The 56867-nt window shown below is 60.2% G+C and carries 50 protein-coding genes (2 of these 50 only partly in view); 23 read left to right on the top strand and 27 right to left on the bottom strand.

The features are described 5' to 3' along the window. Nucleotides 1–794: the 5' portion of a diadenylate cyclase gene (locus ABIB60_RS02055; protein WP_354577373.1), read on the bottom strand. 658 nt of this gene lie to the left of the window's left edge; only the first 794 of its 1452 coding nucleotides appear in the window; its start codon is at nucleotides 792–794; its stop codon lies beyond the left edge, outside the window. 207 nt (nucleotides 795–1001) lie between these two features. Here ABIB60_RS02055 and ABIB60_RS02050 point away from each other — a divergent pair, with 207 nt between their 5' ends. Continuing rightward, a complete protein-coding gene (locus ABIB60_RS02050; protein WP_354577372.1) occupies nucleotides 1002–1286 on the top strand; it encodes a hypothetical protein in 285 nt (94 codons plus the stop codon). 18 nt (nucleotides 1287–1304) lie between these two features. On the opposite strand, the gene ABIB60_RS02045 is transcribed toward ABIB60_RS02050, so the two are convergent. Beyond that, complete coding sequence (locus tag ABIB60_RS02045) at nucleotides 1305–2540, bottom strand: BaiN/RdsA family NAD(P)/FAD-dependent oxidoreductase (protein WP_354577371.1); 1236 nt, start codon at nucleotides 2538–2540, stop codon at nucleotides 1305–1307. Nucleotides 2541–2650: 110 nt separating this feature from the next. On the opposite strand from ABIB60_RS02045, the gene ABIB60_RS02040 reads away from it, so the two are divergent. Then, nucleotides 2651–3838 (top strand): cation:proton antiporter domain-containing protein, encoded by a 1188-nt coding sequence (locus ABIB60_RS02040; protein WP_354577369.1) that lies wholly within the window; start codon nucleotides 2651–2653, stop codon nucleotides 3836–3838. Between the two features lie 54 nt (nucleotides 3839–3892). On the opposite strand, the gene ABIB60_RS02035 is transcribed toward ABIB60_RS02040, so the two are convergent. From ABIB60_RS02035 to aroQ, 3 genes are all read right to left on the bottom strand, one after another. Continuing rightward, nucleotides 3893–4453, bottom strand: coding sequence for a MarC family protein (locus tag ABIB60_RS02035; RefSeq protein ID WP_354577368.1), 561 nt, complete (start codon nucleotides 4451–4453; stop codon nucleotides 3893–3895). A gap of 116 nt (nucleotides 4454–4569) precedes the next feature. Beyond that, the gene (locus ABIB60_RS02030; protein ID WP_354577366.1) at nucleotides 4570–5637 is read right to left on the bottom strand and encodes an aminotransferase class V-fold PLP-dependent enzyme; all 1068 of its coding nucleotides are present in this window, start codon (nucleotides 5635–5637) and stop codon (nucleotides 4570–4572) included. 145 nt (nucleotides 5638–5782) lie between these two features. After that, nucleotides 5783–6229, bottom strand: a complete 447-nt coding sequence (gene aroQ / locus ABIB60_RS02025) for a type II 3-dehydroquinate dehydratase (protein WP_354577364.1) — start codon at nucleotides 6227–6229, stop codon at nucleotides 5783–5785. A 196-nt stretch (nucleotides 6230–6425) separates the two neighbouring features. Between aroQ and xerD the strand changes: the two genes are divergently transcribed. Beyond that, nucleotides 6426–7328, top strand: coding sequence for a site-specific tyrosine recombinase XerD (gene xerD / locus ABIB60_RS02020; protein WP_354577363.1), 903 nt, complete (start codon nucleotides 6426–6428; stop codon nucleotides 7326–7328). 11 nt (nucleotides 7329–7339) lie between these two features. On the opposite strand, the gene ABIB60_RS02015 is transcribed toward xerD, so the two are convergent. After that, entirely contained in the window at nucleotides 7340–7762 is a 423-nt protein-coding gene (locus ABIB60_RS02015) for a hypothetical protein (protein ID WP_354577361.1), read from the bottom strand. A 106-nt stretch (nucleotides 7763–7868) separates the two neighbouring features. On the opposite strand from ABIB60_RS02015, the gene ABIB60_RS02010 reads away from it, so the two are divergent. The 8 genes from ABIB60_RS02010 (at nucleotide 7869) to ABIB60_RS01975 (ending at nucleotide 19096) form a co-directional block, all read left to right on the top strand. Then, the gene (locus ABIB60_RS02010; protein WP_354577359.1) at nucleotides 7869–9605 is read left to right on the top strand and encodes a DUF6044 family protein; all 1737 of its coding nucleotides are present in this window, start codon (nucleotides 7869–7871) and stop codon (nucleotides 9603–9605) included. 152 nt (nucleotides 9606–9757) lie between these two features. Beyond that, entirely contained in the window at nucleotides 9758–12760 is a 3003-nt protein-coding gene (locus tag ABIB60_RS02005; protein ID WP_354577357.1) for an FtsK/SpoIIIE family DNA translocase, read from the top strand. A gap of 112 nt (nucleotides 12761–12872) precedes the next feature. After that, a complete protein-coding gene (lolA1, locus tag ABIB60_RS02000; protein ID WP_354577355.1) occupies nucleotides 12873–13517 on the top strand; it encodes an outer membrane lipoprotein periplasmic chaperone LolA1 in 645 nt (214 codons plus the stop codon). 159 nt (nucleotides 13518–13676) lie between these two features. Further along, a complete protein-coding gene (locus tag ABIB60_RS01995; protein ID WP_354577354.1) occupies nucleotides 13677–14984 on the top strand; it encodes a DUF2851 family protein in 1308 nt (435 codons plus the stop codon). 47 nt (nucleotides 14985–15031) lie between these two features. Next, nucleotides 15032–16303: a hypothetical protein gene (locus ABIB60_RS01990; RefSeq protein WP_354577353.1), complete on the top strand. Its 1272-nt coding sequence runs from the start codon at nucleotides 15032–15034 to the stop codon at nucleotides 16301–16303. Between the two features lie 106 nt (nucleotides 16304–16409). Continuing rightward, a complete protein-coding gene (locus tag ABIB60_RS01985; protein ID WP_354577351.1) occupies nucleotides 16410–17042 on the top strand; it encodes a NeuD/PglB/VioB family sugar acetyltransferase in 633 nt (210 codons plus the stop codon). Nucleotides 17043–17122: 80 nt separating this feature from the next. Next, a complete protein-coding gene (trhO, locus tag ABIB60_RS01980) occupies nucleotides 17123–18085 on the top strand; it encodes an oxygen-dependent tRNA uridine(34) hydroxylase TrhO (protein WP_354577349.1) in 963 nt (320 codons plus the stop codon). A gap of 138 nt (nucleotides 18086–18223) precedes the next feature. Continuing rightward, nucleotides 18224–19096 (top strand): nucleoside phosphorylase, encoded by an 873-nt coding sequence (locus ABIB60_RS01975; protein ID WP_354577348.1) that lies wholly within the window; start codon nucleotides 18224–18226, stop codon nucleotides 19094–19096. Between the two features lie 201 nt (nucleotides 19097–19297). Here ABIB60_RS01975 and ABIB60_RS01970 read toward each other — a convergent pair whose 3' ends face one another. Together ABIB60_RS01970 and ABIB60_RS01965 are read right to left on the bottom strand one after the other, a co-directional pair. After that, entirely contained in the window at nucleotides 19298–19609 is a 312-nt protein-coding gene (locus tag ABIB60_RS01970) for a hypothetical protein (RefSeq protein ID WP_316000160.1), read from the bottom strand. A 227-nt stretch (nucleotides 19610–19836) separates the two neighbouring features. Further along, nucleotides 19837–20901, bottom strand: coding sequence for an acyl-CoA reductase (locus ABIB60_RS01965; protein ID WP_354577347.1), 1065 nt, complete (start codon nucleotides 20899–20901; stop codon nucleotides 19837–19839). A gap of 131 nt (nucleotides 20902–21032) precedes the next feature. Between ABIB60_RS01965 and ABIB60_RS01960 the strand changes: the two genes are divergently transcribed. Next, on the top strand, nucleotides 21033–21383 hold the full coding sequence (locus ABIB60_RS01960) for a 4Fe-4S dicluster domain-containing protein (protein WP_316000162.1): 351 nt from the start codon (nucleotides 21033–21035) through the stop codon (nucleotides 21381–21383). A 261-nt stretch (nucleotides 21384–21644) separates the two neighbouring features. On the opposite strand, the gene aat is transcribed toward ABIB60_RS01960, so the two are convergent. The 3 genes from aat to ABIB60_RS01945 form a co-directional block, all read right to left on the bottom strand. Further along, complete coding sequence (aat, locus tag ABIB60_RS01955) at nucleotides 21645–22316, bottom strand: leucyl/phenylalanyl-tRNA--protein transferase (RefSeq protein WP_354577345.1); 672 nt, start codon at nucleotides 22314–22316, stop codon at nucleotides 21645–21647. After that, the gene (locus ABIB60_RS01950) at nucleotides 22316–23479 is read right to left on the bottom strand and encodes an N-acetyl sugar amidotransferase (protein ID WP_354577344.1); all 1164 of its coding nucleotides are present in this window, start codon (nucleotides 23477–23479) and stop codon (nucleotides 22316–22318) included. The genes aat and ABIB60_RS01950 overlap by 1 nt, the downstream gene beginning before the upstream one ends. Nucleotides 23480–23568: 89 nt before the next feature. After that, nucleotides 23569–24510 (bottom strand): carbon-nitrogen hydrolase family protein, encoded by a 942-nt coding sequence (locus ABIB60_RS01945; RefSeq protein WP_354577342.1) that lies wholly within the window; start codon nucleotides 24508–24510, stop codon nucleotides 23569–23571. A gap of 274 nt (nucleotides 24511–24784) precedes the next feature. Between ABIB60_RS01945 and ABIB60_RS01940 the strand changes: the two genes are divergently transcribed. The 4 genes from ABIB60_RS01940 to ABIB60_RS01925 all read left to right on the top strand — a co-directional run bounded on the left by ABIB60_RS01940 (nucleotide 24785) and on the right by ABIB60_RS01925 (nucleotide 33475). After that, nucleotides 24785–27469, top strand: a complete 2685-nt coding sequence (locus ABIB60_RS01940) for a valine--tRNA ligase (protein WP_354577341.1) — start codon at nucleotides 24785–24787, stop codon at nucleotides 27467–27469. Between the two features lie 274 nt (nucleotides 27470–27743). Beyond that, nucleotides 27744–29789 carry a S9 family peptidase gene (locus ABIB60_RS01935; protein WP_354577754.1) on the top strand — a complete coding sequence of 682 codons (2046 nt, stop codon included), beginning with the start codon at nucleotides 27744–27746 and terminating at the stop codon, nucleotides 29787–29789. Between the two features lie 393 nt (nucleotides 29790–30182). After that, nucleotides 30183–32765, top strand: a complete 2583-nt coding sequence (locus ABIB60_RS01930) for a TonB-dependent receptor (RefSeq protein ID WP_354577339.1) — start codon at nucleotides 30183–30185, stop codon at nucleotides 32763–32765. Nucleotides 32766–32866: 101 nt separating this feature from the next. Next, on the top strand, nucleotides 32867–33475 hold the full coding sequence (locus tag ABIB60_RS01925; protein ID WP_354577338.1) for a nitroreductase family protein: 609 nt from the start codon (nucleotides 32867–32869) through the stop codon (nucleotides 33473–33475). A gap of 57 nt (nucleotides 33476–33532) precedes the next feature. On the opposite strand, the gene ABIB60_RS01920 is transcribed toward ABIB60_RS01925, so the two are convergent. Continuing rightward, on the bottom strand, nucleotides 33533–33889 hold the full coding sequence (locus ABIB60_RS01920) for an STAS domain-containing protein (protein WP_354577337.1): 357 nt from the start codon (nucleotides 33887–33889) through the stop codon (nucleotides 33533–33535). A gap of 611 nt (nucleotides 33890–34500) precedes the next feature. Here ABIB60_RS01920 and ABIB60_RS01915 point away from each other — a divergent pair. After that, a complete protein-coding gene (locus ABIB60_RS01915) occupies nucleotides 34501–34914 on the top strand; it encodes a DoxX family protein (protein WP_354577335.1) in 414 nt (137 codons plus the stop codon). A gap of 80 nt (nucleotides 34915–34994) precedes the next feature. On the opposite strand, the gene ABIB60_RS01910 is transcribed toward ABIB60_RS01915, so the two are convergent. The 3 genes from ABIB60_RS01910 to ABIB60_RS01900 form a co-directional block, all read right to left on the bottom strand. Next, nucleotides 34995–35201, bottom strand: coding sequence for a hypothetical protein (locus ABIB60_RS01910; RefSeq protein WP_354577334.1), 207 nt, complete (start codon nucleotides 35199–35201; stop codon nucleotides 34995–34997). A 166-nt stretch (nucleotides 35202–35367) separates the two neighbouring features. Further along, a complete protein-coding gene (locus ABIB60_RS01905; protein ID WP_354577333.1) occupies nucleotides 35368–36774 on the bottom strand; it encodes a dihydrolipoamide acetyltransferase family protein in 1407 nt (468 codons plus the stop codon). A gap of 258 nt (nucleotides 36775–37032) precedes the next feature. Further along, nucleotides 37033–38286 (bottom strand): competence/damage-inducible protein A, encoded by a 1254-nt coding sequence (locus ABIB60_RS01900; protein ID WP_354577332.1) that lies wholly within the window; start codon nucleotides 38284–38286, stop codon nucleotides 37033–37035. 100 nt (nucleotides 38287–38386) lie between these two features. Here ABIB60_RS01900 and ABIB60_RS01895 point away from each other — a divergent pair, with 100 nt between their 5' ends. Together ABIB60_RS01895 and ABIB60_RS01890 are read left to right on the top strand one after the other, a co-directional pair. After that, the gene (locus ABIB60_RS01895) at nucleotides 38387–39196 is read left to right on the top strand and encodes a DUF4197 domain-containing protein (RefSeq protein ID WP_354577330.1); all 810 of its coding nucleotides are present in this window, start codon (nucleotides 38387–38389) and stop codon (nucleotides 39194–39196) included. Nucleotides 39197–39336: 140 nt separating this feature from the next. Then, nucleotides 39337–40104 carry a DUF4197 domain-containing protein gene (locus ABIB60_RS01890; RefSeq protein ID WP_354577328.1) on the top strand — a complete coding sequence of 256 codons (768 nt, stop codon included), beginning with the start codon at nucleotides 39337–39339 and terminating at the stop codon, nucleotides 40102–40104. Between the two features lie 227 nt (nucleotides 40105–40331). On the opposite strand, the gene ABIB60_RS01885 is transcribed toward ABIB60_RS01890, so the two are convergent. From ABIB60_RS01885 to ABIB60_RS01855, 7 genes are all read right to left on the bottom strand, one after another. After that, complete coding sequence (locus ABIB60_RS01885; RefSeq protein ID WP_315997801.1) at nucleotides 40332–40691, bottom strand: hypothetical protein; 360 nt, start codon at nucleotides 40689–40691, stop codon at nucleotides 40332–40334. A 133-nt stretch (nucleotides 40692–40824) separates the two neighbouring features. Further along, nucleotides 40825–41457, bottom strand: coding sequence for an ABC transporter ATP-binding protein (locus ABIB60_RS01880; RefSeq protein WP_354577326.1), 633 nt, complete (start codon nucleotides 41455–41457; stop codon nucleotides 40825–40827). A 104-nt stretch (nucleotides 41458–41561) separates the two neighbouring features. Then, complete coding sequence (lpxA, locus tag ABIB60_RS01875) at nucleotides 41562–42362, bottom strand: acyl-ACP--UDP-N-acetylglucosamine O-acyltransferase (RefSeq protein WP_354577324.1); 801 nt, start codon at nucleotides 42360–42362, stop codon at nucleotides 41562–41564. A gap of 97 nt (nucleotides 42363–42459) precedes the next feature. Further along, nucleotides 42460–43851, bottom strand: a complete 1392-nt coding sequence (locus ABIB60_RS01870) for a bifunctional UDP-3-O-[3-hydroxymyristoyl] N-acetylglucosamine deacetylase/3-hydroxyacyl-ACP dehydratase (RefSeq protein WP_315997798.1) — start codon at nucleotides 43849–43851, stop codon at nucleotides 42460–42462. Nucleotides 43852–43963: 112 nt separating this feature from the next. After that, nucleotides 43964–45004 carry a UDP-3-O-(3-hydroxymyristoyl)glucosamine N-acyltransferase gene (gene lpxD / locus ABIB60_RS01865; RefSeq protein WP_354577322.1) on the bottom strand — a complete coding sequence of 347 codons (1041 nt, stop codon included), beginning with the start codon at nucleotides 45002–45004 and terminating at the stop codon, nucleotides 43964–43966. Between the two features lie 123 nt (nucleotides 45005–45127). Beyond that, complete coding sequence (locus ABIB60_RS01860; RefSeq protein ID WP_354577320.1) at nucleotides 45128–46357, bottom strand: HD domain-containing protein; 1230 nt, start codon at nucleotides 46355–46357, stop codon at nucleotides 45128–45130. Nucleotides 46358–46450: 93 nt separating this feature from the next. Then, on the bottom strand, nucleotides 46451–46840 hold the full coding sequence (locus ABIB60_RS01855; RefSeq protein ID WP_354577318.1) for a four helix bundle protein: 390 nt from the start codon (nucleotides 46838–46840) through the stop codon (nucleotides 46451–46453). Nucleotides 46841–47033: 193 nt separating this feature from the next. Here ABIB60_RS01855 and porX point away from each other — a divergent pair, with 193 nt between their 5' ends. Then, nucleotides 47034–48599 (top strand): T9SS response regulator signal transducer PorX, encoded by a 1566-nt coding sequence (gene porX / locus ABIB60_RS01850; RefSeq protein ID WP_354577316.1) that lies wholly within the window; start codon nucleotides 47034–47036, stop codon nucleotides 48597–48599. Nucleotides 48600–48632: 33 nt separating this feature from the next. Here porX and ABIB60_RS01845 read toward each other — a convergent pair whose 3' ends face one another. The 3 genes from ABIB60_RS01845 to ABIB60_RS01835 form a co-directional block, all read right to left on the bottom strand. After that, nucleotides 48633–49010 carry a TonB-dependent receptor plug domain-containing protein gene (locus tag ABIB60_RS01845; protein WP_354577314.1) on the bottom strand — a complete coding sequence of 126 codons (378 nt, stop codon included), beginning with the start codon at nucleotides 49008–49010 and terminating at the stop codon, nucleotides 48633–48635. Nucleotides 49011–49111: 101 nt separating this feature from the next. After that, nucleotides 49112–50146 carry a LacI family DNA-binding transcriptional regulator gene (locus ABIB60_RS01840; protein ID WP_354577312.1) on the bottom strand — a complete coding sequence of 345 codons (1035 nt, stop codon included), beginning with the start codon at nucleotides 50144–50146 and terminating at the stop codon, nucleotides 49112–49114. Nucleotides 50147–50282: 136 nt separating this feature from the next. Next, nucleotides 50283–51428, bottom strand: coding sequence for a glycoside hydrolase family 43 protein (locus ABIB60_RS01835; RefSeq protein ID WP_354577310.1), 1146 nt, complete (start codon nucleotides 51426–51428; stop codon nucleotides 50283–50285). Between the two features lie 494 nt (nucleotides 51429–51922). Between ABIB60_RS01835 and ABIB60_RS01830 the strand changes: the two genes are divergently transcribed. The 3 genes from ABIB60_RS01830 (at nucleotide 51923) to ABIB60_RS01820 (ending at nucleotide 55276) form a co-directional block, all read left to right on the top strand. Then, nucleotides 51923–52957, top strand: a complete 1035-nt coding sequence (locus ABIB60_RS01830; protein WP_354577308.1) for a glycoside hydrolase family 43 protein — start codon at nucleotides 51923–51925, stop codon at nucleotides 52955–52957. 68 nt (nucleotides 52958–53025) lie between these two features. Then, nucleotides 53026–54126 (top strand): cellulase family glycosylhydrolase, encoded by a 1101-nt coding sequence (locus ABIB60_RS01825; protein ID WP_354577306.1) that lies wholly within the window; start codon nucleotides 53026–53028, stop codon nucleotides 54124–54126. Between the two features lie 82 nt (nucleotides 54127–54208). Beyond that, nucleotides 54209–55276 carry a glycoside hydrolase family 43 protein gene (locus ABIB60_RS01820; RefSeq protein ID WP_354577304.1) on the top strand — a complete coding sequence of 356 codons (1068 nt, stop codon included), beginning with the start codon at nucleotides 54209–54211 and terminating at the stop codon, nucleotides 55274–55276. 192 nt (nucleotides 55277–55468) lie between these two features. On the opposite strand, the gene ABIB60_RS01815 is transcribed toward ABIB60_RS01820, so the two are convergent. Together ABIB60_RS01815 and galK are read right to left on the bottom strand one after the other, a co-directional pair. After that, nucleotides 55469–56524, bottom strand: coding sequence for a UDP-glucose--hexose-1-phosphate uridylyltransferase (locus ABIB60_RS01815; protein WP_354577302.1), 1056 nt, complete (start codon nucleotides 56522–56524; stop codon nucleotides 55469–55471). Between the two features lie 286 nt (nucleotides 56525–56810). Beyond that, on the bottom strand, nucleotides 56811–56867 hold the end of the coding sequence (galK, locus tag ABIB60_RS01810) for a galactokinase (RefSeq protein WP_354577300.1). Its footprint extends 1113 nt past the window's final position; only the last 57 of its 1170 coding nucleotides appear in the window; its start codon lies beyond the right edge, outside the window — the gene reads right to left on this strand; it ends in the stop codon at nucleotides 56811–56813.

The following is a 56867-nucleotide window of genomic DNA, read 5'->3' as shown; positions in this document are numbered from 1 at the left end:
CGGTAGTCGCGCAGGGGAATGGGAGTTTCGAGGGTGAGAACCGGTACCACGGCCGAGTGGTTGCGCCGGGACACGAGCATGGTGCCCACCCCCTCACCGCCCTCGTGGCGCAGGGCCGCCACGCCGTTGCAGGCATCGTAAAGGCCGTGGGAGCCGGCGGCGGCCCGCAGCATAAAGCGCCGGCCAGCGGCGCGCAGCACCTCGTTATAGTCCCGGTCCAGAACTGGCCGGTCATCATCCGTATCCGATTCGCGCAGAGCCCGGGAAGCATCCTGTAGTACTTCCTGCACAGTGGCTGCCAGCAAAGAGGCGGGCCGGGTGGGGCCGGTCGGGCCGGGCAGGGCGTAGTAGCTCTGGTACGCTTCGGCGTTTAGCTGCAGCACAATCACCACCAGGTAGCCGCCCACGCTTACTGGCTGAGAGCAAAAGCTCACGCGCTCCTCCCGGAAGCTGCTAACCAGGTCGTTGAGGGTATGCTCGGTGGCGCGGCGCAGCAACTCATACCAGCGCTGCTTCTCAAACCGGTCGTGGTCGAGGGGGTGCAGATGGTACACTACCTCACGAGGCCCGTCGGGCTCCAGGGCGGCGGCGTGGGCTTTAATAGCAGCAAAATCCTGGGGCTGGTAGCGGTGCATACGGGGCTCCACTACCACGGCGTCCGGCTCGTTAGTTTCACGGGCGGAGGCTAACCCCAGCAGAAATACCTCTGGTTTCAGAGTACGGTCAAGCAGATTAAAAACGCCATCAGCAAATAACTGGGCTGAAACGCGGAAAAGACTTTGGTTTTCCCACATACGGGAGAGCTAAACGAAAACGGAGAGGAGCGGAAAACTGTACGTACGCAAAAAGCCTGGTACGGGTGGTAGAGCCGGAAGAATTAGCTGGCGTTCCATCTTCTGAAAACAACCTGATTGCGGGCACGTTATAGGAAAGCGGCCGGCCCCGCACCCCGCCGTTGCCTTACACTATATCGTCCAGTCTGCTTTTTGGCTTTAGAAATCATGGTAGAAGACGTCGGGTTTGAGCTGTATGTCAAGCCGCTGTTCGGAGTACTGGTAGCAGTGGCCCTGCTGACCGTGGCACTAACCTCGGGGTACTGCGCCCGTAGCCACGGCCGCTCCTTCTGGCTATGGTTTGTTATGAGCCTGGTGCTGCCCGTGGTGTCGTACTTTATGCTGTTTGCGCTTATTCTGCATCAGCACATGAGCCAGGGCCAACGGCTGCTGAACGAGGCCCGCGCTATTCTGGCAGCTGCCGCTAGGGCTGCTCATCCCGAAGAGCACTAACCTGCTGAAACCAGCCCGTTAGCCAATAGCCGATAGCCACTCCCGTATGCCCCGCGCTGCCCACGCCCCGGTGCTGAAACAGCCCTGCAGCAAATAGCCGCCGGTGGGCGCTTCCCAATCCAGCATTTCACCGGCCACGAAGACGCCGGGGAGCTTTTGCAGCATCAGTTGCCCGTTCACCTCCGCCCAGGTTACCCCCCCGGCCGTGCTGATGGCCTCATCCAGGGGCCGCAGCCCCGCCACCGGAATGGGCAGCTGGGTAAGTAATTGAGCGGCTTCAGCGGCCTCTGAAGGAAAGTTGAGCATTCCTGCTTCCCGCAACAGCGTAGGTACCGGCGGGCCCAGCCGCAGGGTTTCCTTCAGAAAGGAAGCCCAACTGCTGCCACTCCGCCGCTGGCTGAGCTTGGCCGTAAGCTGCGCCGGCGCCATATCGGGCTTGAGGTTGAGGTGCAGGTGGGCGGGGTGGCCGGTAGCCAGGGCCGCCCGCAGCTGAGGCGTGAGGGCATATACGGGCGTACCTTCCAAGCCGTAGTCCGTTAGCATAAGCTCGCCGCGCACAGTATGGGTGCCGCAGCTAAGGGCAATGTTCTTGAGCGGCTGCCTCCCCACTTTCTCCCGAAAGTACGCCGACCACGCTACCTCCGCCCCGCAGTTGCTGGGCTGGAAGGGTGCGCAGGCTATGTTTTGTTGTTCCAGGATTGTGGTCCAGTGCCCATCGGAGCCGGTTTTGGCCCAGCTGGCTCCCCCTAACGCTAGCAGCGTGGCCGCCGGCCGTACCGTTAGCTCCTGGCCGGTGGTTTCCTGACGGATGCGCAAGCCTTTGTCAGCAGTGAAGCCCAGCCAGCGGTGGCGGGTATGCAGCTTCACGCCTAACTGTTGCAGCCGCTCCAGCCACGCCCGCAGCAGCTGGGCCGGCTTGTACTCCGCCGTCGGGAATACCCGGCCGCTGGTGCCCACAAAGGTTTCAATGCCCAGTGCCGCCGCCCAGGCCCGTAAATCATTGGGGGAAAAGTGCCGCAGGTAGTGGCTAAACGCTGAGGCGTGGATGGCGTAGCGGGCGGCAAAGCGGGTTTCGTCCTCGCTATTGGTGAGGTTGAAGCCCCCGTGCCCGGCCACCAGAAACTTGCGGCCCACGGTGGCCTGCGCCTCATACACTCGCACCTGGTAGCCGGCTTCGGCCAGGTGCTGGGCCGCCAGCAGCCCGGCCGGGCCGCCGCCCACAATGGCTATGCTGGGAGGGGAAGTCTGCTGCATCCGGCAAAGGTACTACGGCCGCACGGGCAACCCCGAAAAACCCTTCGCAGCGGCCATTATCCGGGGTTACCCGTATAGACCTCCAACATGGTTGGGCTTAACTGCGCCGTATGGGTTCGTATTCTATTCTGATTGGCCTGAGTCTGGCCGTCATCCTGTCCTACCTCTTCGACCTGGCCGCGCGGGCCACCAAGGTGCCTTCGGTGCTCATGCTGCTGCTCTCCGGCATTGCCCTGCGCCAGGCCGCCGAGTACTTCGATTTCACTCTGGACATTCCCAAAGTTATCCTGGAAATGTTCGGCATCATCGGGCTCATCATGATTGTGCTGGAGGGGGCCCTCGACCTGAAAATCAGCCGGGACAAGGGGCCGCTAATTCGCCGGTCGTTTTTTGCCGCCGCCCTTATTCTGGTGGTGCAAGCCGTTATCATTGCCCTGATTCTGCATTTCTGGCTGCACGTTAACTTCCAGAGCTGCTTGGTGAATGCCGTGCCGCTGGCCGTTATCAGCTCGGCCATTGCCATTCCCAGCGTGGCCAGCCTGCAGGGCGAAAAGCAGGAGTTTATCGTGTACGAAAGCACGTTTTCCGATATCCTGGGCATCATGTTCTTTAATTTTGCCCTGCAGGATAACTTTGCCCACGGCGCGTCGGTGTTCACCTTCGGGGCTGATGTGCTGGCGGTGCTGGTGGTGGCCGTGCTCAGTACCGCCGCCCTGGCGTTCCTGCTCGACCGGATTCGGCTGCACGTGAAGTTTTTCCTGATTCTGGCGTTTCTGGTGCTGCTCTACAGCGTGGCCAAAAAGCTGCACCTCTCGTCCTTGGTGTTGGTGCTGGTGTTCGGGCTGGCTGTGAATAACGCCGATACGTTCCTGAAAGGGCCGTTGCGCCGCTGGTTCCGGCCCGAGCGGCTGAGCGAGGAAGTGCACCAGCTGCGCAGTATCACGGCGGAGTCGGCGTTTCTCATCCGCACGTTCTTCTTCCTGCTGTTCGGGTTCAGCATCACGCTCAACAGCCTGCTCAACCCCCAGCTGCTGCTCCAGGGCGTGCTCATTGTGGCGGCTCTCACGGCCATCCGCTTCGTGTACCTGCGCTACATTGCCCGCACCGACCTGATTCCGGAGCTGTTCATCGCGCCCAAGGGCCTGATTACGGTGTTGCTATTCTACAGCATCCCCGAAAAGCACCTTATCGGGGAAGTCAGCGAGAATATCCTGTTCGTGGTTATCCTGCTTACCGGAGTATTAATGATGGTGGGCTTGCTTATGAGCCGGCAGCAGCCGGAAATTGGGGAGTATTGAGGGAAGGAGTTAGGAGCCTAGACATACATCTTCTGGCTCCTAACTCCTGAATCCTTAAAAGTTGGATTTGAACAGTTTGATGGCAATGGCCAGCAGAATCACGCCGAACACGCGGCGTAGAATGTCCTCGCCGGCCTTACCCAGCTTGCGCTCAATCCAGGCGGAGCTTTTCAGCACCAGATACACGAATATTAGGTTCACGATGATACCCGCCAGCACGTTGGGTAGCTGGTAGGCCGCCCGCAGCGACAGAAGCGTGGTCATGGTGCCGGCGCCTACAATCAGCGGAAACGCCAGCGGCACGATGGAGCCTGTGCCAGTGAGCGGGTTGTGCTTAAACAGTTCCACGCCCAGAATCATCTCCATTCCGATAAGGAAGATGATAATGGCCCCGGCCAGGGCAAACGACTGAAAATCAACCCCAAATAAGGATAAAATGCTTTGCCCTAGGAACAGAAAGGCCACCATCAGCATACCAGCCACCAACGTAGCTACCTCGGCATTGATGCCGCCTTCCCGCTGCCGAATCTGAATGATAATGGGAATGGAGCCCAGAATATCAATAATGGCAAAGAGCGTGAGTGTAACGGCGGATATTTCCTTGAGGCTGAACATAGGTGAAATTGTGAGATGGTGAAATTGTGAAAGGTGAGGTTGTGAGTTGTCTGATTGATATGCGCAAACTGCGCGGATGGAACGACTCACAACTTCACCTTTCACAACTTCACTCTTTAGGCGAATTCCCGGGCGAAGAATTGGACGAGCTGCTCGAAAGCCTCGTCGGGGATGGCGGGGAAGTTGGCAATGCGCAGGCTGGTGGGTTTCCAGGAGCCGTAACCGCTGCCCAACTGCAGGCCCTGGGCCAGGGCCCGGCGTTTTACCTCGTCAATCAGGGCTGGCGCACCTTGCAGGCCGATAACCGTGGTGGAGCGGGTTTCGGGGTTGCTGACGAGGGGCGTGAGCTGGGTGGCCTGGTCGAAGTAGTCGTAGAGCTTGGTGGCGCGGTCCTGCAGGTGCTGGTGCACCTGCTTGATGAGGGGCCGGTCGGTGAGGCTGCGGCTCAGCAGGTAAATACCCAGCACGTTGGGCGTGTGGGTAGTCTGGAAGTTGAGCATCTTCTCGTACTGGGCCGTGAGGGAGTTGTAGTGGCTCCGCTCGTTCACTTTGCGCAGACGCTCCACGGCCCTCGGCGAGAGGAGCATTACCGAGAGGCCCGCCGGCAGCCCGAAGCACTTCTGCACCGAGGCGTACCAGATATCGGCCTTAATGTACTTAAGCTGGATGCCGGCCAGGGAAGAAGTGGCATCTACGGCCAGCAAGGCGTTGCCGGGCAGGCGGTTGTACAGGTTCAGGATAACGCCGTCGCGGAGCTGGGTGGCGTTGCTGGTTTCGTTCTGGGTCACGCACACCAAGTCGGTTTGCTCGTCGAGGCCGGGTAGGTTCTGCACATCGGGCACCTCATCCAGTCCGAACCGGATACCGGTACTGGCCGGGCGCAGGGCTTGGGCGTACTCAAACCACTTCTCCCCGAAAGCCCCGCTGTACAGGTGCAGGCTCTTGGTGGGTGTAAGGCTCTGGGTGAGCACCTCCCAGCACTCGGTGGCCGAGCTCATGAAGAACACGGTGTAATCCTGGGGTACGTTGAGCTTGTTTTTCAGCTCCTGAATGGTCTGGCGCATGAGCTGCACAAACCGCTCGCCGCGGTGCGGGGCCGAGAGCCAGCCCTCATCAAAGGCATCCTGCAGGTAGCGGCGCACCTGGGGGTACACTTGGGATGGGCCCGGATTGAATGTATACATAGGTTGGAAAGGCTAAAGGAAGGGGAACGGCAAAGGTAGCCAAAGGTGAAGTTGTGAAATGGTGAAGTTGCGAAATGGTTGAGAGGCGCAAACTGTGCAGAAGAGACGATTCACAACTTCACCTTTCACAATTTCACCTTTGTTATTACACCTTAAACCCTACGCGCTTGGGGCGCTGCCCGTCGAAGAAGTGCAGGGCCAGCTTGTAGCTCTCGAGCTTGAAGCCGCTGATGCTGCCGATGCAATTGCGGCCCAGCAGGCTTTTCTGGCGGAACTCCTCGCGGGCGTGCAGGTTGCTCAGGTGCACCTCCACCACGGGCGCACCAATGGCGGCCACGGCATCGGCCAGGGCCACGCTGGTGTGGGTGTAGCCGCCGGCGTTGAGCACAATGCCGTGGTGGCTGAAGCCCACCTCGTGCAGCTTGTCAATGAGTTCCCCCTCGTGGTTGCTCTGGAAATACTCCAGCTCCAGGTTGGGGAAGGCTTCGCGGAGCTCGGGCAGGTAGTCTTCAAACGAGCGGGTGCCGTAGATGCCCGGCTCGCGGCGGCCCAGCAGGTTGAGGTTGGGGCCGTTAAGGAGGAGAATTTTCATGGGAGTGCGTAGTGGTTAGGGCCTGGTGCTGGGCCGGTAGCAAGCAGGGTCGAAGACAGAGTGTGTAGCTTGCGCCGGAAGCTGGTGCTGCAAGCTACGGCTGCCCGGCAAGTAAAGCGAAGTTTACCGGCTACGCACGCAGTGGCCGATGGCCAACTGCCAAGCACCAGGCACTAACAACCAAGCATTTTCCCTCATGTCTACCTGGGCCATCACCATTAAGCAGTTTGCCGGCTACCTGCAGCTGGAGAAGTCGTTGTCCTCGAACTCGGTGGAAGCCTACGTGCGCGACGTGGAAAAACTGCGCCAGTACCTGGAGCTGGAGAAGCTGCCCGCCTCGCCCCAGCAGGTAACCACCCGCATCCTGCGCGACTTTCTGGCCTGGCTGGGCGGGTTGGGCATGGAAGCCACTTCCCAGGCCCGCACCCTCTCGGGCATCAAGGCCTTCTACCGCTACCTCATCATGGAGGACTTGCTGACCATTGACCCCACCGACACGCTGGACGCGCCCAAAACCGGCCGTAAGCTGCCCGATACGCTCAGCTACCCCGAAATTGAGCTGGTGCTGGGAGCCATTGATTTGAGCACGCCCGAGGGCACCCGCAACCGGGCCATGCTAGAGGTGCTCTACAGCTCAGGCCTGCGCGTGAGTGAGCTCACGGGCCTGCGTCTCTCCAACCTCTACGCCGACCAGGGTTTTGTGCGGGTAACCGGTAAGGGCAACAAGGAACGGCTGGTACCTATTGGGCGGGATGCGCTCAAGCACCTGGGTTTCTACCTGCAAGGCATCCGGGCCCACCTGGATATCAAGCCCGGCCACGAGGATACCGTGTTTTTGAACAAGCGCGGCAGCGGCCTCTCGCGGGTAATGGTGTTCAACATCATTAAAAGCGCCGCCGTGGCCGCGGGCATTCAGAAAAGCATCAGCCCCCACACGTTCCGCCACTCCTTCGCCACGCATTTAATTGAGGGCGGGGCCGATTTGCGGGCGGTGCAGGAAATGCTGGGCCACGAGAGTATCACCACCACCGAAATCTACACTCACCTCGACCGGGACTACCTGCGGCAGATTATCACCGAGTTTCACCCCCGCAGCTAGGGTGGTACGGGCTACGCCTGATGCTGCTGGCAGCTGCTGAGCCACTCAATGGCCTCCGGGGCGTTATCGAACAGCTGGATTTCGAAGGCGCTGAACAGCATGTGTACCGGCGTGGCCGTGAAGGACGTGGCGAACTTGTGGGCCTGCGTGACGTGGGCCACGTAGCGCAAACCCGCCCGGGCCGCCGCCGGACCCCACTCGTGGGTCAGCCAGTGCACCGAGTCGAACCAGGGGCCGTCGAGCTGGCTGTTGTCGTTGAGCAGGTAGGGGCAGTGAAACTCGTTGAGCATTTCCAAGCTCACGATGCCGCCCTGCTGCGCCTGGTCGGGCCCCACAAATCCCCGCCATACGGTCCGGAGCCACTGGCTGGTGGGGTCGTAAGTGAGTTGGCAGTACACGGTAGCATCGGGGGAGGAGAGTAGGCGTTGCGTCATAGCGGTAGGCAGCAGTAGGGCGAAACATGACTAACGCGAAGGAGGCCCTTGGGGATGCTGTTGAGGTAACGACTATTTTTGCCGGCTCGCCGCCGTAGCCTTTTGTATGCCCGAGTTAAGGTCTGTTTTTTCTGCGCGCCTCCAGGCGGCCTGGCCGCTATGGGGGGCAGTGCTGCTGCTACTCCTGCTCAGTGCGGCGTACCTGGCCCCGGCCGGCCGCACCTATATCCTCCTCGATGACAACCTGGATACTGAGCTGGCGGTGCCCTCCGTGCTGGTGCAGGAGGGTAAGGCCCTGGACTACCAGCCCGCCACGCGGGTAGAGCACTTGCAAGGTGGCATTCCGCGCAACGCGCTGCGGCCGGGCCTGCAGCCGCTGGTGGGCCTGATAGCCCTGTTGCCGCCCCTCCCAGCCTACCTCTGGCACGAGCTGCTGGTGCGCCTGGCGGGGCTGGTGGGCATGTACGTACTGCTGCGCCGCTACGGCCTGCATCGGCCCGAGGAGGCAGCAGCTTGCGCCGCGCTGGCCCTGGCCTGGGCGGTGCTACCGACCTACACGGCCTACGGGGTATCGGTGCTGGGGCAGCCCTGGGTGCTGTGGGCGTTACTAAATCTGCGGGCCAGGCGGCTAGTGGCCGTAAGCGTTGCGGCGCTGGTGGGGTTTGCGCTGTGGTCGAGTTTGGTGCTGGCCGGGCTGTTTGTGCTGGCTGGGGCCGGTGGGGTACTGCTCTACGATGCGCTGCGCAACCGGCGGCTGGTGTGGGGGCCGTGGCTGGGGCTGCTAGCCATGACGGCCACCTACTTGGTGGTCGAATATCCGCTGGTGTCGTCCTTGCTGATTGAGCGGCAATTTGTGCCCCACCGCCTGGAGTTCGACCTGGCCCGGCTGGCTCCCGGTGGGGTAGGGGCGGGGCAGGTGGCAGCAATGCGCTACTTTGCCTTGGGCCAGTATCACGCCAGCTTGTTTCCCCGGTTGGCTCCGCTGCTGGCCGCCGGGGCGGCCGTTACTCTGGCCGCTCCCGGCCCGGCCCGGCAGCTACTCCGGCGGCGCCTGGCCCTGGGGCTGGCCGCGCTGGCGGCACTGGCGTTGTTCTGTGGGTTCTACCCCCAGTTACTACCAGGCCTGCAACGGGCCGTGCCGCCACTGCGGGCATTCAACCTCACTCGCCTGCACTTCCTCACGCCGCTGGCGTGGTTTGGGGTATTGGTCCTGAGCTTGCGCCATTTGCCGGCGGGTCGTGCCCGGTGGGCGCTCATTGGGTTGCAAATACTGGTGGGCCTGGGCATGAATTCTGAGTGGACGCGCAACGTGCAGCGGCAGTTAGGCCGCCTGCCCGCCTCCGAGCCCACCTACGCGGCCTATGTAGCCCCCGAACTGCTGGGCCAGGTGCAGCGGGATATCCGGCGGCGCACCGGCCAGGAGCCGGCCGCTTACCGGGTGGCTTGCCTGGGTCTGCCGCCGGCCGTGGCCTCGCTCAACGGCTTTTATACGCTGGATGCCTACCTCAACAACTACCCGCTGCCCTACAAGCACGCATTTCGGGAGCTGATAGCCGGGGAGCTGGTCAAAAGTCCGGAATTGCGCACCTACTTCGATGCCTGGGGCAACCGGTGCTACCTGTTTTCGGCCGAGCTGGGCAAGAATTTCCGGGTGGGGGCGTTACCCGAGCGAGTGGTGCAGCACTGGGCTTTCAACGGGGCCGCGTTCCGCCGCCTGGGTGGGCGCTACGTGCTGTCGGCTGCTCGCCTGGCCCGCCCCCAGGAGAGTGGGCTGCGGCTATTTGGGCACTACCGCCAGCCGGGGGCCTACTGGCACCTGTGGGTGTACGAGGTGACATGGTGAAGTGGTGAAATGGTGAGTTGGACGTTCAATTGAGCTATATCGGGCAAACCGCGCAAGTAGTGGAAGCAGAACATCCAACTCACCACTTCACTACTTCACCATTTCACCACCTCACCGTTTATGCCTAGATTTGGTTTTTGGCGAGTATTCTGATGGCTAAAAATACCTACAAGCAACAACCTGATTCGGCCGCGGGCCGCTCCAACGAGCCCCGGCCCGTAGCTGAGCCCAAAACGGCCCGTAATCAGTCGCGCCCGGCGGCGGAGCCAGCCCGGGAGAACCGCCGGAATGAGCCCCGTACCGCCGCGCCCAAACCCCCACGCAAGCCTATCAAGCTGCCGACCGTTAAGCTCGGTGGGCTGTTCGATTTTCTGCGGGACCGGCGCTTTCAGCTGTTTCTGGGCTTCTTCTTCCTCATCGGCTCCATTTACCTCACCATTGCCTTCATTTCCTTCCTGTTCACGGGCCACGCCGACCAGAGCGTAACCGAGAACGTGGGCAATGCCACCGTCAATCAGGCCGGGCAGGAAACCAGCAACTGGCTGGGCCTGCTCGGGGCCCTCACGGCCCAGTTCCTGATTCAGAACGGCTTCGGGGTAGCAGCTTTTGCCGCCATTCCCATCGTGTTCTTCCTGGGCTACAAAATCGTGTTCCGCCGGGCCGATGTGTCCTTCACCTACGTGCTGGCCCTGTGCCTGTTTATCATGGTGTGGCTGAGCGTGTTGCTGGGCTACGTGGTGCTCAGCATCCAGGGCCCCGGCACCGACCCCGCCCTGGCCCATAGTCTCGATTTTCTGTGCGGACGGGTGGGCTACGAAACGGCCTTTTGGCTGGATAGCCTCATTGGCTGGGGCACGGTGCTGCTGCTGGCCTTCGTGCTGATTTCCTTCGTAGTCTTCTTCTTTAACGTCACCAGCCTCAACCTGAACTTGCGCCGTAGCGCTGGAGATGAGGAGGACGATGAAGAAGAGCCCGTAGCTGCGCCGGACTTTGCCGGCAACCGGGCCGCTGCTACCGTCGCGCCCTGGGCCGAGGAAGAAGAGGAAGAGCCTGAGTTAGGCATTACACTGCGCAAAGTAGGCCCGCTGGCAACCCCAACCGCCCCCGTAGCACCGGAGCCAGTTCCCGTTGAGCCAATCCGCACTGGCCCGGTAGCCTCCCTAGTTTTCAATGGAGCGGCGCCGGAAACAGCTCCCCTTGTAGCACCCGTGGCAGCTTCCGCAACGGTGGCGGCGGGCGGTTTGGCGGCTTCAGCTGCTGCCGTGCCGCTGAGCGTGGCGGCGGCCGGTGCTGCCGTAACTGCGGCGGTACTTCCAGCGGCCCCGGCCGGCCCCAGCTTCTCCTTTGAAATGGCGCCCGAAGAGCCGGCGCGTCCGGCCGCGCCAGTGGCTTCGGCTAGCGTGCCCACGCCGCTTTCCTTGGCTGATTTGGCCGATGATAATACCCCGTTGCCAGCCCCGGCTTTGGTAGCGCCCGTAGTAGCTGCACCTTTAGCTGCCGTACCCGCACCAGTGGCTGCTTCCGGCCTCTCCTTTGAGGTGGAAGACTCTACCAGCACCCCCGAGCTAGACCCCTCCGCAGGGGCCGATATGGCCGTTATTGCTGAGGAAGCAGAGGACGAAGAGGCCATGCCCACCGGCGAGTACGACCCCACCCTCGACCTACCCCGCTACCAGTACCCCACCCTGGAACTGCTCAACGACTACGGCGTGGCCAAAGCGCAGGTATCCAAGGAGGAGTTGGAGGCCAATAAGGACCGCATTGTGGAAACCCTGGGGCACTACGGCATCAACATTGCCAGCATTAAAGCCACCATTGGCCCCACCGTCACGCTCTACGAAATTGTGCCCGATGCCGGGGTGCGCATCTCCAAAATCAAGAGTCTGGAAGATGATATTGCCCTGAGCCTGGCCGCCCTGGGTATCCGTATCATTGCGCCCATTCCAGGCAAGGGCACTATTGGTATCGAGGTGCCAAATACCAAGAAGGAAATGGTGAGCATCCGCTCGGTATTCAACACCGAGAAGTTCATCGGCACCGAAATGGACCTGCCCATTGCCTTCGGCCGCACCATTACCAACGAGGTATTTGTGGTAGATTTGGCCAAAATGCCCCACTTGCTCATGGCCGGGGCCACGGGCCAGGGTAAATCGGTGGGCCTGAACGTGATTCTGGCTTCGTTGCTCTACAAGCGCCACCCCTCGCAGCTGAAGTTTGTGCTCGTCGATCCTAAAAAGGTGGAATTGAGCATCTTCAACAAGATTGAGCGCCACTTCCTGGCCAAGCTGCCCGAGTCGGAAGAGCCCATCATCACCGATACCAAAAAGGTGGTGAACACGCTCAACTCCCTGTGCATGGAAATGGACCGGCGCTACGACCTGCTCAAGGACGCCGGCTGCCGCAACCTCAAGGAGTATAACCGCAAGTTCGTGGAGCGCCGCCTTAACCCCAAGAAGGGCCACCGCTACATGCCCTTCATTGTGCTGGTAATTGACGAGCTGGCCGACCTGATGATGACGGCCGGCAAAGAGGTGGAAACGCCCATTGCCCGTCTGGCCCAGCTGGCCCGTGCCATCGGTATTCACCTGATTGTAGCCACCCAGCGCCCCTCGGTGAACGTGATTACCGGCATCATCAAGGCCAACTTCCCCTGCCGGATTTCCTTTAAGGTGACCAGCAAAATCGACTCCCGTACCATCCTGGATGCTGGCGGGGCCGACCAGCTCATCGGCCAGGGTGACATGCTGATTTCCCAGGGCTCGGACATCATTCGGGTGCAGTGTGCCTTTATTGATACGCCCGAGGTAGACCGTCTCTGCGACTTTGTGGGCGAGCAGCAGGGCTACCCCAACGCCTACGAGCTGCCCGAAGTACCCGGGGAAAGCGGCAGCGGCAACGGCGACGGGGACGAGTTCGACATGAGCGACCGGGACGCCATGTTTGAGGAAGCCGCCCGCGTGATTGTGCTGCACCAGCAGGGCAGTACCTCCCTCATTCAGCGCAAGCTCAAGCTGGGATACAACCGCGCCGGCCGTCTCATCGACCAGCTGGAGCACGCCGGTATTGTGGGTCCGTTTGAGGGCAGCAAAGCCCGGGAAGTATTAATTCCGGACGAGTACAGTTTGGAACAGTTGTTGAATAGCCTATCTAAGTAGGAAGCAGCGCACGAAAAGAGAGAAAATCAATGGCTCCGGCAATCTGTTGAAAACAAAGTGCCGTTTCTCTCGTCTCTGTACTCACTACCCCCATTCACCACCAACCATTGCAATGAAAAAATATCTCGCCCTGCTCGCTTTATCCGTGTCCCTGACCTCCGTGGCCACGGCGCAGCAGGACCCCAAAGCGGGTAAGATTTTGGACCAGATGAGCGCCAAGTACCAGGCCATGAAAGCCTTCAAGGCCACCTTCACCCAAACCCTGGAAAACGACGCGGCCAAGGTGAAGGAAAACCTCTCGGGTGATATTACCGTGAGCGGCCAGAAGTTTCGCCTGAAAATGAGTGGCCAGGAGGTTATCAACAACGGCAAAACCATGTGGACCTACATGAAGTCGGAAAACGAGGTGAACATCTCGGACTACGAGCCGGAGGAAGGGGAGGTGTCGCCTTCGCAGATTTACACCCTCTACAAAAAGGGCTACAAGTACGCCTATGTGCAGGAGGCCAAGGAAGGCGGCGAAGTGGTGGACGTAATCGACCTTTCGCCCGAGGACCGCAACAACCCCGTGTACAAAGTGCGCCTGAAAGTGGGCCGCACCGATAAGGCGGTAAAAAGCTGGCAGATGTTCAAGAAGAACGGCAACCGCTACACCTACCGCATCAGCAAATTCCAGCCTAACACGCCGGTAGATGCCACTACCTTCAACTTCGACAAGACCAAGTACAAAGGTGTGAAGGTGATTGACCTGCGCTAATCCGCCGTTACTTTGTCCGGCCGACCGGCCCGCTTCTGCACCAGCAGGGGCGGGCCGTTTGCTTTCCAGCCGGGTAAAGCAGTACTTGGGGCAACTGTCGAGCTGCTGGTGCAGAAGCGGCAGTATTGCAGTATTACCGATAGATATTTCGCTCGTGCTATGGCTATTCCGGCAATGAAGGAGGACTTTCTCCACTACGTATGGCAGCATCAATACTACGATAAAACCGACCTGCGCACGGAAGATGGCCAGCCCGTAACCGTGCTGCGCCCCGGCCACCGCAACCCCGATGCCGGCCCCGATTTCCTGAATGCCCGCCTGAGGCTGGGCGAAGTGGAATGGAACGGGGCGGTAGAAATCCACATCCGGGCTTCCGACTGGCACCGCCACCAGCACCAAACCGACGGCAAGTACGACCAGGTGATTCTGCACGTGGTGTACGCGGCCGATGCGCCGGTGCAGCGCACCAACGGCTCCGATATTCCGGCCCTAAGCCTGGGCACACGGCTGGCGCCCGGCCTGCTGACGGCTTACGAGCAGCTCAGCAACCAGCCCGCCGAGGCGGCGTTGCCCTGCGCCCCACTGCTACCCCAGGTACCCGAGCTGACCCGCACCATGATGCTGGGCCGGGCGCTGCTGGAGCGCGTGGAGCAGAAGGCCGACCGCATTGCCGACCTGCATCAGCAGGTAGCCGAGGATTGGGAAGCCACCGCCTGGCACGCCTTAGCCGGGGCCTTCGGCTTCCAGAAAAACGCCGAACCCATGAGCCAGTTGGCCCGCGCCTTGCCGCTAAGCCTGGTGCGCCGCCACCGCCACGATGCCCGCCAGCTGGCGGCGCTGCTATTCGGGCAGGCCGGCTTTTTGGGGGAGGAACCCGCTGATGAGTACAGCCGGCAGTTGCGCACGGAGTATGAGTTTCTGCGCCACAAGTACAACCTGCACGGCACCGCCCTGGCTACCTATGACTGGAATTTCCTGCGGATGCGGCCGGCCAACTTTCCCACCGTGCGCCTAGCCCAGCTGCTGGCCCTGCTGCACGCCCGCCCCACGCTATTCGATGCCCTGCTGACGGCCCAGAATGTGCGGGCACTGGAGCAGTTTTTTGCCGCGCCGTTGCCCGAGTACTGGCAGACGCACACCCGGCCGGGCAAACCGGGCAAAGTAGCAGTGCTGGGCCGGACTAGTATCCATTTACTCATTACCAATGTAGTAGTACCCCTACGGGTAGCCTACGCCCGCTCCACCGGCAACCCCGAGCAGGTGGAAGCCGCCGTAACCTTGCTGGAGCAGCTGCCGCCCGAGCACAACCACCTCACAGCCCCCTACGAAGCGGCCGGCTTCCTGAACAAATCTGCCGCCGATTCCCAGGCGCTGCTGGCGTTGCAGCGCGGCTACTGTGCCCCGCGCCGCTGCTTAGCCTGCGGCATTGGCGCCCGGTTGTTGCGCCAGCCGGCCGGGCCGCTGTAACTGCGGGCCGGCTGTTACCTTTGTAGCTGGCTATACTTCCCCGTCCGTTGCTGTTTCGACTTGTACTTGCCCTGGGCCTGAACGCCGGGCTGCTGCTGCTCCTGTGGCGGTGGCTACCCCGGGTACGGCAGTTGCCGACAGTAGGTAAATGGGTATTGCCTACGCTGACGCTCAAGCTGGTGGCCACGGCGCTGGCGGTGTGGTTGATGAGTGAGGATGCCCGGTATTTTACGTTGTGGGCCACCCGCATGACCGACCAGCTGCACCAGGCCCCGGCCCAATGGCTATATATGCTCGGACAGGATGAATTTCGGTGGCGAAGCTGGAAGCTGATTTTTCACGGGTTTTCCAATACGCTCTTCCTTATGAAGCTGCTTTCGGTGCTCAACCTGGCCAGCCTGGGCAGCGCCTGGCTCAACGGTTGCTACCTATCACTGTTCAGCTTTGTGAGCGGGTGGGAACTGGTGCGGAAGCTGCGGCTGCGCTGGCCCGAAACCCCGGCCGGAGCCGGGGTAGGGGCATTTCTGTGCTGGCCCACGGTGGTGTATTGGACCTCGGGCCTGACCAAGGAAAGCCTGCTGGTAGGTAGCGGAGCCTTGGTGCTGGCCCTGATGATGCACTTGGGCTATGGCGGCACGCAGCGGCGTGGCTGGGCGCTGGCAAGCCTGGTCGTTGTGGTCGGGCTGCACTTCAAAATGCGCTATTTCTTTGCCGTGGTGCTGTTTGGCGTGCTGGCGGGCCTGGCGCTGGTGCTGGTGCTGCAACGCCTGGGTACGGCACGTTCCCGGCTAGGGCAGGCCATTGTGATGCTCGGGCTGCTGCTGCTGGGGGCGTGGGCGGCCAGTGAAGTAAGCCCGGTATTCCGGGCCAATAAGTTTACCTCCCAGCTACAGCGCAACTACACCGAGCTGCTGGCCTCTTCCGGGCAGCGGCCCCACCTGGAGTACCCCCGGCTGCAGCCCACCACCGAAAGCGTACTGTGGCACACGCCTAAAGCTGTTTTCAATACGCTGTCGAGACCCTGGCCCTGGGAAGGAGGCACGCTGCTGTACGTGGTGGCGGGCCTGGAAAATCTGTTACTGCTGGCTTTGCTGGCCGTGGCCGTAGTGGCCACGGCGCAAGGGCGAGGCGGACGGCTGCCATTCGGAGTGGTGCTGGCTCTGCTTCTTTACTGCGTTATTCTGGCGGCGCTGCTGGGCCTCACTACGCCCAACCTGGGCACCCTGAACCGCTACAGGGTAACGTTTCTGCCGTTTCTGGTGTTTCTAGCCCTGCAAAACGACTACACGGCCCGGCTGTTGCGGCGGGTGGGGCTATAACCCCGAGCTCCGCTGGGCACCCCATTTAAAACTAATTGGGCACCCCGTATCTTTGCAGTTGTTGTATGAATCCTCACCGGCCGCCCCGCGGCCGTTTTTGCTACCGATGGAAAACCCCGTAATCATCCTGGGCGCGCAAGCCGTAGGCACCGCCGCCCTCGATGCCTTTCAAAGCAACGACGTAGTAGTGTACTGCCTGCTCGACGATAAAGCCGAGCTGCAGAACACCGAGCTGAACGACGTGCCCGTGATGGGCAACACCGACGATAAGGAGCTACTGAAGCTGCTGGGCAAAAAGTGCGAGGTATTCGTGGCTACCGAAGATACCGCCAGCCGCCGCAGCCTCACCAACATGCTCCGCGAAGAATACACCGTGGCTCCCGTCAACGCCATTCACCAGCGGGCCAGCGTGTCGCCCCACGCCTGGCTGGGCCACGGCAACCTGGTGGGCGCCAACGCCGTGGTGGCCGGAACCGCCAAACTCGGCGACGGCTGCATTCTGGGCGCTAACGTGGTAGTGGATGTGAAAGCCGAAGTAGGTGACTATGCCCAACTGGGCGCGGGTGCTATTCTCAACGCCGAAGTGCAGGTGGGGGAGCAGGCCTTTATCGGGGCTGGGGCGGTAATCGTGGCCGGCGTGAAAATCGGGGCCAAAGCCCGCGTGGGTGCCGGCTCGGTAGTCGTGGCCGATGTAGCCGCCGGCCAAACCGTATTCGGTAACCCTGCTCAGAAAGTTTAGAGCCAAGAACGTAGATCTGAGAACAAAGCTCCCTCACAGGTGTCTCAGTTCTCCCTTCTGACATCTTACTTCTAGTAACAATGGACTACCTCGTTTTACTGTACTACTGCTACACGCCCATCGACAATCCGGAGCAGTTCCGGGAGGAGCACCACCGGCTGTGCCTGAGCCTGAACCTGCTGGGGCGCATTATTGTGGCGGCTGAAGGGCTGAACGGTACCGTTTCGGGCCGGCGTGCGGACTGTGAGGAGTACATGCGCCTGATTAAAGCCGATCCGCGCTTTGCCGCGCTGGAGTTTAAGGTAGAAGAAGCCCCGGCCCATACCTTCCAGAAGCTGCACGTGCGCGTGAAGTCGGAAATTGTGCACGTGGGCCTGCCCCACATCAAGCCCTACGAGCGTACCGGTATTCACCTGTCGCCCACCGAGTTCCGGGACCTGAAGGACCAGCAGGACGTGATAGTGTTGGATGTGCGCTCCGACTACGAGCACAGCCTGGGCCGCTTTAAAAACGCCGTGACGCTGGATATCGAGAACTTCCGGGAGTTTCCGGAGAAGGTGCAGGAGCTGGAGCAGTACCGGGGCAAGAAAATCCTGACGTACTGCACCGGCGGCATCAAGTGCGAGAAGGCCTCGGCTTTTTTGCTGGAGCAGGGCTTCGAGGACGTATACCAGCTGCACGGTGGTATTATCAAGTACGGGCTGGAAGCTGGGGGTGAGGACTTCGACGGTAAGTGCTACGTGTTTGATGGCCGCGTGGCGGTGGATGTGAACAGCGTCAACCCCACCGTTATCAGCCGGTGCCACCACTGCCGCACGCCCTCCGACCGGATGGTAAACTGCGCCAACCCTCACTGCAACGCCCACGTGCCGCTCTGCGAAACCTGCGGTGCGCAGCTGGAGGGCGCCTGCTCTACCACCTGCCAGCAGCATCCCGATAAGCGCCCCTACGACGGCACCGGCACCTACCCCAAAGTCAGCAACCACTACAACCCCGAGCAGGGCCTGCTTTCTTACCGCGCCCCAACGGGAGTTAAAAATTAAGAATGAAGAATTAAAAATGGCAGCTTTCAGCAGGTATGACCGCAACAACGGCTAGCACGTTTTTGAAAGCATCCATTATTGATTTCTGTTACTTTTTAATTTTTAATTCTCACTTTTTAATTTCCTAATTCCCCACCCATGCCCATCGCCGAATCGGAGCTGATCCTCAATAAGGACGGCAGCATCTACCACCTCAACCTGCTGCCCGACCACCTGTCCGAAACCATCATCACGGTGGGCGACCCGGAGCGGGTGCCTTCCGTCAGCCAGCATTTCGACTCTATCGAAACCAAAATCCACAAGCGCGAATTCGTGACGCACGTGGGCTACTACCAGGGCAAGCGCCTCACCGTTATCAGCACCGGTATGGGTACTGATAACATCGACATCCTGATGAACGAGCTGGATGCGCTGGTGAACGTGGACCTGGTAACCCGGGAGCCGCGCCCCCTGGAGGAGCGCATCAACCTGCGCATTGTGCGGGTGGGCACCAGCGGCTCCCTGCAGGCCGATATTCCGGTGGGCACCATGCTGGCCTCCGAGCACGCCGTGGGCCTGGATTCCTTGATGCAGTTTTACCCGCTGGTGGAAACCGGCCTGGAGGTAGAAGTGGCCACCGGCATCCAGCAGGCCCTGCAGCTGCCCTACCGCCCGTACTGCGTGCGGGGCTCCGATTTGCTGCGCGAGCAACTGGGCTTTGATATGGTGAAGGGCAATACGCTCACCTGCCCCGGTTTCTACGGTCCCCAGGGTCGGGTGCTGCGCCTTGATTTGCGCCTACCCAACCTGATTCAGGAGTTCCAGCAGTACCGCCACCAAAGCGCCGAGGGCGAGTTCCGCCTCACCAACTTCGAAATGGAAACGGCCGGCTACTACGCCCTGGGCCGCATGCTGGGCCACGAAGTACTGTCGCTGAACGCCATTGTGGCTAACCGCGCCACCGGCGAGTTTGCCACCAACTCCGAGCAAGTCATCAACGACCTCATCCAGAAAACCCTGGACCGCCTCTAAGACCACTGATTTCACGGATTTTTCGCGGATTGCACGGACTTTGTAGACGATTAGTGCGTGGTTTACTTATAGCAAGTACTAGTGCATCCACTGCATAGAAAAGAGGCTGGCCAACTTGGCCAGCCTCTTTTCTCGTCATACCGAGAATGAATCGTCTACGAAATCCGTGCAATCCGCGAAAAATCCGCGGAATCAGTGGTTCTAGTAGAAGTCGAAGGCTACTACGGCCCGCAGGGGAATGGTGATGCCCGCTTTAAGGGTGATATATTCCTCGTGCAGGGCCCAGAGCGTGGTATAGACGCGCTTGGTGGCACCGTCGGCCGTCTGGAAGTAGATGTCGAGCTTGCCGTGGTAGCCGTTGCCCAGGGTAGTGCCGCGTTCCGCGTCGTGACGGCGGCGTTTGATGTCAGCGGGGTCGGTGAGTACATCCTGAGAAGGAAACTGCAGGGTTGGAATGACTTCCTTCTCGATGGTTTCAATAGCGGCGTCGGTAGGCTTAAGTTCGGGTATCATAAGTGAGCAAGTAAAAAGGCCGGAGGCAGATGGTCTCTGCGGCAAGCATACGGAAGGCCGGATGGAGTACAGATGAACATTCCCAGCGGCTTTCTGATCCGGGAATGGCCATGCGGTGTGCCTCTGTGTACGCAACAACCACCCGCAGGGTACAACCACAACCGTGCCCAACTGCCTCAAAATGCCGTTACGCCAGCCCTAGTACCCGGAATATCTGCGGATTAGGCCTAGATAAGCTGAGCCAGGAAATTCATTGTGTCAACCCCATCAGCGTAGTCGGAAATGCCGGGGTGCTGGGCCTGGCCGAACGCAACGCTGCCGGGGTACTGCGCCCCGCCCGATACCAAACACTGAGTTTGGGCGGCTACATCCGTGAGCTGATCCAGCAAATCTACCTCGCTGGCGTAGGCCACGTGGTGCAGCACCGAAATAGGCGAAACCAACTGGGCACTTTCCGTGAGCAGCAGGAACCCGGAATCCAGGTGGGGTACCCGGTTCACCAGCAGAATGCTCTTGTTGTAGTCGTAGTTATTCTGGTAGCGGTTGTGCTCCAGCACGCGGTGCCAGGGCTGCAAGGCGTCCAGCAACGGCGTGAAGTTGTAGCCCTGGGGGGCATATAGCTTGCTCACGTTGCGGCAGCCCAGACCGTAATACCGGAAAATGTCCTCGCCCAGCAAACCCAGGTCGTGGTCCGATTCGCGGCCGGTCAGCACCGCCAAGCTGGTGCGGTTGCGCCGGATGATGTGGGGCTTCTTACCGAAGTAGTAGTCAAAGTAGCGGGCCGTATTGTCGGAGCCGGTGGCAATGAAGGCGTCAGCGGCATTCAGGCGCTCAACCAGCTGAATCCGGTCGGCGAAGCGGGGCTCCAGCTGCACCAATTCATCCAGCACCCAGCGCATAAGCACGGTATCATCCTTGCTAAGCTTGGCCAGCAGCACGTGCCCGGACAGCAGCACGCACAGCGCGTCATGAAAACCTACCAGGGGAATATTGCCGGCCATTACCACGCCCACCAGGCGCGGGGTGGCGGGCTCCGGGGGGTAACGGGCCGACCAGCGCCGCAGGGGCTCCTCGCGCAGTAGCTCGGCTACGCCGCGCAGGGCTGCCAGCACGTTGGGTTGGTCGAACCACGGGTTCTGGTTGCGGCACTGGCTCAGGAGGGAGTACAGCGCGTCGTCGGGCTCCTGGGTGGGAAGGGTAGCGAGGCGGTGGCCCAGGGCTACAAAGGCGGCCAGGCGGTTGGGGTGCTGCATATCGGTGGGGAAGGAAAGTCGGGACAGAAAGAAAAACAAACAGGAACGGCGGCAAAATTACTCAACTGTGTACGGCTTATTCCTAATTTTGCCGGGTCGCATCCTGCCACCGGCCGGTTGCGTACTCTCCCTTACCGATTCTTTCTACCGTTTAACTGAACCCTGCGGCTATGGCCATCATGATAACCGACGAGTGCATCAACTGTGGTGCCTGCGAACCGGAATGCCCCAACACGGCTATTTACGAAGGTGGTGCCGCCTGGCGCTGGGCCGATGGCACCCGCCTGAAAGAAGTGCAGCAGGATGGAGGCAAAGTAGTATCGGGCGTGGCCCCGCAAACCCCCATTTCCGACGAGTACTACTACATCGTGTCCGACAAGTGCACGGAGTGCGTGGGCTTTCACGAAGAGCCCCAGTGTGCCGCCGTGTGCCCCGTGGACTGCTGCGTGGACGACCCGGATTACCGCGAATCCCAGGACAAGCTGCTGAGCAAAAAGCAGTGGCTGCACCAGGAAGCCTAAATCACGGATTTAGACGGATTTGTCGGATTACACGGATTTTTTGACACGAGTGGCGCAACAAAAAAGCCTCCCTAATGGGAGGCTTTTTTGTTGAAACACACGAAGCTGTGCGGTAAGGTGAAAAACGCTGTCATCCTGAACGGAGCGAAGGACCTTATCACCTTGGACGGTTCGTGTTAACGGGATAAGGTCCTTCGCTCCGTTCAGGATGACAAGCATAAACCACTCGCGTATCACCTGGCAACTGGTGTTGTGGCGGAGTCAGGATTCGAAGCGGAGGGTGCGGCCCGCCGCTTGTTCCTGGGCCAGCAGGGTCAGAAACTCGCCGCGGCTTACTTCCTCAGCCCCCAGCGCGGCCAAATGAGGCGTCAGCTGCTGAATATCGAGCAGCCCTGCCCCCTGGTTGCGCAGGCTGTCGGCCAGTGCTACTAGGGCCAGCTTGGAAGCGTTGGGCTGATAGTGAAACATACTTTCGCCGGCAAACACGCCCCGCACCGAAACGCCGTAGAGGCCACCAATCAGCTCGGGGCCGTCCCATACCTCCACGCTGTGGGCGTAGCCGGCCTGGTGCAGGGCCGTGTAGCCGCGCAGCAATTGGGGCGTAATCCAGGTGCCATCCTGGCCGGGGCGGGGTTGCTGCTGGCAGGCACGCATCACCTGCTCAAATGCCTCGTTGAAGCTGATGCGCCAAGTGGATTGCCGCCGTATCCGCGCCAGGCTGCGGCCCACGTGCAGGCGCTCCAGCCGCAGAATACCGCGCCGGGGCGGGCAAAACCAGGGCAGCACTGGCCACTCCGGCACCGGCCACGGAAAAATACCCCGGCTGTAGGCGGCCACCAGGTTTTCAACGGTTGGTGTACCGCCGGCCAGCACCAGCCCCTCCACGGAGTCGTCGGCGGCAGCATCGGGGTTGTTAGGGAAGGGCAGGAGCATCAGGTGCCACAATTGAAGTACTTGTCGTAGGCCGACTCTGGGATGAGACGAAACTGGCTCAGGAACTTGATGGGCCACTTCAGCAGCCGAATCAGCTCATAATTATTGGGGTAGTCGCGGAAGGTCCTGGGTGGAGTAGCCACAATCTGCTCAAACTCCGGGCGGGTAAGGCCCAGGCGCTTGATACACAGATCAATGACTTTATGATCCTCAATACTATTGACGTGCTGCACCCGCTTCAAGGCTACTTCCCGGGGCATCTGGCCGGAGCGCACCAGGGCCGAGTAGTTGAACAGCCGCCGGTCGATGCCAAATTTGGTGCGGTTGAGGTAGTAGATGACGCTCTGGTATAAATCGTCGAAATAGTGCGCCCCGGGGTTTACCCAGCCCAGCTCCCGCGCCAGCAGCTCATCCACCTCGGCGCGCACGTAATCCACGTGGTAGAGCAGGGTCACGGTTTTAATGCGGCGGATAAAGGCGTAATAGAACATTTCCCGAATATCCAGGTGAAAGCCCGGGTCACTGGGCTTCCAGGGCCGCAGCGGCACCGTACCGAACTGCTTGTGCACGGCCTTCAGGTACTTGCCATCCAGGTAATTCCAGCTTAGCGGGGCAATGCCTTCGGTGCGGAACGACTGCCCGATGACAATGCGCTGAATACCTTCTTTGGCCGCCACCCCGTACAGAGCCGTGGCAATGCCCACGTCGGTGCCTTCCTCCATATCGGGCACGGAGGCTTTCAGGAAGGCAATTTTCAGGTCCTTGGATTCGCGCCAGTCGGAGGTGATGGTGCGCATTTCTACGCCCAGCTTGCGGCAGGCCTTGGTCATGTTCTCGCCCGCCACGGGGTTGCCGAAGCCGTCATTGAAGTGCACAGCCAGGGGGCGCAGCCCCAGCTTTACCACGCAGTACCAGAGCGTAAACGATGAGTCGCGCCCCCCACTGACGCCCAGCACGCAGTCGTACTTGTTGCCCTGGCCCAGCTTTTTGATGTCCGCCGCCATTTCCTGCACGTGGCGGGCCCCCGCCTCACCCAGCGGAAAGGCCCGGTCCATTTTGTCGTGCAAGACACAAAAATTACACTCCCCCGTCGCACCGAACTGAATACCGGGTACAGTGGTATCCATAATACAGCGGGAGCATTGTCGGTAGATGTTGGTCATGCAGTCAGGAGTAGAGTACGGGCTGGAGGACGTATTCTGAAATTAAACTCTAGATAAAGCCCGGCACCAGAGCTGCAAGAGAAACTGGTTTATGCGGGCAGCTTATCGAAGCGGAACCCCTTGCGCTGGAGCATCTGGCCAATCTGGGTGCCTTGCTCGGCGCGTACCGGCCGAGGCAGGTCAGCCACTACCAACTCGCCGGCAAACTCATTGAACGTGCCCTGGGCCCGGATGCCGCTGGCGTCCACGGCCAGCGAGCAGCCCACGCTTTTCTTGCCCTCATAGGGCCCACCCACGATATAGCCGACGGAGGTAGTGCCCACCACCGATACGTTATAGAGCTGTGCCAGAATGGAATAGGGCTTTACCCACTTCTCGCGGTAGGGGTCGTCTTCTTCCGTGATGGAATAGTCCACCGTCCAGGAAGAGGGCGAGAGGATGAACTCGGCCCCCATGCGGGCCAGCGTGTGCCCGATGGGCAACCCATCCAGGAAGTTGTCGGCGCAGATGTTGACCCCGATTTTGCCCAGGGGGGTATCCACCACGTTCAGGGTCTGGCCCACCGCGTAAAACGGCAGCTCTACTTCCAGGAGGTTGATTTTGTGATATTTGCAAATAATTTCGCCCTGCGGATTGATGAGGATGGCGGCGTTGTAGTTGCGGCCATCGGGCGCGCGCTCCGTGAGGCCCGCGCAGATATAGAACTGATGCTGCCGGGCCGCCTGACAGAGTCGGTCGGAGTAGGGGCCGGGAATGGGCTGAGCCTCGGTGAGGGCGCTGGGGTGAGTCCAAGCAAAATCCAGGGTTTCGGGCAGCAGCACTACGTCGCAGTGGCGGGCGGCGGCCTCCGCAATCATGCGCTCGGCCCGCTCCAGGTTGCGTTCCGGTTCCCCGCCTTCCACCAGCAGCTGGCCCATGCCTACCCGGATGGAACCGGCAAATGCAGGGAGAACAGTGGGGGGCGGAGGCAAAGCTGCTGCCACTGGCACGGCTGGCGCAACTGCGGGTTTACGAAAGGAGAAAAAAGCCATACGCACGCGTCAACAACAGGAAGCAGGAGAGAATAGAATGGGACCGATAAAATAAGGTGGGGTGAGGGAGGGAGGACGGGGGTACTGTTAAGTTCCAAAAATAGAGGTTCTCCCAGAATGAAATAATTGAACCCGGAAATAAGCCGGAAAAGATAACGCGGGCGAAGCGGATCAGGCCGCCCGGCTCGTCGGCCACCACCGGCGGGCAGCCTATTTCCGGCCCCCGCCCGAATTGCCTACTTTTGCGCCCGTATCTGAACCGACTTTCCCGCCGATGTCCATCGCCAAAACCTATACCCCCGCCGACGTTGAAGCCAAATGGTACCAGCGCTGGCAGGAGCAGGGCTTCTTCAAAGCCAAAGCCAACCCCCGCAAAAAGCCCTACACCGTGGTGATTCCGCCGCCCAACGTAACGGGCGTGCTGCACATGGGCCACATGCTCAACAATACTATTCAGGATGTGCTGGTGCGCCGGGCCCGCATGCAGGGCAAGGAAGCCTGCTGGGTGCCAGGCACCGACCACGCCTCCATTGCCACCGAAGCCAAGGTAGTGGCGCTGCTGAAGGAGCAAGGCATTGAGAAGAAGGATCTGACCCGGGAGCAGTTTCTGGAGCACGCCTTTGCCTGGAAGGAAAAGTACGGCGGCATCATTCTGGAGCAGCTCAAGCAGCTGGGCGCCTCCTGCGACTGGGACCGGACCCGCTTCACCATGGAGCCCGAGCTGACCGAAGCCGTGCTGCGCGTGTTCGTGGATCTGCACCAGAAAGGCCTCGTGTACCGCGGCATCCGGATGGTGAATTGGGACCCGCTGGGCCAGACGGCGCTGTCCGATGAGGAAGTAATTCCGAAGGACGTAATGGCCAAGATGTATCATTTAAAGTACGAAGTAGTGAGTAGTGAGTATGTAGACTCTGCCCAAGAGCAAGGGGAAAAGTCTCAATACTCAATACCCAATACTCAATACTTAACAGTAGCTACCTCGCGCCCTGAAACCATTATGGCCGACGTGGCGGTGGCGGTGAACCCCAACGACCCGCGCTATACGCACCTGCACGGCGCGAAAGTGCGGATTCCGCTGCTGAATCGAGAAATTCCGGTGATTCTAGACGAGTACGTGAGCATCGACTTCGGCACGGGCGCGCTGAAGGTGACGCCGGCCCACGATTTGAACGACTACGAGCTGGGCGTCAAGCACAACCTGCCGGTTATCGACATCCTGAACAACGACGGCTCACTCAACGAAAAAGCCGTGCTGTACGTGGGCCAGGACCGCTTTGCCGCCCGCCGCAACATTGTAAAAGACCTGGAGGAAGCCGGCCACCTGGTGAAGGTGGAGGAGTACGCCAGCATCGTGCAGACCTCGGAGCGCACCAAGGCCGTCATTGAGCCGCGCCTGAGCTTGCAGTGGTTCCTGAAAATGGAGCACCTGGCCAAGCCAGCCCTGGAAGTGGTGGAAAACGACACCGTGAAGCTGCACCCGGCCAAGTTCAAGAACACCTACCGGGTGTGGATGGAGAACGTGCGCGACTGGTGCATTTCGCGGCAGCTGTGGTGGGGCCAGCAGATTCCGGCCTACTACCTGCCCGATGGTACCTACGTGGTGGCCCTCACCGCCGAGGAAGCCCTGATCCAGGCCCGCGAGCAAAGCGGCAACGCCGACCTGCAGCTCACGGACCTGCGCCAGGACGAGGACGTGCTGGATACCTGGTTTTCGTCATGGCTGTGGCCGATTTCGGTGTTCGACGGGTTCAAGGACCCCGACAATGCCGACGTGAACTACTTCTACCCCACCAACGACCTGGTGACGGGGCCGGACATTCTGTTCTTCTGGGTCGCCCGCATGATTATGGCTGGTCTGGAGTACCGCAAGGAAGTACCGTTCCGCAACGTGTACCTCACCGGCATCGTGCGCGACGCCCAGGGCCGCAAGATGAGCAAGCAGCTCGGCAACTCGCCCGATCCGCTGGACCTCATCAAGCAGTTCGGGGCCGACGGCGTCCGGACCGGCATGCTGTTCTCGGCCCCGGCCGGCAATGACCTGCTCTATGATGAAAAGCTGGTGGAGCAGGGTCGTAACTTTAGCAACAAGCTCTGGAACGCCTTCCGCCTGATCAAGGGCTGGGAGGTGGATGCTGCGCTGCCCTTCCCCAACGAGAAGGCTGTGGAGTGGTTCTCGGCCAAGCTGAACGCTACTATTGCCGAGCTGGACGAGCACTTCGAGAAGTTCCGGATGTCGGACGCGCTGATGACGGTGTACAAGCTGGTGTGGGACGACTTCTGCTCGGAGTACCTGGAGATGATCAAGCCCGCCTACCAGGCCCCCATCGACCCGGAAACGCTGCGCCTGACCACCGTTTTCCTGGAAACCCTGCTCAAGCTGCTGCACCCGTTCATGCCCTTCATCACCGAAGAAATCTGGCATGAGCTGAAGGAGCGGGGCCCCAAGGAGTACGTGTGCGTGGCCGCCTGGCCCAAGGTGCAGCCCGTAGCCAACAGCGCCGAGGTGCTGGCCCGCATGGAGCGCGCCCTCGGCATTGTGGGGGGCGTGCGCACCATCCGCAACCAGAAGGGCCTGGGTCCCAACAAGCCCCTGACCCTGGCCGCCAAAACCGACGACGCCCAGTTGCTCACGGACTACGACGGTATCATCCGCAAGCTGGCCGCCCTCACCGACGTATCGGTGGTGACGGAAGCGCCGGCGGCTTCGGTGGGCTTCGTGGCGGGCAGCAGTGAGTTCTTCGTGCCGCTGGAAGGGCAGATTGACCTCGGGGCCGAGAAGGAGCGCCTCAGCAAGGAGCTGGAATACGCCCAGGGCTTCCGCGACTCGGTGCTGAAAAAGCTGGCCAATGAGAAGTTCGTGGCCAACGCCAAGCCCGACCTAGTAGAGCGCGAGCGGCAGAAGCTGGCCGACGCCGAAGCCAAAATCACCGCCTTGGAGCAAAGCCTGGCGGCGCTGTAAGCCGGCGGGTCCAGCCTTTCCGTCATCCTGAACGGAGTGAAGGACCTTATCACGTGAGCGTACGGATTGAGTCGTGCATGCGTGGTAAGGTTCTTCACTCCGCTCAGGATGACATTTTTATGGGCTTACCGCTGCCCTTCGCAAATTCCCCGTTTCTTTAGCGCATCCTTTTCACTTGTTGACTTGTTGCGCTATGAACCCACTGTATACCTGGCTCACGGGTGCGGGCCTGCTGCTCAGCGGCACGCTCTACGCCCAAAGCTCCTCTGCTACCATGCCTAAACCACCCGTTGCGGCCCTCAAGGCCAAAGAACTCAAGTCGCCCTTTGGCACCCGCCTCGACAACTACTACTGGCTCAATGAGCGGGAAAACCCCGAGGTAATCAGATACCTGAACGCCGAAAACGCCTACACCGAGCAGCAAATGGCCCCGGTGAAGGGGCTGGAGGAAAAGCTGTTTCAGGAAATCAAAGGCCGCATCAAGGAGCAGGACGAGTCGGTGCCGTACCGGGAGAATGGGTACTACTATTACACCCGTTTCGAGGCTGGGGCCGAGTACCCGATTTATTGCCGCAAAAAGGGTAGCCTGAGCGCCAAGGAGGAAATTCTGCTGAACGCCAACGAGCTGGGCAAGGGCAAGGCCTACTACCAGATTGGCGGCTTCGAGGTGAGCGACGACAACCAGGTGCTGGCCTATTCCGAGGACGTGGTGAGCCGCCGCCTCTACACGCTGCGCTTCCGCAACCTGCAAACCGGCCAGCTCTACCCCGAGCAGATTCCGAACACCAGCGGCAACGCCGTGTGGGCCGCCGACAACAAAACCGTTTTCTACACCCGCAAGGACCCCAATACCCTCCTCGATTACCAGCTCTACCGCCACACCCTGGGCACCGACCCCAAGCAGGACCAACTGGTGTACGAGGAGAAGGACAACACCTTCCGCATCGGGGTACACCGCTCCAAGTCGCGGCAGTACGTGTTCCTGACCATCGGCAGCACCATGTCCTCGGAGGTACGGTACCTGGAGGCTGGCAAGCCCACGGAGGCGCTTAAGGTGTTTTTGCCCCGGGAAGCCGACCACCTGTACGAGGTGGAGCACTTCGGTTCGGACTTCTACGTGCTGTCCAACGCCGGGGCGCCCAACTTCCGCCTGCTGAAAACGCCGGTGAAAAACACCGGCAAAACGGCCTGGCAGGAGGTTATTGCCCACCGCCCCGACGTGTTCCTGGAAAATATGGAGCTGTTCAAGGACTACCTGGTGCTGGGTGAGCGGAAGGAAGGCCTGCTGCAGCTGCGCGTGATTCGGTGGAAGGACAAGCAGGAGCACTACCTCAACTTCGGGGAGCCCACCTACACCGCCGCCATCAGCATCAACCCCGAGTTTGATACGCCCGTGCTGCGCTACGGCTACTCCTCGCTCACCACGCCCAACTCCACCTTCGACTACGACATGAACGCCCGCAGCAAAAAGCTGCTGAAAGAGCAAACCGTACTCGGGAGCTTCAAAAAGGAGGATTACGTGACCGAGCGGGTGTACGCCACCGCCACCGACGGCACCAAAATCCCGATGTCCATCGTCTACAAGAAAGGCTTCAAGAAGGACGGCTCGGCCCCATTGCTGCAGTATGCCTACGGCTCCTACGGTTACTCCATGGATGCCACCTTCAGCGCCGCCCGCCTGAGTTTGTTGGATCGGGGCTTTGCCTACGTGATTTGCCACATCCGGGGCGGGCAGGAGATGGGCCGGCAGTGGTACGAGAACGGCAAGAAGCTCAAGAAGAAAAACACCTTCACCGACTTCACCGACTGCTCCAAATTCCTCATCGACCAGAAGTTCACCGCCGCCGATAAGCTGTTTGCCATGGGCGGCTCGGCCGGCGGCCTGCTGATGGGCGCGGTGGTGAACAACCACCCCGAGTACTACAAAGGCGTAGTAGCGGCCGTGCCCTTCGTGGACGTGGTAACCACCATGCTCGACGAAAGTATCCCGCTGACCACCGGCGAGTACGACGAGTGGGGCAACCCCAACCAGAAGGAGTTCTACGACTACATGCTCTCGTACTCGCCCTACGACCAGGTGAAGGCCCAGCAGTACCCCAACATGCTCGTGACCACCGGCCTGCACGACTCGCAGGTGCAGTATTTCGAGCCGGCCAAGTGGGTAGCCAAGCTGCGCACCGTGAAAACTGATAACAACCTACTGCTGCTGCATACCGACATGGCCGCCGGCCACGGCGGGGCCTCGGGCCGCTTCAAATCCATCCACGACACGGCCCGGCAATTTGCCTTCATGCTGCTGCTGCTGGGTGTGAAGGCCTAGCACAGTAGCGCGCAGCTCCGCTTCGCGCACGAGCAGAGCGAGTTCCCACGCGGGAGAGCCACACGCCCGATACTCGTTTCGCTCGTGCGCGAAGCGGAGCTGCGCGCTACTTTACGCCCTTCCGGCTTCCGGAGGGGCATTTTGCGTTTTTAGCCAGCCAGAAACCTGATAAATATTCGGGTCCTGGTGCCACCTCGGCGGCGAAGTTGCGTCTGTGGCTCGGTTACCCGGTATTCGCCCGACCTTTTTTCGGGCTCCGCCGCAGAAATCAGCTGGTTGGTCGGCTTCATTTCGGGGGTGGGGTCCAGAGGTGCTAGGTTTACGCCAATACAGCGCCCGGAGGCCCGTAGCGGCCATTTGGCGGCCGGGTAATAGACGCTTCCCCTCTCGCACATGAAAAAGCTATTCCTCCCGATTCTTCTCCTTTCCGGCAGCCACGCGGTGCTGGCCCAAATGCCCGCCGGCGGGCCGCCCAACGGGGCCGCGCGCCCGGCTGGCGCAACCCGGCCCGCTGGAGGTGCCGCTGCGGCTCCGCAGGAAGGCTCGGGCCGCATTACCGGTACCGTACTCGATGCCGCCACCAAGCAGCCTGTGCCCTACGCCACCGTGGCCCTGCTGAACCCGGCCACCGGCAAGCCCGTGGATGGCACCGCCGCCGACGACAACGGCAAATTCACGATTCCGCGCATTGCCCCGGGCACTTACACCGTGCAAATCAGCTTCATTGGCTACGGGCTGGTGGAGAAGCCAGGCGTGGTCATCACGGAGGCCGGCAACACGGTAGCGTTGGGTACGGTGACCTTGGCTTCCTCGGCCCAGGCCCTGGGAGAGGTGCGGGTAGAAGGCCAGCGCAGCCTGGTAGAGGAAAAGGTGGACCGCACGGTGTACAACGCCGAAAAGGACGAAACCACCCGCGGCGGCGACGCCACCGACGTGCTCAAGCGCGTGCCCAACCTCTCGGTGGACCTGGATGGCAACGTGAGCCTGCGGGGCAGCCAGAATATCCGGGTGCTCATCAACAACCGCCCCAGCACCATTTCAGCCAACAGCATTGCCGATGCCCTGAAGCAGATTCCGGCCGACCAGATTAAGACGGTGGAGGTGATTACCTCGCCCTCGGCCAAGTACGACGCCGAAGGCTCGGGCGGTATCATCAACATCGTCACCAAGCAGAACAACCTGCAGGGCTTCACCCTGGATTTGCGCACCAGCGCCGGTTTGCGCAGCTCCGATTTGGGGTTGAACGCCTCGTACCGGGTGGGTAAAATGGGCTTTTCGCTGGGTGGGGGCGGCCGGGCCCAGTACAACACGCCGGGCAGCTTCCGCAACGAGCAAACCACCTACGATATTCAGGGCACCGACATTGCCAACCGCCAGCTGCTGAGCCGCACGGTGCAGTCGGCCGATACGCGCCAGCAGAACGTGTTCGGGCGCTACTCGCTGGGCTGGGACTACGACATCAACAAGTACAACTTTCTCTCGGCCTCGGTGCAGTTGGGCCTGCGCAACGGTACCAACTACCAGGACGACCAGACATCCAGTACCACGTTCTTCAACGGCCGCCTGCCTAGCTATTCCGTGCGCGACATCAAAGTGCTGGACAACTCCAACACCCTGGATGCTACCCTGAACTACACCCGCACGTTTGAGACGCCCCAGCGGGAGCTGAGCCTGCTGGGCCAGTACAGCCGCAACACCCGCACCAACAACTTCACCAACACGGTGGAAGAAGGCGAGGGAACCGGCAACTCCCTGAGCAACCTCAATGACAGCTACAACCAGGAAGTAACCCTGCAGCTGGATTACCAGACGCCCCTGAGCAAAACCCAGCTGCTGGAGTTCGGGGCCAAGGACATTATGCGCAAGGTAAACAGTGACTACGCCACCTTCCTGAACGGGCAGCAGCAAACGGGCACCACGCTTTCCAACGTGTTCGACTACAACCAGAACGTGGCGGCCGCCTACGCTTCCTACACCCTGGGTTTCCTCAAAAGCTACACCCTGAAAGCCGGGGCCCGCTACGAGTACACCACCATTGATGCCGACTTCCGCACCGATAATCCGCTGTCTATTGACTCCTACGGCGTGCTGGTGCCCAGCGTAAACCTCTCGCGCAAGCTGGCCAACGGCAACGTGCTCAAAGCCGCCTACAACCGCCGCATCCAGCGCCCCTCTCTACAGTTTCTGAACCCCAACCGCCAGATACCCAACCAGCTAAGCATCATTCAGGGTAACCCCGAGCTGGAGCCGGAGAAAACCAACAACTTTGAGCTGGGCTACAGCACCTTTATCAAGCAAACTACCCTGACCTTCACGGCATTTGCCCGCAACACCACCGGCTCCATTCAGCCCGTGCGTACGCCCAACGGCGACACCATTACTACTACCTACGCTAACATCGGCACCGAAAACGCCTACGGGGCCAGCGTGAATGCCAACGTAAACATCCAGAACAAGCTGACTCTGGGCGGGGGCCTGGACGTGTATTACGCCACCCTCGATAACAACGTGAGCAACCCCTTATTTGCGGCCAGCAACCAGGGCTGGGTGGCCAGTGGCCGCCTCATGGGCGGGTATACCTTTGCCAAGGGCTGGGGAATTCAGGCCTTTAGTTTCTACCGGGGCCGACAAGTGCAGCTGCAGGGCTACCAGGGCGGCTTCGGGGTGTACAGCGTGGGCCTGAAAAAGGATTTTGCCGACAAGAAAGGCAGCATCGGCTTCGGGGCCGACAACTTCTTCACGCCCACCAACAAAATTCGCAACTCCATCAGCACGCCCGCCCTCGACCAGTACAGCGTGAACGTGCTGCGCCGCTCGGGCTTCCGCGTAAACCTGAGCTACCGTATTGGCAAGATGAGTATGGCCCAGCCCAAGCGCCGCCGCTCCGTAAACAACGACGACCTGAAAGACGGGGGCGACGGGGGTAACGGTGCCGGCGCTACGCCCGCCCAGGGTGCCAGCGGCGGCCGGCCCTAACGCGCCCTGGCTAGTAGTACAAGTTAAAAGACCTTCTGCCCAACAGAAGGTCTTTTGCTTTCCCGGCTAAACATCCGCTGGCTGTTGCGGCTTACTTTCCCATGACGCATTCAGCAGCAACTACGCCGGCCGCAGAGGCCCGGCAGATTACCCAGCTTATTCGGGGGCGCCGCAGCATACAGCCGGTGCAGTTTGAGCCCGGCCAGACCATACCCGCCGAGCTAGTGCGGGAGTTGCTGGAAAATGCTACCTGGGCCCCCACGCACAAGCGCACCGAGCCTTGGCACTTTGTGGTGTTTGCGGGCGAGGGTCGGCAGAAGTTGGCTGATTTCCAGGCAGGCCTTTACCGGGCTACGGCGGGGGAGAAATTTCAGGAAAGCAAGCTGGCGAAGATGCGCAACAACCCCCTGCTCAGCTCCCACGTCATTGCCATTGGGCTGAAGCGCAACGCCGAGGTGCCCGTAGTGGAGGAAGTAGCGGCGGTGGCCTGCGCCGTGCAAAATCTGCACCTCTCGGCCGTGGCGCACGGGTTGGCGGGCTTCTGGAGTAGCGGGGGCGTTACCTACCTGCCGGAAGCCAAACCCTTTTTCGGTTTGGGCCCCGATGACCAGCTGCTGGGCTTTTTTTACTTGGGCTACCCCAAACCGGGTACCTCGGCCCGCAGCACCCGCAAGCCCTTGGAGGAAAAGGTGACGTGGGTACTGGATTAGTAAGGACAGAAAATAGCCCGGGGCCCTACCAGGCCATACCAGTGTGCGCAGGGGGGCTCAGGCCAGGAGTTCGGCGGGCCCCTGGTAAGATATGGCCGGCAGCAAATGCAGCAGTAGGGCTAGCCCACTTTCGTTGAGCTGGGTGAGTAAGTTGGCTGGCAGCCCGCACCAGTATAGCGTCACGCCCACCGCCCGGGCTTGGTTGTCGGCCCATAGAAAAGCCCGCTGGCCCTGGTAGCTCAAAGCCTCCAGCTGGCGGCAGTCAACCCAGAACTGGCGGCAGCTGGGGCGGAGCACCTGGCGGATGGCATTTTCCAGTACCTGAACGTCCGTGAGCGTTGCACAACTGCCCCGCAGGCTTAGGCCACACGAACTGGAATAACCACTGGTATGCACAACAAGCTGACGCATCATACAGAGGGCACTAGGGCGATTTAACCCGGTGAGAAGAGGTATAAAGCTACGCCTCTTCGGGCGGCCATTCTGTACGAGAATATACGTATTTTATCGTTGGGCTTCCTGCGTATTTATGTCAAAAACAACTTATTACAAGGGCGTTGAAGCACGGAGACTGATTCCGTATATCCCGCTGCTGCTTGTTACTTAGCCTTGGGGCGCAGCCTCAACCGGCTTGTTGGGGACGAAGCGCCCGGACAGGGTGACTGTCGTGCCTAACGCTGAGGTACTGCTGAGTTGTTTGCCCAGGAACGTTATCGGGTGGCTGATACCGGCTAAGCCAATCCCATTGCGGCTTTGCTGATGCCCCGTTCCGGCCCGTCGCGCATCCCGAAAAACGGTAGAAATGGTACACAGGAGGCGGCCATTGCGGAACGCGTTGCGGAAACTACCAGTGAAATAACCCGCCTGAGTACCCCGGCGCCCGTTACCTGCCCCCGGGTGCGGCGGCTCGTTGTAGCAGCTAATGGCACAATGTGACTCAGACAGTCAGCAGAAAGACGACGCCACGCATCCTGGCAGCCACCTTCTGCGTTGAAACCCGTGTACTCACATTATTTCTTGCTTGTATGGCCACATCTACCTTTTTCCTGGCGCCCTGGGCGGCCCGTTTGCTGAGCGTCCTGCGCATCGTAGTCGGATTACTCATGATATTTCACGGTACCCAGAAGCTTTTTGGCTGGCCCCCGTCCGACCACGCGGGCGGTGCCACTGGGCTAATGCTGGTGGCGGGTATTCTGGAGTTTGGCGGGGGCTTGCTGCTGCTCATTGGGCTGTTCACGCGCCCGGTGGCATTCATCCTCTCGGGGCTGATGGCCGTGGCTTACTTCATGGCCCATGCTCCCCAGCACGCCCTGCCCATCATCAACCAGGGCGAGTTGGCCGTAGTGTACAGCTTCGTGTACCTGTACATAGCGGCGGCCGGCCCCGGCCCCTGGAGCGTGGATGCCGCCCGCACCCGCACCACTGACGCGGTGGTATAGCGCACAATAATTCAGCAAAAAGCCCGGCTTCAAACAATCTGAAGTCGGGCTTTTTGCTGGGAGCGGTACTGGGGCGGAGGTTACTTGCGTACCCGCAGACTGTCGGGCACGGCGGCGCGGGTGGCCTGAGTAAGCTGATTCTGAAGCTGAAAGTTAACCTGTTCACAGTCGCTGAATCGTTTCTGGGCTATTTCCAGGGCGGTTTCGGTGCTGCGCAGGCGCTGATATAGAAACAGGATGAGGCCGAGGGCCAGCAGCAGCGCCAGCAGGGGCAGAGTTTTATTCATCGGAAGAGAAAATCAACGCAAGCAGTCGGAAAGAGACCCGGCCACAACGCAAAAGTACGGCATCATACCATAAAAAGGCCCCGCCACGTAACCACGGCGGGGCTTTCTTCATACATTCTAAGCTCTAAGCTCTAAGCTCTAAGCTCTAAGCTCTAAGCTCTAAGCTCTAAATGCTGGTATTGGGGTCGAACTGCTCCAAGTAGTCGGCCACGCGACGCACAAACATGCCACCCAGGGAGCCATCCACTACGCGGTGGTCGTAGCTGTGGCTCAGGAACATGAAGTGACGCACGCCAATCAAATCACCCTGCGGGGTTTCGATAACGGCAGGCTTCTTCTTGATAGCGCCCACGGCCATAATGGCTACCTGCGGCTGCATAATGATGGGCGTGCCCATCACGTTGCCGAAGGAGCCCACGTTGCTCACGGTGTAGGTGCCACCTTCCAGATCCTCGGGCTTCAGCTTGTTGGCCCGGGCCCGGTTGGCCAAATCGTTCACCTTTTTGCTCAGGCCGTTCAGGTTCAGCTGGTCGGCGTTATGAATCACGGGCACGATGAGGTTGCCGGAAGGCAGGGCCACGGCCACGCCCACGTTGATGTCGCGCTTCTTGATGATGTAGTCGCCCTCAATGGACACGTTAATCATCGGGAAATCCTGGATGGCGCGGGCAATGGCCTGAATGAAGATGGGCGTGAAGGTGAGGTTTTCGCCCTCCCGCTTCTTGTAGGCATCCTTGTGCTTGTTGCGCCAGTTTACGATGTCCGTCACGTCGGCCTCTACGAAGGAGGTAACGTGGGGCGAAATCCGCTTGCTGTCCACCATGCGCTGGGCAATCATCTTGCGCATGCGGTCCATTTCCAGCAGCTCCTGGTTGCCGCTGATAGAAGGCACGGCTTTAGTTGGTTGCGGGGTGTTGGCTGCCGGTTTCTGGGCCGGCGCTGATGCCGGAGCCGCTTGAGTTTGCGGAGCCGCTGCGGCAACTGGGGCCGGCGCTTGGGCCGCAACTGGTGCGGCGGCGGCCGGAGCAGCGGCCGTAGTCAGTGGCTGCTTGCCAGCGGCTACGTAGTCCAGAATATCTTTTTTGGTTACGCGGCCCTCACTGCCGGTACCGGGCAAGTATTCCAGGTCGGCCATGCTGATGCCTTCCTCGCGGGCAATGCTGAGCACCAGGGGCGAGTAGAAGCGGCCAGCCTGGGGCTGGGCTGCCGGCCGGGCCTGGGGTTCGTGGGGCTCCGAGAGGTAAGGAACTTCAACTGCGGCTTTGTCGGTGCCGTTGCTGGATGGAGCGGGCGCCTCAGCTGCGGCCGGAGCCGCCGAGGTGGCCGCAGCCGCGTCGGTTTCAATGATGGCAATGGGGGCTCCCACGGCTACTACCTGGCCTTCCTGTACCAGAATTTCCTGCAGGATGCCGGCGTGAAGGGCGGGCACTTCAGTATCTACCTTATCGGTAGCCACTTCCAGCACCGACTCATCCTGGTCAATGGAGTCGCCTACTTGTTTGAGCCATTTCAGGACGGTGCCTTCCATGATGGATTCGCCCATCTTGGGCATCGTCATTTCCACTCGTGCCATGCGGTTGGGGGTCGTTTTAGAAAAAGGGTGGGGTGGGGGTTGGTGCCCCAAAGGTAAGTGAAGTGTTGGACTGTTGGATGGGGGAATTGTTGGGTAGTTGGATAAGCAGATTGGTAGACCGTCATCCTGACCCGGTGCAGGACCTTATCACGCGTGCACAAGTCGTTCGGTAGTAAACCTGACGTGATAAGGTCCTGCGCAAGCTCAGGATGACAGTTTGCCCGTTCTATATCTATCCATTCCGCCATCTTTCTCTGTTCAGCCCTTACTCACTTCCAGCCGCAGCAGGTTGAGGGCGGCGGTGGTGGTGTATTCCAAGTTGAGCTGCCGGCCCCGGTCAAAGCTCAGTTGCCGGGTTACCGTGTGATGGGCGTCGGCGTAGGCAATGCAAATGGTGCCGACGGGCTTGGTGGACGTACCGCCCTCGGGGCCGGCAATGCCGCTGGTGGCCACGGCCACATCTACACCCAGGCGCTGGCGCAGGCCCTCGGCCATTTCGGCTACGGCGGCCTCACTCACGGCGCCGTGGGCGGCCAGGGTTTCGGCCTTCACGCCCAGCTCCCGCATTTTTATTTCGTTGGAGTAGGCCACAATACTGCCCTGGTAGTAGCGGGAGCTGCCCGGCACGCTGGTAATGCGGTGGGCCAGCAGGCCGCCGGTGCAGCTTTCGGCCGTGCCCAGCGTAAGGCCCCGCTCGGTTAGCAACTTGCCCACGGCCGTTTCCAGGTTGATTTCGCCCTCGGCAAAAATATGGTCGCCCAGCAGGGTGCGCAGCTCGGGTAGCAGGGCTTCCATGCGGGCGCGCAGGTTGGGCTGGCCGTCATCGTGGCCGGTGAGGCGCAGGCGCACCCCACCCAGGGAGGGCAGGTAAGCCAGCTTCACGTTAGCGGGCAGACGGTTTTCCCAATCCTCAATGCGCTGGGCCAGAAACGACTCGCCCAGGCCCACGGTTTGCACCACTACGTGCTCAATGGCAGGCGTCTGAAAGTGCTGGCGCAGGCGGGGCAGTACCTCGTTGGTCATCAGCCCTTTCATCTCAAACGGTACGCCGGGCATGCTCACGAACACGGTGCCCCCATCCTCGAACCACATGCCGGGAGCCGTGCCGAGGGCGTTGTGCAGCACCGTACAGTTGGCCGGCACTGAGGCCTGCTGGCGGTTCACCTCCAACATGGGCCGGTTATAGCGGGCGAAAATGCCTTCTACGTGGCGCAGAGTAGGCTCGTGCAGCACCAGCTCGGAGTTGAAGTAGCGGGCCAGCACGTGCTTGGTCAGGTCGTCTTTGGTGGGGCCCAGGCCGCCGGTCATCAGCACCACCTGGGCGCGCTGCCGGGCCAGATCCAGGGCCGCCACAATCTCCTCGGCCCGGTCCGATACGCTGGTAATCTGGCGCACGCGCAGGCCCAGCTTGCCGAGTTCCTGGCCCATGAAGGCCGAATTGGTGTCGATTACCTGTCCGTAGAGCAGTTCGTCGCCGATGGTCATGATTTCAACGTCCGGAACGCGGGTCATAAACGGGAGAGTTAGGAGGGGAAGCAGATTTGGCGCAATATTGGCACCTCGCCCGCTAACAACGCCATTCCGGCTACTTGGTTTTTCTACTTTCTCCCGTATGACTCCCCTCCGCACGCTGGCCCTGGGCCTCTCGCTCACCCTGGCCACGGCTCAGCTAGCCGCCGCCCAAACCAAAACCACCACGAAAAAAACCACGTCGACGGCCAAGAAGACTACCACGGCTAAGAAAGCCACGCCTGCGAAGACTACCACGACCACCAAAGCTGCCGTTACCAAAGTAGTTGCGCCCGTGGTAGTGCCCCTCATGGCCGATGAAGCCTCCACTGGCCTGCGCGAAGCCCTGACGCAGGGCGTGAGCAAGGCCGTAGCCCAGGCCGGCGAAACCGACGGCTTCAATGGCAACGCCGACATCCGCATCCCGTTCCCGCCCGAAGCGGAGCTGGTAGCCGTAACGCTGCGCAAGCTGCGGGCCGGGGCCTTAGTAGATAAGTTTGAAGTAGCCCTGAACCGTGCCGCCGAAACTGCCTCCACCCAAGCCAAGCCCATTTTCCTGAACGCAGTGCAAAACCTGAGCCTGCAGGATGCCCTCACCCTGGCTACCAGCAAGGAAAGTGACGCGGCCACCACGCTGCTCTACGAAAAAACCGCCGCCGACCTGCGCACCGCCTTCCAGCCCACCATGCAGCAGTCCTTGGAGCAAACCGGTGCTATTAAGCTGTACGCCGAAATGGTGGCCCGCTACAATAAAATCCCGCTCGTGACGCCCCTCAACCCCCAACTGGTGCCCTACGCCACCGAGAAAACTGTGGATGGCCTGTTTGCCCTCATTGCCGCTGAGGAAGGCCGCATCCGGGCCAATCCCACCGCCCAGGGCAGCGCCCTGCTCAAGCGCGTTTTTGGGAAATAAAATCGAAGTACCTGCGAAACCGTGGAAGCCGAGTTGACTGCCTCAGCGCTGGACTTTCACGGCTTCTTTATGGCCGAAAATTAGTTGGTCCGGTTTCTGCAAAAGTGGGGGTAGTATCTTTGCTACTTATTCTTTCCGCCATGAACTACCGCCGTTTCCTCGTATTGCCCGCCGTGCTGCTGGGCGTTCAGCTTTCCGCTTCGGCTCAATTTAAGCTGCCCAAGCTAGGCGACATTCTCAAGACTACCACCACGACGACAACTACTACCACCACGACCACCAAAGCGGGTAGCACCGGTAGTATCAGCCAGGACGAAGCGGCCCGGGGCCTGAAAGAGGCCCTGACCCTGGGCATCAGCAAAGGCGCCGACCAGGCCTCCCAGCAGGACGGCTTCTACCTGAATAAGCTAATCCGGATTCCTTTCCCGGCCGATGCGCAGCGGGTAGCCAACACGCTGCGCTCCATTGGGTTGGGCGCGCAGGTAGACCGGTTTGAGCTCACCCTGAACCGGGGCGCCGAGGACGCGGCTAAAAGTGCCAAACCCATCTTCCTGTCGGCTATCAAGAGCTTGACCTTCAAAGATGTATGGGGTATTTTGACCGGGGAGAAGAATGCCGCCACCAATTACCTGAAGCGCACCACCACCGAACAACTCACTACGGCCTTCAAGCCCATCATGCAGCGCAGCCTCGATCAGGTAGGGGCCACCAAGTACTACACCGACCTAACCACGCGCTACAACCGCATCCCGCTGGTAACGCCCGTGCAAACCGACCTCAACCAGTACGCCACCGGCAAAGCCATTGACGGCCTGTTTACCCTGGTCGCCCAGGAAGAAGCCAACATCCGCGAAAACCCGGTGGCCCGCACCACCGACTTGCTTAAGCGCGTTTTCGGCCGGAAATAGGAAGTGCAGTAGCGCGAACTTTGTAGTTCGCGCCCCCGCGTCATCCGGACGATTTTATCGGCGCGGGGCCGCGAACTACAAAGTTTGCGCTACGGACGTAACAGCAAAGGCCCGCTTTCCGGTAGGGAAGCGGGCCTTTGCGTTGGACGGGTTGGATGGGTGAAAAGGAAGAGAAACAATGCGTTCTGCATATCACTCACATTCCAGCCAACTCTCCCGATTATCAATTAGTAGTCGTCGTAATCCGAGTTGCGGTTGCTGTTGCGGGAGCTGCCGCTGCTGCCGTACTCGTCAGAGTCGTCGTCCGAGAATTCGTCGTCATCTAGGTCATCCAGGGAGCTGAAGCCGCGGCTACCATCGGGGTCTTCGGCGGCTTCAGCGGTGGTGTATTCGTCCTCCGTCATGCTGGCCAGGTCCAGGGCCTCGTCGTGGGAGGAGCCGGTATCACGCCACATCAGGTAATCGGCATACTTGGCCGAAAGCTGGTCTTCGAAGTTGCCGCGGGTAGCACTGCCGCCGGTAGCGGCAAAGTTGTCCAGCTCATCGTCATCGAAAAGGTCGTCGTCGAGGTCGTCGTGTTGTCTCATGGCCTTGCCAAGGTCAGAAAAGGTTGATAAAAAGCAGCGGAAAAAGCCAGAGTGCCGCTGCCGCAAAGATACGTAGTGAGGCTTTGCAAAGGTTCCCGCTGAGCAGCCAAGATGCTTTTTTGGCTCCCAAAATCTAACGGGCGGCCTTCGCCCCGAAATCCGTAATGTTAATCAGCGCCGGGCAAAAGTCGTACTCCTCGGGCACGTTGCTGGATACCAGTACGGTGCGGCCGGCCAGCGTAGCGTGTATGTGCTCCAGATACCATGCCACCCCAGTACGGTCGAGGTTGGTGGTGGGTTCGTCCAGCAGCAGCAGGGGCGTATCGGCGTAGAGGGCCAGAGCCAGCTTCAGGCGCTGCTTCATGCCGCTGGAAAAGTCGCGCACCAGCTTATGCCGGGATTTCTCCAGATACATGAGCGTAATCAGCTGCTCGGCCGAAACCCCTGGCCGCAACGGCTTAAAGCGGGTGTGAAACCGAATCAGCTCGGTCAGACTCAACTCCTCAATTAGCTCCAAATAGGGCGCGGCGTAGGCTAGCCGGGGCGGCACCTCCTCCACGGCCACCGGTTGCCCCTGGTGCTGGTAGGCGAGGGTGCCGGCCGTGGGCAATATCTGCCCCGACAGCGTATTCAGGAGCGTGCTTTTACCGGCTCCGTTCGGCCCTAGAATAGCCGTGGCCGTACCCGCCTGAAACGTGTGCGTGAGGTCCCGGAAAATCCATTCCCGGGCAAACCGCTTGCTCAGGCCCGTGGCGGTAATCTGCATGGTAGACAAATCAAAAGTCAAAGAGAAATAATCAGGGCAACTTCCGCGTGGGCCATATGGCCGGAAAATTTCCTATGACTTTTTCTCTTTGACTTTTCAGTTCTTTACTCGCCGCTGGCGTTGCTGTTGCGGCCATAGCCTTTGATAACGCCCCGGCCGGAGTTGCGGATGAAGTTGACTACCTCGTCCCGCTCCGGGGAAGGGGCCAATTCCAACTCAATCTGGTCGAGGGCCGCGTTGTTGTTCAAGCCGCTCAGGAACAGCAAGCGGTAAAGCTGCTGGATTTCAGCAATTTTCTGATCCGAGAAACCCCGACGGCGCAGGCCAATGCTGTTAATGCCCACGTAGGTGAGCGGCTCACGCCCGGCCTTCACAAACGGCGGCACGTCCTTCCGGATCAGGGAGCCGCCCGAAATCATGGCGTGGGCCCCGATGTGCACAAACTGGTGGATGGCCGAGGAGCCGCCTACAATGGCGTAATCCCCGATTTCAACGTGGCCCGCTACCTGCACGGTGTTGGCCAGAATGCAGTTGTCGCCAATTACGCAGTCATGGGCTACGTGCACGTAGGCCATTAGCAGGCAGTTGGCCCCGATAGTGGTTTTAAGCTTGTCCACCGTGCCCCGGTTCACCGTTACGCACTCCCGAATCACGGTGTTGTCGCCGATATGCACGGTAGTCTTCTCACCGGCAAACTTCAGGTCCTGGGGCTGGGCGGCAATAACGGCGCCGGGAAATACCTTGCAGTTCTTGCCGATGCGCGCCCCCGCCATAATGGTCACGTTGGGGCCAATCCAGGTGCCTTCCCCGATTTCCACATCCTTATCAATGGTAGTGAAAGGCTCCACTACCACGTTTTGGGCAATTTTGGCTTCGGGGTGAATATAGGCGAGCGGCTGGTTCATTCTTGTCAATTAAAACTGAGAGGTAAGAATCACGAAAGGAAGACAGCGGCCTTGGGGAACGAGTGAAGCCACTTTTAATTCTTCGGTTTGATGATTTTTAGCTCTTTTTCACGATGCTGGCCGACATTTCGGCTTCCATTACCACTTTCCCATTCACGTAGGCCTTGCCGCTCATTTTGGCAATGCCGCGCTTAATAGGAGCCGTCAGCTCGCATTTGAACAGAATCGTGTCGCCGGGTTTAACCATTCGACGGAACCGGCAGTTTTCAATTCCCAGGAAATAGGTCCAGTAGTTCTCCGGGTCGGGCACGGTGCTCAGCACCAGAATACCGCCGGTCTGGGCCATGGCCTCAATTTGCAGTACGCCGGGCATCACGGGGTTGCCCGGGAAGTGGCCCGGAAAGAACGGCTCGTTCATCGTCACGTTTTTCACGCCGGTTACCGTGTTGGCATCCAGGTGAATAATCTTATCGATGAGCAGGAAGGGGTAGCGGTGGGGCAGGGTGGCGGCAATCTTGTTGATGTCCATCACCGGCTCCCGGGCGGGGTCGTAGGTAGGCACCGCGCTGGCGTGGGCCTCCATCATCTTCTTCTTGATGCGCTTGGCAAAGGCCACGTTGGCCGCGTGGCCGGGGCGGGCCGCCAGAATCTGACCTTTCAGGGGGCGGCCTACCAGGGCCAGGTCGCCTACCAAATCCAGGAGCTTGTGGCGGGCGGGCTCGTTTTTGTAGCGCAGGTCTACGTTGTTGAGGATGCCTTCCTTCTTGACGGCTACTTTGGGTTTGCCCAGCATGGTGGCCAAATCACCCAGTTCTTCGTCGCTTACCACGCGGTCAACTACCACAATGGCATTGCTCAAATCACCGCCCTTGATGAGGTTGGATTTGTAGAGAGCCTCCAGCTCGTGCAGAAAGCAGAACGTGCGCGACGACGCAATTTCGGAGGTAAACTGGTCGATGTGGGTGAGGGAGGCGTGCTGGGAGCCCAGCACGGGGGAGTTGTAGTCCACCATCACCGTGAGGCGGTAAGAGTTCAGCGGCAGGCCGGCAATTTCCACGGCCCGGGCGTTGTCCACGTAGCGGATTTCGTCGGGTATCTCGAAGTAGTTGCGCAGGGCGTTCTGCTCCTCCAAGCCCGCTTCGAGCAGGGGCTTAATGAACTCGTAGCTGCTGCCATCCATAATGGGGGGCTCAGGCCCGTCCAGCTGAATCAGCACGTTGTCAAGCTGCAACCCCACCAGCGCGGCCAGCGTGTGCTCCACCGTATTCACGCGGGCCCCGTTCTGCTCGATAGTGGTGCCGCGGCTCAGGTCCACTACGTTGTCCACGTCGGCATCCACAATGGGCTGCCCGGGCAAATCAACGCGCTGAAATTTATAGCCGTGGTTGATGGGCGCGGGGCAGAACGTCATGGTGGCCTGCACGCCGGTATGAAGGCCAATGCCACTCACGGTGACGGGGGCCTTGATGGTATGTTGCTTGTCGTTCATCTAAAGAAGCTAGGAGCTGGGAGCTAGAAGCTAGGAGGTAAAGGTAAAATCGAAGGAGGCAGGCGAGCCAAGCCTTCTAGCTCCTGACTTCTAACTCCTTCAAAACGCAAAGCTAGGGCTTTTCCGGTTCGGTGCGGGCACGCTCCAGTTGAGTTAGGCGGCGCTCCAGGTCGGGCAGGTGGCGGAATACGGCATTGGCCCGCAAACTGTCGCGCAGGTTGAAGGCCGGGGAGCCCTGCAAGAGCACGCCTTCTTCCTTGATGGACTTGCCTACGCCCGACTGCGCCGTAACGGTGGTGCGGTTAGCCAGGGTGAGGTGACCGGCCAGGCCCGTCTGGCCCGCCAGCACGCAGAAGTCCCCGATTTTGGTGGAGCCCGAGATGCCCGACTGCGAGGCTACCACCGTGTGGCGGCCGATTTCCACGTTGTGGGCAATCTGCACAAGGTTATCAATTTTGGCGCCTTCCCGGATGAGGGTGGAACCCATGGTAGCGCAGTCGATGGTGGCGTTGGCCCCGATGCTCACGTTATCTTCCAGCACCACGTTGCCAATCTGCGGAATAGTGCGGTAGGAGCCGTCGGGCTGGGGGGCAAAGCCGAACCCATCGGACCCGATGACGGCCCCGGCGTGCACGGTGCAGCGGCTGCCAATAACGGTTTCAGCGTAAATTTTAGCCCCGGCGTATAGAATGGTGCCATCACCAATCTTCACCCGGTCGCCGATGAACACATGGGGGAAAATCACCACGTCCCGGCCAATTTCGCAGTTCTCGCCGATGTAGGAAAAGGCCCCGCGGTAGTGGTTCTCGCCGATGCGGGAGCCGCTGCCCATATAGGCCGGCTCCTCCACGCCGCGTTTGCCGGTGCGGGTAGCCTGCTGGTAGAATTCCAACAGCGTGGTAAAACTGGTATAGGGGTCTTCCACGCGGATGAGGGCGGCCCCTACGGGGTGGCGCAGCTCCAGCGAGTGGCTAACAATAACGGCCGAGGCGCCCGTGGAATACAGGTGGGGCTCGTACTTCAGATTGGCCAGAAAGGAGAGGGCGCCCGCCTGGGCCTCCTCAATTTTGGCTAGTCGGTCGATGCGCAGGGAGGCGTCGCCTTCCACAGTTCCGCGCAGTACTTCTGCTATCTGGCCTACGGTAAATTCCATCGGGCAAAAGTAGATAATTATTCAGTTGTCAGTTGCTGGCTGCCAACTGTCAGGCAATGCGGAATGGGCAGGAGGACTCATTTACCAAGTGTTACTGGCACCTGACAACTGGCACTCAACAACTCAGAGAATTTCCTTGGGGTAGCAGATGTAGTGCTTTTCCACGCGCTGGCTGATGGCCCGGATGTTGGGCAAATCGGAAGCCTCGGCCACGTTGACCACCCGCCCGCGCTTGGTCAGCACGTCAATCGGGTCTTGGCCGCCGATGTCGTAGGCGTTGTTGCTGATGCGGCCCGTGAGCATGAGCTGGGCTGCGTCGTCGTGGGGCAGGCGGAAGTGCTCGGCAATCAGCTCCACAATACCTAGCTGGAACTCCTCATCAAACGGCTCGGTCTGGAGCGTGATTTTGAACAAGTGTCGGTCGAGCAGACTTTGGGCCAGGTAGTTGAGTACTTTATCGGGGTGGTCGGCCCAGAGCTTCACGGCCCCCCACACGTCGGTATCATCCAAGCGGGTAAAGCGGCGCAGAATCTGGTCATCCTGCTCAAACTCCCGTTGCGTGACGTTGCGCGAGAGGAAGAAGTGCAGGTTGGGTGCGGCCGGCACCTGCACGCCCGCCCGCACCAGGTCGCGGGCCCGCTCCATAATCCGGATAACCATCTGCTCGGCCGAGGTAACGGTTTTGTGCAGGTACACCTGCCAGTACATCAGGCGGCGGCTCACCAGAAAATTCTCGATGCTGTACACGGCCTTTTCCTCCAGCACCAGCTTCTCGTCCACCACCGTCAGCATTTTAATGAGGCGGTCGGCGCCGGGGCGGCCTTCCTGCACGCCGGTATAAAACGAGTCCCGGTTCAGGTAGTCCAGCCGGTCCATATCCAGTTGGCTGCTCACTAGCTGGTGAAAAAACGGCCGCGAGTAGGTGCCCTCGAAAATCTGAATGGCCAGGTCCAGGGCTCCGTTGAACTGGGCGTTGAGCTTGCGCATGAGGTGCAGGCTGATGGCCTCGTGGTGCACATCATCGAAAATGCTGCGCTCCAGGGCGTGGGAGAGGGGCCCGTGGCCAATGTCGTGGAGCAGAATGGCCGCCATAGCCGCCTCGCCCTCCTTGGCCGAAATCTTGATGCCCTTGTCCTTGAGCGTGCGCAGGGCCAGCGTCATTAGGTGCATGGCGCCCAGGGCGTGGTGAAAGCGCGTGTGCAGAGCCCCGGGGTATACAAACATGGTAAGGCCCAACTGCTGAATGCGGCGCAGGCGCTGAAAATAAGTGTGCTCAATCAGGTCAAACAACAGCTCCGTGGGGATGGTCACAAAGCCATACACCGGGTCGTTGAAGATTTTCTTTTTGTTCATTAGGGTCTTAGGGTCTTGGGGTCTTGGGGTCTTGGATTGACCTTTGGGCCCGAAGCGGAAAAGGGAGGAGCAGACGGAGCAGTTAGGCTGGCTTTACGGCGTAGTGGCCGGATTGTGTTTGTCAGGAAGGTTGGCTTTGACTTTTTGATAATAGGCTGTCAGCATCCGCCGGAGTCGTTCTACATCGGGCAATATCGAGTTGGCGGCTTCCGTTGAGAGGTAGTCCAGTCCTTGCGCTAGCAGGAGTTGAGAGGCCAATTCGCTGGCTGAGCCCATCGCAATAGTTAGAAACCGGAGCAAATCGGGGGCCGACTGCCGGCCGCAACCTTCGGCAATATTATGCGGTACAGATGCCGCCGACCGGCGCATCTGACTGGTAAGACCAAACAGTTCTTCTTTTGGGAAATTGCGCGTGAGTTGATACACGGTCAGCGTCAAGGCGAAACTCTCCTGCCAAATACGCAGCTTCCGAAAATCGAACATAATAGGCCCTTGAATGGTAAATTAAACAGGCTACTCAACAAGTAAACGGCGCGGAATTGAATCTTATTCGCCGGATTCCCGGTAAAGCTACTTGCTTTGCCTGAGCATAACAGCATTCCAAATGGTCGGAGAGCAGCGGTGATTGGCCTAGCAACCAAGCCCCTAAGACCCCAAGACCCCAAGACCCTACCCCATGCAATATTCGATTCTCTGGGCCGATGACGAAATCGACCTCCTGAAGCCCCACATTCTCTTCCTCAAAGACAAAGGCTACGATGTAACCGGCGTCAACTCCGGGGCCGATGCCATTGAGGAAATTCAGGAGAAAACCTACGACATCGTATTTCTGGATGAAAACATGCCCGGCCTGACGGGCCTCGAAACCCTCACCGAAATCAAAGCCCTGCGGCCCACCGTGCCCGTGGTCATGATTACTAAGAGCGAGGAGGAGCACATCATGGAATCGGCCATCGGGGCCAAAATTGCCGACTACCTCATCAAGCCCGTTAACCCCAGCCAGATTCTGCTGGCCGTGAAAAAGGTGCTCGACAACAAGCGCCTGGTGAGTGAGGCCACCAACAGCGGCTACCAGCGCGACTTCCGCCAGCTGGGCATGCAGCTCTCCGACCGTCTCAGCCCCTCTGAGTGGGCCGATGTATACAAGAAGCTGGTATACTGGGAGCTGGAAATCAACGAAACGGAGGGCAAGAGCATGGCCGACGTCTTCAACATGCAGAAGGACGAAGCCAACACCTACTTCGGCCGCTTCATCACGGAAAACTACGAGGACTGGGTGAACGGCGACGATGACGAGGCCCCACTCATGTCGCACCAGCTATTCAAGGAGCGGGTGTTCCCCATGCTGAAGGAAACCGGCGACACGCCCGTGTACTTCGTGCTCATTGACAACCTGCGCTACGACCAGTGGAAGGTGCTGGAGCCCATCATTGCCGAGCTGTTCACCGTTGATTCGGAGGAAACCTACTACTCCATTCTGCCCACTACCACGGCCTACGCGCGCAATGCCATCTTCTCGGGCATGATGCCGGGTGATATCCAGAAGAAGTACCCCAACCTCTGGGTGTGGGACGACGACGACGAGGGCAAGAACATGCACGAGGCCGAGTTCATGGAAATCATGTTCCAGAAAGCCAACCAGAAGCATAAGTTCAGCTACAACAAGGTAACCAACCTGCAAGCTGGCAAGGACTTGCTAGGCAAAATGGCCAACCTGCACAACAACTACAAGCTTAACGTCATCGTCTACAACTTCGTGGACATGCTCAGCCACGCCCGCACCGATATGGCCATGATTCGGGAGTTGGCGGCTGATGAGTCGGCGTACCGCAGCATCACCAAGTCGTGGTTCCTGCACTCCCCGCTGTACGAAATGCTCCAGCAGATTTCCGAGCGCAAGGGCAAGCTTATCATCACCACCGACCACGGCACCATCCGCGTGAAGCGCCCCTACAAGATTGTGGGCGACCGGAACACGAATACCAACCTGCGCTACAAGCACGGCAAAAACCTGGGCTTCGATGACTCCCGCGACGTGTACACCGTGCGCAAGCCGGAACGCATCTTCCTGCCCCGCGAGAACGTGAGCACCGCCTACGTCTTCACCGTCGGCGACTACTTCTTCGCCTACCCCAACAACTACAACTACTACGTGAACTACTACAAGGACACGTTCCAGCACGGTGGCATCTCCCTGGAGGAATGTATCATCCCGTACGTGGTGCTCAGCCCGAAAGGGTAGAAATATCGAAGGCTAAACAACAGAAAAGGCCGGTCAGTTGACCGGCCTTTTCTGCTTTCTGGTATGGGGCGGTACGCGCTGTTTCATGGTGATGAGTATTGCGCCATTGGTGGCTTGGGAGCCATAAAGAGCCGTTGCTTGAGTACTTTTGAGAACGGCTATTTTCTCAATGTCATCAGGGTTGATAGTTTTGACCTGCTCCGCAGAAATGGGAAGGCCATCAACTACCCAAAGCGGCTCATCACCAGGTCGTATGGAACTGGTGCAAACAAGACGGATCTGAATGGGCTTATGAGTAGTAGTATCCGGGCTTTGCACTTGGTGAAATGATGGAAGTACTTTGGTTTGCGCACGCAGCCTAGTGTGAGCTAATAGCAGGAGCGCAGCTGACAAATAGAAGCGGATACGCATAGCGGAGTGGGATTACAATGAATTTCTCGGATAGGTCATGTATAGATGCAGCAGGAAGATAAAATTCACACCTGCTCGTGCAAAAAAACTACTTGATCAATCTACTTCTTCCCATTGCTCCGCTCCGACGATTCCCGGACCAGCAAATCGGGCTGAAGCACTACGCGGCGGGGGGAAAAGGTGCTGCTGTGTTCCTCGCGCATCTCCAGAAACAGCCGCACGGCCGACTGGCCCATCTGCTCGCAGCGCTGATCCACGGAAGTGAGCATGGGCTCGGTGAGGGAGGTGAAGGTTTCGTTGCTGAAACCGGCCAGAGCAATATCCTGGGGCACGCGCAGCTTGCGGCGCTTGAGCTCCTGCAAGGCCCCCACCACCGAAAAATCGGAGGCTGAAAATACGGCGTCGGGCGGGGTAGGTAAGGCCAGCATCTTTTGCATGCCGGCAATGCCGTCTTCCAGGGTCATGTCGCAGTAGAAAATCAGTTCCTCTTCCAGGGGCAAGCCGGCTTCCAGCAGGGCATCAATGTAGCCCTGGCGGCGGTGCTTGTAGATGTTCAGGTGCTGGGGGCCGCCGAAGTGGGCAATGCGCCGGCAGCCCTGCTTGATAAGGTGTTTGGTGGATTGGTAGCCACCTTCCCGGTCGTCGAGCACCACGGCACTTACGTCCAGCCCATCCAGCACCCGATCAAAAAATACCAGCGGAATTTCCTGCTTGCGCACTTTCTCGAAGTGCTTGAAGTCGCGGGTGGTGCGCGACATGGATACCAGAATGCCTTCTACCTGCGCGCTGAGCAGGGTTTCGATGTTCTTGCGCTCATGCGTCACATCCTCGTTCGACTGGCAGATCATGATGTTGTAGCCCGCCTTGGAGGCAATGGTTTCAATGCCTTTCACCACCAGCGTAAAAAAGTGTCCGTCGATGTGGGGCACTAGTACGCCCAGCAAATTGCTGCGGCCCTTGCGCAAGCCGGCTGCCATGTGGTTGGGCTGGTAGTGCAGCTCCTTGGCCAGCTTCCACACCCGTTTCTTGGTCGTGTCACTGATGCCCGGATGGTCGCTGAGCGCCCGGGACACCGTGGAAACGGAAACGCCGAGCTGCTGGGCCAGGTCGGTAATAGAGGCTTTCGTACGTGCCAAAGTTCGGCTGATTAGGAGGGGATGGTCGTGCAAGTAGTTACGCAAAATCTACGCAACTACTTATGCAAAGCTACGCCATATAACGGGTAACCTCGTCAGTAGTTCTACGGTGTAGAAGATGCGTCTTGCTTTGGTGCTAGGGTAGGGGCTGGGGCGTGTAGGTGGGGCCCTGGCAGCGCGGACCCTGGGCCGTCCAGGCCAGCTTATCAATGCAGAGTTGCCGCTCGGTCATTTCCGGGTTCCAGGCATGATATACCAGGTATTCGGTCTTGCCGTTGGGGCTCATCACGTGGGAATGGTGGCCCGGTCCGCGCACATGACCCTCAACGGCGTGCAACACCCGCGGGCCCATGCCATCACCGGTATCCGTGTAGGGGCCCATTACGCTGTCGGCTACGCAATAGTCAACACCATAGCGGGGCGTGAGGAAGTTGGCGCCACTGTAGAAGCAGTAGTATTTGTTGCCACGTTTGCGCACGAAGGGACCTTCCAGGGTGTGCCACTCCTTAAACGTCTGGTTATCGTAGAGCGGCATGGTGCGGTTCTTCTCAAATACCGTCCAGTCGTGGCGGGCGCGCATTACGGTGCGGCTTTCCCCGGCCAGGCGGGTCATGTCCAGGAGCCTGTCTACTACCAAGCCGGTGCCGGGTCGGTAACCGTCGTTGGAGTCGATAAAGTCGCGGGCGTAGAACAGGTACCACTGCCCATCGGTATCCTGGAAGGGGTGGGCGTCGATAGTGAACTTACTGGCCGGTACATCCAGCAGGGCCGCCTGCGTGTAAGGCCCCTGGGGCGTTTTGCTGGTGGCCACGTGCAGGCGGTGGCCCACGGAGGCCCCGATAGCGCCGCCGCCCATGGAGTAATACATGTAGAAGGTGCCCTTGTGGTACACTACTTCGGGCGCCCAGAAGTCGGCCCCCTCAGCCCCGGCGGGCGGTGTGAGGGCCCCGCCGGCCACTTGCCAGTCAACCAGGTTATCGGAGGTGAGCAGGGTGAAGATGCGCCCATCGGGGGTGCGGCCCTGGCCGGTGGTGCCAAAGGCGTAGTAGCGGCCCTGATGCTTAAGCACAAAAGGGTCGGGGAACTGGCCGGGGTACACGGGGTTGGTATAAGTGCGGGCAGCCGTGCGGGCAGCGGCCTGGTTCAGTAGGGCAAGGGAGGCCAAGCCAGCAGTGGCTTGCTGCAGAAATGTGCGGCGGGAGTAGGGCATGGTGAAGGAGAGAGTGGACAGATATTGTGGAAGGATGTTCAGGGCCGGTAGCTGCACGTTATCCGGTGCCACACCTGTCCCAGTTGGCGGGTAGAGGGGCTTTGTGAGCATGCGGCCAGTCCGTAGCCGGGCAGCTTGCCGCGTTCAACTCCCTATGAAGGGTGAGGCATGGGCAAGGAACAGGCAAGACCAAACGCTGGAGTTAGGCCCCAAGTAAATGGTGAGTAAGTACTCAAAAGAAACCCAGTATTGGGCTTGTGGGCAAGATGCAGATAAATGTGCAAACGTTTGCGTTATTTCGATACTAAGATTAGCTTGCACCGTCGCAAGTACCCCAGGGCCCACTACCAAACCGGCGGCCAACTACCTGATTCGCCGGATATGGCCCGGTACCCGACCGGGCATTGCCGTTAGCCCTGGTTAGCCTTACCCGGCAGTGGTACTCGGCTGTATCTCGGGCGTACCGGCCGGCAATCCTGTGGGTGCTTTCTTCCCTAAATGTAAATGCAGCCGCTGCCCGGAATTGCCCTTCTGCTTCCGTGTGCGTTGCTCCTCCCCGTACTACCATGAACATTGCTACTCGTCTTTGTGCCGTACTGCTTGGGGCCGGCTTCACGGCTGGCTTGGCCTCACCGGCACTGGCCCAGCAGAAGCCCGCTGCTACCTTCCGCAACCCCCTGCACACGGAAGGCCCCGACCCTTGGGTAACCCGGCACGGTGGCATTTACTACTACACGCACACCACCGGCCGCAACATCACGCTCTGGAAAACCCAGGCCCTGAGCGCGGTATCCCAGGCCCCGGCCGCAGTGGTCTGGACGCCGCCCGCTACCGGCCCCAACTCCGCCGAAATCTGGGCCCCGGAGCTGCATCGCCTCAATGGCAAGTGGTACCTCTACTACACGGCCACCGATAAAGCCCGGGCCGGCGACAACAGCCGCTACGTGTTCGTGCTGGAAAACGCCGCTGCTGACCCCACCACGGGTACCTGGACGGACAAGGGCCGGGTAAACACCAAATACGCCGGCCTCGACGGCTCGGTGTTTGAGCAGGGCGGCAAGCGGTATTTCCTGTACTCGGCATACGTGGGGCCGCAGAGCGTGCTGGCCATTGCTCCCATGACGAATCCGTGGACGCTGGCCCCCGACAAAGAAGTGATTATTGCCCGCCCCACCTTTGAGTGGGAAAAAGGGGGCGGCCGCCAGATTCTGGAAGGCCCCGAGTTTCTGGCTGGTAAACAGGGCCAGCTGCTGGTGGTGTACTCGGCCAGCGCCTGCTGGGATGATAATTACTGCCTGGGCATGCTCACGGCCCAGAAGGGTGCTGATCCTCTTAGGCCTGAATCCTGGACTAAAGCACCCCAGCCCGTGTTTAAGCCCTCAGCCGAAAATCAGGTGTGGGGTACCGGTCATAACAGCTTCACAAAATCGGCGGACGGGCGCGAGGACTGGCTGGTGTACCACGCCAAAGCTGCCGCCGACGGCAAGTGTGAGGGCCGCAGCTCCCGCATGCAGCGCTTCACCTGGAACCCCGACGGTACTCCCAACTTCGGCGTGCCCGTGTCGCTGACGCAGCCTCAATCCACACCCTCCGGCGAATAGGGGCCCGGTACCAAAGCCTGGGGTGCCTACTATAGAATTCCATCCTTCCTTTCACCATTTCCTTTTTCATGAAAAAGCTGCTGCTCTTTCTTCTGCTGCTGAGTTCCACCACCAGCACCTTCGCCCAAAAAACCAAGATCAAAACCAAAGGCGCAGCGGCTACGGCCGCTGCCCTGCAGGGCCAGCGCTGGTCGGCCGAGAAGGCTCAGGCCTGGTACCGGCAGCACCCCTGGATGTCGGGGGCCAACTTCACGCCCAGCACGGCCATCAACCAGTTGGAAATGTGGCAGGCCGACACGTTCGACCCCGCCACCATTGATAAAGAGCTGGGCTGGGCCGAGGGCATCGGCTTTAATACCATGCGCGTGTTTTTGCACAGCCTGGCCTGGCAGCAGGATCCGCAGGGCTTCAAAAAGCGCGTGGGCGACTACCTGGCCCTGGCCGACAAGCACCACATCAGCACTATTCTGGTGTTCTTTGACGACTGCTGGGGCAAGGACCCCAAAGCCGGCCCCCAGCCCGCGCCCAAGCCCGGCATCCACAATTCCGGCTGGGCCCAGGACCCCGGCGACCCCGCCTCCCGCGACTCGGCTACCTTCGTGAAGCTCAAGCCCTACGTGCAGGACGTGCTGCGCAGCTTCGCCACTGATAAGCGCGTGCTGCTCTGGGATTTGTACAATGAGCCCGGCAATAATAATAAGGGCAATGCCTCGCTGCCCCTGCTGCGCAACGTGTTTGCCTGGGCCCGGGAAGTAAACCCCAGCCAGCCCCTGAGCGTGGGCCTCTGGAACTGGGGCCTCAAGGAGCTGAATACCTTTCAGGCCCTGAATTCCGACGTAATGACCTACCACAACTACGACGAGGTGCCAGCCCACGAGCGGGTAATTGAGCTGCTCAAAACCCACGGCCGCCCCATGATCTGCACCGAGTACATGGCCCGTCCCCGCAATTCCCGCTTCGTCAACGTAATGCCCTTGCTGAAGAAGTACAATATCGGGGCCATCAACTGGGGCCTGGTAGACGGCAAAACCAACACCAAGTACCAGTGGGATGTACCCGTGGCCGACGGCGGCGAGCCGGGCGAGTGGTTCCATGAGGTGTTCCGTAAGGACGGCACGCCCTACCACCAGGACGAAACCGACCTGATCCGGAAAACCAACGGCAAATAAGGTCAATTCCTCCTTTGCCCGCCTTTCATCCTCTTCCTGCGCGAGCCAAAGGGAAAGTGAGAGGCGGATTTCAGATGTGCACATGAAAAACGTACTCTACGCCAGCCTGCTGCTGGGGGCTTCGGTGCTGTTCGCCGGGCCGGTTCAGGCCCAGCAGCAGCCCGCCTCTACGGCTGCCACCTTCACCAACCCGTTACTGCCGGCCGGCGCCGACCCCTGGAGCGTGTACTATAACGGCTACTATTACTACACCCACACCACCGGCCGCAACATCACGCTCTGGAAAACCCGGTCCCTGAGCCAGCTGCGTACGGCCCCAAGCAAGGTAGTCTGGACGCCGCCCAGTACCGGGCCCAACTCCCGCGAAATCTGGGCGCCGGAGCTGCACCGCATCCAAGGCAAGTGGTACCTGTACTACGCCGCCGATGCCGGCCGCAACCCCGACCATCGGCTTTTTGTGCTGGAAAACAGCTCGGCTGACCCCCTGGAAGGTACCTGGGTGGATAAGGGGCAGATTACGGATGCTACCAACAAATGGGCTATTGATGGGTCGGTGTTCGAGAATAACGGGCAGCTGTACTTCGTGTGGTCGGGGTGGGAGGGCGACGCAAACGGCCGCCAGGATATCTACCTGGCCCGCATGCAGAACCCCTGGACCATTGCCGGCCCCCGCCTGAAAGTGTCGACGCCAGTATACAGCTGGGAGCGGAACGGCGACCTGAACAACCCCAACGATGTGCCCCACGTGGACGTGAACGAAGGCCCCGAAGTGCTCAGCCACAACGGCAAGCTCTACCTCATCTATTCGGCCAGCGGCTGCTGGACCGATACGTACGCCCTGGGGATGCTCACCGCCTCCGCCAGCGCCGATTTGCTCCAGCCCGGCTCCTGGGCCAAGTCGCCCACGCCGGTTTTCCAGCAGAACGCGGCCAACAAGGTGTACGCCCCCGGCCACAATTCCTTCTTCAAGTCGCCGGATGGTACCCAGGACTGGATTCTCTACCACGCCAACGATGAGCCCGGCCAGGGCTGCGGCCGGTTTCGCACTCCCCGGGCCCAGCCCTTCACCTGGAACCCCGACGGTACCCCCAACTTTGGCAACCCGCTACCCATCACCCAGCCCATAGCGCGGCCTTCGGGTGAGAAATAAGATGAATGCAAAAGCGCCCGTAGCAATAAACTACGGGCGCTTTTGCTTCAAACAGACCTAGTGCCCCGAGCAATGCGAAGGACCTTACTACGCCAGAACGACCATTGTTGCAGCGGCTCGTTCTAGCGCAATAAGGTCCTTCGTTATGCTCAGAATAATGATTCAAGGCATGGCTTCGCCCAGGAAAGAGTCCTACTGTGGCTGAGCCTGCTTGTAGTGGATTTCGGGTAGCTCCCGCAGGCGCTGGGCGGCGTATTCGGGGGTTATGTCGCGCTGGGGGCTGCCCAGCAGCTCGTAACCAACCATAAACTTGCGCACCGAGGCCGAGCGCAGCAGCGGCGGGTAGAAGTGCATGTGCAGGTGCCACTCCGGGTGCGGCTGCCCATCGGTGGGGCGCTGGTGCAGGCCGGCGGAGTAGGGGAAGGAGGTCTGGAACAGGTTGTCGTAGCGGATGGTAAGGCGGCGCAGCGCGTCGGCCAGCGCGTCACGCTCCGTTTCCGTGAGTTGGGTCACGTCCTGCACGGCGCGGCGCGGCAGCACCAGCGTTTCGAAGGGCCAGGCCGCCCAGAAGGGCACCAGCACCACCCAATGCTCGTTTTCCAGCACCACGCGCTGCTGTTCTTGCAGTTCAATAGCCAGGTAGTCGGCCAGCAGGGTACGGCCGTGCTGGCGGAAATGGGCCAGCTGCTGCACGGTTTCCTTGGCCGGGTCGGTGGGCACGGTGCGCTGCGCCCAGATCTGGCCGTGGGGGTGGGGATTGGAGCAACCCATCACCTGGCCCTTATTCTCGAAGATCTGCACGTAGTTGATGTCGGGCCGGGCCCCAAGCTCGGCAAACTGTTCGGCCCAGACGTCCACCACCCCCCGGATAGCCTCCGTGCTCATTTCCGGCAGGGTCAGGTCGTGGCGGGGCGAAAAGCAGATAACCCGGCCCACGCCCGACTCCGCCTCGGCCCGTAGCAACCCGCCCTGCTCCACCGTGCCGGTGGGCGCATCGGGGGTAAGAGCAGCAAAGTCATTATCAAACACGAAGGTGCCGGTGTAGGTGGGGTTGACGGCCCCGTTGGCGCGGGTGTTGCCGGGGCAGAGGTAGCAGGTAGGGTCGTAGGCGGGGCGCTGGCTCCGGTCGGGGGCTTCCTGCTGGCCCTGCCAGGGGCGCAGGGCGCGGTGGGGCGACACAAGCAGCCACTCGCCCGTGAGCGGGTTGAAGCGGCGGTGCGGGTGCTGGGCTAGATCAAAGGCGGCCATCGGAAAAAGAAAAAAGACGGCAAGCCGTCAGGGAGTTGAAAAAGGGAAAGATCAGGCAAGCAACTGCTACGAATCATACTGCAGAACCAGCCCGGGGTTGCCCCGCCTGAACACTGGTTGCTTCGGACCGGGGCGGCAGACGGCAGTTCCCACGCTACCGCCTACCGCTTACCCGGCCCAAAACAAACAGGTACTAACTTACCACAAGCACTGCCTGCCCGGGCCGCAACGCCCCGATATACGCGGCCGGCGCCTTGCGGCCCAGCGCACAAAAGGGCGTCCCTGCCTAGGCCGGTACGCTAGTTGGCTCCAGAGTGGAGACGCCGCCCACAATAGTCGTTTG

Origin of the sequence: Hymenobacter sp. UYP22, assembly GCF_040547285.1 — a bacterium.
Classification (GTDB): domain Bacteria; phylum Bacteroidota; class Bacteroidia; order Cytophagales; family Hymenobacteraceae; genus Hymenobacter.
Note: the sequence above shows the minus strand (reverse complement) of the source record. Positions and strands in the feature narration are given on the sequence as shown.

Coding starts and splice junctions, on each gene's coding strand:
- ABIB60_RS01820 (WP_354577304.1), top strand. CDS start 54,209: ATGAAAAACGTACTCTACGCCAGCCTGCTGCTGGGGGCTTCGGTGCTG.
- ABIB60_RS01855 (WP_354577318.1), bottom strand. CDS start 46,840: ATGTTCGATTTTCGGAAGCTGCGTATTTGGCAGGAGAGTTTCGCCTTG.
- xerD (WP_354577363.1), top strand. CDS start 6,426: ATGTCTACCTGGGCCATCACCATTAAGCAGTTTGCCGGCTACCTGCAG.
- ABIB60_RS01845 (WP_354577314.1), bottom strand. CDS start 49,010: ATGCGTATCCGCTTCTATTTGTCAGCTGCGCTCCTGCTATTAGCTCAC.
- ABIB60_RS01815 (WP_354577302.1), bottom strand. CDS start 56,524: ATGGCCGCCTTTGATCTAGCCCAGCACCCGCACCGCCGCTTCAACCCG.
- lpxD (WP_354577322.1), bottom strand. CDS start 45,004: ATGGAATTTACCGTAGGCCAGATAGCAGAAGTACTGCGCGGAACTGTG.
- ABIB60_RS01825 (WP_354577306.1), top strand. CDS start 53,026: ATGAAAAAGCTGCTGCTCTTTCTTCTGCTGCTGAGTTCCACCACCAGC.
- ABIB60_RS01960 (WP_316000162.1), top strand. CDS start 21,033: ATGGCCATCATGATAACCGACGAGTGCATCAACTGTGGTGCCTGCGAA.
- ABIB60_RS01930 (WP_354577339.1), top strand. CDS start 30,183: ATGAAAAAGCTATTCCTCCCGATTCTTCTCCTTTCCGGCAGCCACGCG.
- ABIB60_RS01995 (WP_354577354.1), top strand. CDS start 13,677: ATGGCTATTCCGGCAATGAAGGAGGACTTTCTCCACTACGTATGGCAG.
- ABIB60_RS02050 (WP_354577372.1), top strand. CDS start 1,002: ATGGTAGAAGACGTCGGGTTTGAGCTGTATGTCAAGCCGCTGTTCGGA.
- ABIB60_RS01925 (WP_354577338.1), top strand. CDS start 32,867: ATGACGCATTCAGCAGCAACTACGCCGGCCGCAGAGGCCCGGCAGATT.
- ABIB60_RS01870 (WP_315997798.1), bottom strand. CDS start 43,851: ATGAACGACAAGCAACATACCATCAAGGCCCCCGTCACCGTGAGTGGC.
- aroQ (WP_354577364.1), bottom strand. CDS start 6,229: ATGAAAATTCTCCTCCTTAACGGCCCCAACCTCAACCTGCTGGGCCGC.
- ABIB60_RS02005 (WP_354577357.1), top strand. CDS start 9,758: ATGGCTAAAAATACCTACAAGCAACAACCTGATTCGGCCGCGGGCCGC.
- ABIB60_RS01905 (WP_354577333.1), bottom strand. CDS start 36,774: ATGGCACGAGTGGAAATGACGATGCCCAAGATGGGCGAATCCATCATG.
- ABIB60_RS01950 (WP_354577344.1), bottom strand. CDS start 23,479: ATGACCAACATCTACCGACAATGCTCCCGCTGTATTATGGATACCACT.
- ABIB60_RS01895 (WP_354577330.1), top strand. CDS start 38,387: ATGACTCCCCTCCGCACGCTGGCCCTGGGCCTCTCGCTCACCCTGGCC.
- ABIB60_RS01935 (WP_354577754.1), top strand. CDS start 27,744: ATGCCTAAACCACCCGTTGCGGCCCTCAAGGCCAAAGAACTCAAGTCG.
- porX (WP_354577316.1), top strand. CDS start 47,034: ATGCAATATTCGATTCTCTGGGCCGATGACGAAATCGACCTCCTGAAG.
- ABIB60_RS01945 (WP_354577342.1), bottom strand. CDS start 24,510: ATGGCTTTTTTCTCCTTTCGTAAACCCGCAGTTGCGCCAGCCGTGCCA.
- ABIB60_RS01915 (WP_354577335.1), top strand. CDS start 34,501: ATGGCCACATCTACCTTTTTCCTGGCGCCCTGGGCGGCCCGTTTGCTG.
- ABIB60_RS01910 (WP_354577334.1), bottom strand. CDS start 35,201: ATGAATAAAACTCTGCCCCTGCTGGCGCTGCTGCTGGCCCTCGGCCTC.
- ABIB60_RS02035 (WP_354577368.1), bottom strand. CDS start 4,453: ATGTTCAGCCTCAAGGAAATATCCGCCGTTACACTCACGCTCTTTGCC.
- aat (WP_354577345.1), bottom strand. CDS start 22,316: ATGCTCCTGCCCTTCCCTAACAACCCCGATGCTGCCGCCGACGACTCC.
- ABIB60_RS01920 (WP_354577337.1), bottom strand. CDS start 33,889: ATGATGCGTCAGCTTGTTGTGCATACCAGTGGTTATTCCAGTTCGTGT.
- ABIB60_RS01940 (WP_354577341.1), top strand. CDS start 24,785: ATGTCCATCGCCAAAACCTATACCCCCGCCGACGTTGAAGCCAAATGG.
- ABIB60_RS02045 (WP_354577371.1), bottom strand. CDS start 2,540: ATGCAGCAGACTTCCCCTCCCAGCATAGCCATTGTGGGCGGCGGCCCG.
- ABIB60_RS02015 (WP_354577361.1), bottom strand. CDS start 7,762: ATGACGCAACGCCTACTCTCCTCCCCCGATGCTACCGTGTACTGCCAA.
- ABIB60_RS01970 (WP_316000160.1), bottom strand. CDS start 19,609: ATGATACCCGAACTTAAGCCTACCGACGCCGCTATTGAAACCATCGAG.
- trhO (WP_354577349.1), top strand. CDS start 17,123: ATGGACTACCTCGTTTTACTGTACTACTGCTACACGCCCATCGACAAT.
- ABIB60_RS01880 (WP_354577326.1), bottom strand. CDS start 41,457: ATGCAGATTACCGCCACGGGCCTGAGCAAGCGGTTTGCCCGGGAATGG.
- ABIB60_RS01985 (WP_354577351.1), top strand. CDS start 16,410: ATGGAAAACCCCGTAATCATCCTGGGCGCGCAAGCCGTAGGCACCGCC.
- lpxA (WP_354577324.1), bottom strand. CDS start 42,362: ATGAACCAGCCGCTCGCCTATATTCACCCCGAAGCCAAAATTGCCCAA.
- ABIB60_RS02040 (WP_354577369.1), top strand. CDS start 2,651: ATGGGTTCGTATTCTATTCTGATTGGCCTGAGTCTGGCCGTCATCCTG.
- ABIB60_RS02010 (WP_354577359.1), top strand. CDS start 7,869: ATGCCCGAGTTAAGGTCTGTTTTTTCTGCGCGCCTCCAGGCGGCCTGG.
- ABIB60_RS01860 (WP_354577320.1), bottom strand. CDS start 46,357: ATGAACAAAAAGAAAATCTTCAACGACCCGGTGTATGGCTTTGTGACC.
- ABIB60_RS01975 (WP_354577348.1), top strand. CDS start 18,224: ATGCCCATCGCCGAATCGGAGCTGATCCTCAATAAGGACGGCAGCATC.
- ABIB60_RS01885 (WP_315997801.1), bottom strand. CDS start 40,691: ATGAGACAACACGACGACCTCGACGACGACCTTTTCGATGACGATGAG.
- ABIB60_RS01830 (WP_354577308.1), top strand. CDS start 51,923: ATGAACATTGCTACTCGTCTTTGTGCCGTACTGCTTGGGGCCGGCTTC.
- ABIB60_RS02030 (WP_354577366.1), bottom strand. CDS start 5,637: ATGTATACATTCAATCCGGGCCCATCCCAAGTGTACCCCCAGGTGCGC.
- lolA1 (WP_354577355.1), top strand. CDS start 12,873: ATGAAAAAATATCTCGCCCTGCTCGCTTTATCCGTGTCCCTGACCTCC.
- ABIB60_RS01890 (WP_354577328.1), top strand. CDS start 39,337: ATGAACTACCGCCGTTTCCTCGTATTGCCCGCCGTGCTGCTGGGCGTT.
- ABIB60_RS01900 (WP_354577332.1), bottom strand. CDS start 38,286: ATGACCCGCGTTCCGGACGTTGAAATCATGACCATCGGCGACGAACTG.